General features: G+C 43.0%; 63 protein-coding genes, 2 tRNA genes and 4 pseudogenes (1 of these 69 cut by a window edge). 31 read left to right on the top strand and 38 right to left on the bottom strand.

Annotated features, from left to right (window positions below; all coding sequences use genetic code 11):
- The 5 genes from O9290_RS01390 to rpmG all read right to left on the bottom strand — a co-directional run.
- Positions 1–176 carry the 5' portion of a HEAT repeat domain-containing protein gene (locus O9290_RS01390; protein ID WP_002759344.1) on the bottom strand. It extends 568 nt beyond the left edge of the window, so the window shows 176 of its 744 coding nt (coding positions 1–176); its start codon is at positions 174–176; its stop codon lies beyond the left edge, outside the window.
- Between the two features lie 262 nt (positions 177–438).
- Positions 439–511, bottom strand: a tRNA-Phe gene (locus O9290_RS01385).
- A gap of 77 nt (positions 512–588) precedes the next feature.
- Positions 589–2,817, bottom strand: coding sequence for a sensor histidine kinase (locus O9290_RS01380; RefSeq protein ID WP_002759341.1), 2,229 nt, complete (start codon positions 2,815–2,817; stop codon positions 589–591).
- A 396-nt stretch (positions 2,818–3,213) separates the two neighbouring features.
- Entirely contained in the window at positions 3,214–3,429 is a 216-nt protein-coding gene (rpsR, locus tag O9290_RS01375; RefSeq protein ID WP_002732313.1) for a 30S ribosomal protein S18, read from the bottom strand.
- Positions 3,430–3,469: 40 nt separating this feature from the next.
- A complete protein-coding gene (gene rpmG / locus O9290_RS01370; RefSeq protein WP_002734724.1) occupies positions 3,470–3,664 on the bottom strand; it encodes a 50S ribosomal protein L33 in 195 nt (64 codons plus the stop codon).
- Positions 3,665–3,841: 177 nt separating this feature from the next.
- On the opposite strand from rpmG, the gene O9290_RS01365 reads away from it, so the two are divergent.
- Both O9290_RS01365 and O9290_RS01360 read left to right on the top strand, forming a co-directional pair.
- Positions 3,842–5,254 carry a slr1306 family protein gene (locus tag O9290_RS01365; RefSeq protein ID WP_288056935.1) on the top strand — a complete coding sequence of 471 codons (1,413 nt, stop codon included), beginning with the start codon at positions 3,842–3,844 and terminating at the stop codon, positions 5,252–5,254.
- Between the two features lie 47 nt (positions 5,255–5,301).
- Positions 5,302–5,451, top strand: coding sequence for a hypothetical protein (locus tag O9290_RS01360; protein WP_192845972.1), 150 nt, complete (start codon positions 5,302–5,304; stop codon positions 5,449–5,451).
- Here the strand turns inward: O9290_RS01360 and O9290_RS01355 are convergent.
- Both O9290_RS01355 and miaB read right to left on the bottom strand, forming a co-directional pair.
- Positions 5,448–5,834 carry a C6orf136 family protein gene (locus tag O9290_RS01355; RefSeq protein WP_079209815.1) on the bottom strand — a complete coding sequence of 129 codons (387 nt, stop codon included), beginning with the start codon at positions 5,832–5,834 and terminating at the stop codon, positions 5,448–5,450. The genes O9290_RS01360 and O9290_RS01355 overlap by 4 nt on opposite strands.
- A 166-nt stretch (positions 5,835–6,000) precedes the next feature.
- A complete protein-coding gene (gene miaB, locus O9290_RS01350) occupies positions 6,001–7,341 on the bottom strand; it encodes a tRNA (N6-isopentenyl adenosine(37)-C2)-methylthiotransferase MiaB (RefSeq protein ID WP_288056942.1) in 1,341 nt (446 codons plus the stop codon).
- A gap of 326 nt (positions 7,342–7,667) precedes the next feature.
- Between miaB and O9290_RS01345 the strand changes: the two genes are divergently transcribed.
- From O9290_RS01345 to O9290_RS01300, 10 genes are all read left to right on the top strand, one after another.
- Entirely contained in the window at positions 7,668–7,952 is a 285-nt protein-coding gene (locus O9290_RS01345; protein WP_002759324.1) for a Nif11-like leader peptide family natural product precursor, read from the top strand.
- A 619-nt stretch (positions 7,953–8,571) separates the two neighbouring features.
- Positions 8,572–8,883, top strand: coding sequence for a carbon dioxide-concentrating mechanism protein CcmK (locus O9290_RS01340; protein ID WP_002734613.1), 312 nt, complete (start codon positions 8,572–8,574; stop codon positions 8,881–8,883).
- A gap of 66 nt (positions 8,884–8,949) precedes the next feature.
- Positions 8,950–9,291, top strand: a complete 342-nt coding sequence (locus O9290_RS01335) for a carbon dioxide-concentrating mechanism protein CcmK (RefSeq protein ID WP_002733426.1) — start codon at positions 8,950–8,952, stop codon at positions 9,289–9,291.
- Between the two features lie 32 nt (positions 9,292–9,323).
- Complete coding sequence (ccmL, locus tag O9290_RS01330; RefSeq protein WP_002759323.1) at positions 9,324–9,635, top strand: beta-carboxysome shell vertex protein CcmL; 312 nt, start codon at positions 9,324–9,326, stop codon at positions 9,633–9,635.
- 70 nt (positions 9,636–9,705) lie between these two features.
- Entirely contained in the window at positions 9,706–11,664 is a 1,959-nt protein-coding gene (locus O9290_RS01325; RefSeq protein WP_288056945.1) for a RuBisCO small subunit-like domain-containing protein, read from the top strand.
- Positions 11,665–11,795: 131 nt separating this feature from the next.
- A complete protein-coding gene (gene ccmN / locus O9290_RS01320; protein WP_288056948.1) occupies positions 11,796–12,458 on the top strand; it encodes a beta-carboxysome scaffolding protein CcmN in 663 nt (220 codons plus the stop codon).
- A gap of 551 nt (positions 12,459–13,009) precedes the next feature.
- Positions 13,010–14,425: a form I ribulose bisphosphate carboxylase large subunit gene (locus tag O9290_RS01315; RefSeq protein WP_002753365.1), complete on the top strand. Its 1,416-nt coding sequence runs from the start codon at positions 13,010–13,012 to the stop codon at positions 14,423–14,425.
- 130 nt (positions 14,426–14,555) lie between these two features.
- Positions 14,556–14,954 (top strand): RuBisCO chaperone RbcX, encoded by a 399-nt coding sequence (rcbX, locus tag O9290_RS01310; protein ID WP_288056951.1) that lies wholly within the window; start codon positions 14,556–14,558, stop codon positions 14,952–14,954.
- Between the two features lie 15 nt (positions 14,955–14,969).
- On the top strand, positions 14,970–15,305 hold the full coding sequence (locus tag O9290_RS01305) for a ribulose bisphosphate carboxylase small subunit (protein WP_002741682.1): 336 nt from the start codon (positions 14,970–14,972) through the stop codon (positions 15,303–15,305).
- A gap of 416 nt (positions 15,306–15,721) precedes the next feature.
- On the top strand, positions 15,722–15,904 hold the full coding sequence (locus O9290_RS01300) for an AAA family ATPase (protein ID WP_012267295.1): 183 nt from the start codon (positions 15,722–15,724) through the stop codon (positions 15,902–15,904).
- Here O9290_RS01300 and O9290_RS01295 read toward each other — a convergent pair.
- From O9290_RS01295 to O9290_RS01285, 3 genes and pseudogenes are all read right to left on the bottom strand, one after another.
- A pseudogene (locus O9290_RS01295) lies at positions 15,890–16,165 on the bottom strand (transposase family protein); the annotation flags it as partial. The gene O9290_RS01300 and the pseudogene O9290_RS01295 sit on opposite strands and share 15 nt — an antisense overlap.
- A 167-nt stretch (positions 16,166–16,332) precedes the next feature.
- Positions 16,333–16,641, bottom strand: a complete 309-nt coding sequence (locus O9290_RS01290; RefSeq protein ID WP_002732232.1) for a DUF4926 domain-containing protein — start codon at positions 16,639–16,641, stop codon at positions 16,333–16,335.
- Positions 16,638–16,988, bottom strand: coding sequence for a DUF6883 domain-containing protein (locus O9290_RS01285; protein WP_159247607.1), 351 nt, complete (start codon positions 16,986–16,988; stop codon positions 16,638–16,640). Before O9290_RS01285 ends, O9290_RS01290 begins: the two co-directional genes overlap by 4 nt.
- 729 nt (positions 16,989–17,717) lie before the next feature.
- Here O9290_RS01285 and O9290_RS01280 point away from each other — a divergent pair.
- Together O9290_RS01280 and O9290_RS01275 are read left to right on the top strand one after the other, a co-directional pair.
- A complete protein-coding gene (locus O9290_RS01280; RefSeq protein ID WP_002733337.1) occupies positions 17,718–19,034 on the top strand; it encodes an AAA family ATPase in 1,317 nt (438 codons plus the stop codon).
- Complete coding sequence (locus tag O9290_RS01275) at positions 19,034–19,501, top strand: hypothetical protein (RefSeq protein WP_287731241.1); 468 nt, start codon at positions 19,034–19,036, stop codon at positions 19,499–19,501. Before O9290_RS01280 ends, O9290_RS01275 begins: the two co-directional genes overlap by 1 nt.
- A gap of 363 nt (positions 19,502–19,864) precedes the next feature.
- Here O9290_RS01275 and O9290_RS01270 read toward each other — a convergent pair whose 3' ends face one another.
- The 6 genes from O9290_RS01270 to psaA all read right to left on the bottom strand — a co-directional run bounded on the left by O9290_RS01270 (position 19,865) and on the right by psaA (position 30,343).
- Complete coding sequence (locus O9290_RS01270; RefSeq protein ID WP_288058226.1) at positions 19,865–22,171, bottom strand: dynamin family protein; 2,307 nt, start codon at positions 22,169–22,171, stop codon at positions 19,865–19,867.
- A 12-nt stretch (positions 22,172–22,183) separates the two neighbouring features.
- Entirely contained in the window at positions 22,184–22,636 is a 453-nt protein-coding gene (locus O9290_RS01265; RefSeq protein ID WP_239697991.1) for a hypothetical protein, read from the bottom strand.
- Positions 22,636–25,065 (bottom strand): dynamin family protein, encoded by a 2,430-nt coding sequence (locus O9290_RS01260; protein WP_288058224.1) that lies wholly within the window; start codon positions 25,063–25,065, stop codon positions 22,636–22,638. The genes O9290_RS01265 and O9290_RS01260 overlap by 1 nt, the downstream gene beginning before the upstream one ends.
- Before the next feature lie 93 nt (positions 25,066–25,158).
- Positions 25,159–25,650, bottom strand: a complete 492-nt coding sequence (locus O9290_RS01255) for a DUF29 domain-containing protein (protein ID WP_288058222.1) — start codon at positions 25,648–25,650, stop codon at positions 25,159–25,161.
- Positions 25,651–25,704: 54 nt separating this feature from the next.
- Positions 25,705–27,918 (bottom strand): photosystem I core protein PsaB, encoded by a 2,214-nt coding sequence (psaB, locus tag O9290_RS01250; protein WP_002770787.1) that lies wholly within the window; start codon positions 27,916–27,918, stop codon positions 25,705–25,707.
- A 178-nt stretch (positions 27,919–28,096) separates the two neighbouring features.
- Complete coding sequence (gene psaA, locus O9290_RS01245; protein WP_002757220.1) at positions 28,097–30,343, bottom strand: photosystem I core protein PsaA; 2,247 nt, start codon at positions 30,341–30,343, stop codon at positions 28,097–28,099.
- Positions 30,344–30,810: 467 nt separating this feature from the next.
- On the opposite strand from psaA, the pseudogene O9290_RS01240 reads away from it, so the two are divergent.
- Together O9290_RS01240 and O9290_RS01235 are read left to right on the top strand one after the other, a co-directional pair.
- A pseudogene (locus O9290_RS01240) lies at positions 30,811–32,328 on the top strand (hypothetical protein).
- Positions 32,329–32,635: 307 nt separating this feature from the next.
- Entirely contained in the window at positions 32,636–33,202 is a 567-nt protein-coding gene (locus tag O9290_RS01235; RefSeq protein WP_002757226.1) for a hypothetical protein, read from the top strand.
- A 78-nt stretch (positions 33,203–33,280) separates the two neighbouring features.
- On the opposite strand, the gene O9290_RS01230 is transcribed toward O9290_RS01235, so the two are convergent.
- Both O9290_RS01230 and O9290_RS01225 read right to left on the bottom strand, forming a co-directional pair.
- Positions 33,281–33,406 carry a hypothetical protein gene (locus O9290_RS01230; protein WP_288025117.1) on the bottom strand — a complete coding sequence of 42 codons (126 nt, stop codon included), beginning with the start codon at positions 33,404–33,406 and terminating at the stop codon, positions 33,281–33,283.
- 134 nt (positions 33,407–33,540) lie between these two features.
- Entirely contained in the window at positions 33,541–34,188 is a 648-nt protein-coding gene (locus tag O9290_RS01225; protein WP_288058220.1) for a YqiA/YcfP family alpha/beta fold hydrolase, read from the bottom strand.
- A 48-nt stretch (positions 34,189–34,236) separates the two neighbouring features.
- Here O9290_RS01225 and O9290_RS28395 point away from each other — a divergent pair.
- Positions 34,237–34,479 (top strand): annotated as a pseudogene (locus O9290_RS28395) (hypothetical protein).
- On the opposite strand, the gene O9290_RS01215 reads toward O9290_RS28395, so the two are convergent.
- From O9290_RS01215 to O9290_RS01205, 3 genes are all read right to left on the bottom strand, one after another.
- A complete protein-coding gene (locus O9290_RS01215; RefSeq protein ID WP_002732775.1) occupies positions 34,420–34,725 on the bottom strand; it encodes a DUF2973 domain-containing protein in 306 nt (101 codons plus the stop codon). The pseudogene O9290_RS28395 and the gene O9290_RS01215 sit on opposite strands and share 60 nt — an antisense overlap.
- A gap of 99 nt (positions 34,726–34,824) precedes the next feature.
- Positions 34,825–35,232 (bottom strand): DUF2605 domain-containing protein, encoded by a 408-nt coding sequence (locus O9290_RS01210; protein ID WP_288058218.1) that lies wholly within the window; start codon positions 35,230–35,232, stop codon positions 34,825–34,827.
- Between the two features lie 15 nt (positions 35,233–35,247).
- On the bottom strand, positions 35,248–35,874 hold the full coding sequence (locus tag O9290_RS01205) for a TenA family protein (protein ID WP_072927676.1): 627 nt from the start codon (positions 35,872–35,874) through the stop codon (positions 35,248–35,250).
- A gap of 235 nt (positions 35,875–36,109) precedes the next feature.
- Here O9290_RS01205 and O9290_RS01200 point away from each other — a divergent pair, with 235 nt between their 5' ends.
- Positions 36,110–36,316, top strand: a complete 207-nt coding sequence (locus O9290_RS01200; RefSeq protein WP_002799562.1) for a hypothetical protein — start codon at positions 36,110–36,112, stop codon at positions 36,314–36,316.
- A gap of 41 nt (positions 36,317–36,357) precedes the next feature.
- Positions 36,358–37,257 carry an amino acid ABC transporter substrate-binding protein gene (locus O9290_RS01195; protein WP_002757237.1) on the top strand — a complete coding sequence of 300 codons (900 nt, stop codon included), beginning with the start codon at positions 36,358–36,360 and terminating at the stop codon, positions 37,255–37,257.
- Between the two features lie 111 nt (positions 37,258–37,368).
- Here the strand turns inward: O9290_RS01195 and O9290_RS01190 are convergent, their stop codons facing one another.
- From O9290_RS01190 to O9290_RS01180, 3 genes are all read right to left on the bottom strand, one after another.
- Positions 37,369–37,713: a HepT-like ribonuclease domain-containing protein gene (locus O9290_RS01190; protein ID WP_002757239.1), complete on the bottom strand. Its 345-nt coding sequence runs from the start codon at positions 37,711–37,713 to the stop codon at positions 37,369–37,371.
- The gene (locus tag O9290_RS01185) at positions 37,710–38,003 is read right to left on the bottom strand and encodes a nucleotidyltransferase family protein (RefSeq protein ID WP_002757241.1); all 294 of its coding nucleotides are present in this window, start codon (positions 38,001–38,003) and stop codon (positions 37,710–37,712) included. The genes O9290_RS01190 and O9290_RS01185 overlap by 4 nt, the downstream gene beginning before the upstream one ends.
- A gap of 198 nt (positions 38,004–38,201) precedes the next feature.
- Positions 38,202–38,924 (bottom strand): PEP-CTERM sorting domain-containing protein, encoded by a 723-nt coding sequence (locus O9290_RS01180; RefSeq protein WP_149985574.1) that lies wholly within the window; start codon positions 38,922–38,924, stop codon positions 38,202–38,204.
- Positions 38,925–39,265: 341 nt separating this feature from the next.
- Between O9290_RS01180 and O9290_RS01175 the strand changes: the two genes are divergently transcribed.
- Together O9290_RS01175 and O9290_RS01170 are read left to right on the top strand one after the other, a co-directional pair.
- Positions 39,266–39,511: a hypothetical protein gene (locus tag O9290_RS01175; protein WP_002734321.1), complete on the top strand. Its 246-nt coding sequence runs from the start codon at positions 39,266–39,268 to the stop codon at positions 39,509–39,511.
- Positions 39,504–39,755 carry a type II toxin-antitoxin system RelE family toxin gene (locus tag O9290_RS01170; protein ID WP_041804140.1) on the top strand — a complete coding sequence of 84 codons (252 nt, stop codon included), beginning with the start codon at positions 39,504–39,506 and terminating at the stop codon, positions 39,753–39,755. Before O9290_RS01175 ends, O9290_RS01170 begins: the two co-directional genes overlap by 8 nt.
- A gap of 160 nt (positions 39,756–39,915) precedes the next feature.
- On the opposite strand, the gene O9290_RS01165 is transcribed toward O9290_RS01170, so the two are convergent.
- Entirely contained in the window at positions 39,916–40,368 is a 453-nt protein-coding gene (locus tag O9290_RS01165) for a type II toxin-antitoxin system VapC family toxin (RefSeq protein ID WP_002750618.1), read from the bottom strand.
- A complete protein-coding gene (locus O9290_RS01160; protein WP_008202209.1) occupies positions 40,368–40,604 on the bottom strand; it encodes a hypothetical protein in 237 nt (78 codons plus the stop codon). Before O9290_RS01160 ends, O9290_RS01165 begins: the two co-directional genes overlap by 1 nt.
- A gap of 289 nt (positions 40,605–40,893) precedes the next feature.
- Here O9290_RS01160 and sipA point away from each other — a divergent pair, with 289 nt between their 5' ends.
- Positions 40,894–41,106: a regulatory protein SipA gene (sipA, locus tag O9290_RS01155; RefSeq protein WP_043998849.1), complete on the top strand. Its 213-nt coding sequence runs from the start codon at positions 40,894–40,896 to the stop codon at positions 41,104–41,106.
- A gap of 66 nt (positions 41,107–41,172) precedes the next feature.
- Entirely contained in the window at positions 41,173–42,123 is a 951-nt protein-coding gene (locus O9290_RS01150) for a glycosyltransferase family protein (protein WP_002757257.1), read from the top strand.
- Here O9290_RS01150 and O9290_RS01145 read toward each other — a convergent pair.
- The 7 genes from O9290_RS01145 to O9290_RS01115 form a co-directional block, all read right to left on the bottom strand.
- Complete coding sequence (locus tag O9290_RS01145; protein ID WP_288058228.1) at positions 42,110–43,711, bottom strand: peptide ligase PGM1-related protein; 1,602 nt, start codon at positions 43,709–43,711, stop codon at positions 42,110–42,112. The two genes, O9290_RS01150 and O9290_RS01145, sit on opposite strands and share 14 nt — an antisense overlap.
- Before the next feature lie 166 nt (positions 43,712–43,877).
- Positions 43,878–44,006: a photosystem I reaction center subunit IX gene (gene psaJ / locus O9290_RS01140; RefSeq protein WP_002738148.1), complete on the bottom strand. Its 129-nt coding sequence runs from the start codon at positions 44,004–44,006 to the stop codon at positions 43,878–43,880.
- A 45-nt stretch (positions 44,007–44,051) separates the two neighbouring features.
- Positions 44,052–44,546 (bottom strand): photosystem I reaction center subunit III, encoded by a 495-nt coding sequence (locus O9290_RS01135; protein ID WP_002748906.1) that lies wholly within the window; start codon positions 44,544–44,546, stop codon positions 44,052–44,054.
- 132 nt (positions 44,547–44,678) lie between these two features.
- Positions 44,679–45,098, bottom strand: coding sequence for a secondary thiamine-phosphate synthase enzyme YjbQ (locus O9290_RS01130; protein WP_288024951.1), 420 nt, complete (start codon positions 45,096–45,098; stop codon positions 44,679–44,681).
- A gap of 10 nt (positions 45,099–45,108) precedes the next feature.
- Entirely contained in the window at positions 45,109–45,909 is an 801-nt protein-coding gene (gene cobA / locus O9290_RS01125) for a uroporphyrinogen-III C-methyltransferase (protein ID WP_288024947.1), read from the bottom strand.
- A gap of 289 nt (positions 45,910–46,198) precedes the next feature.
- On the bottom strand, positions 46,199–46,489 hold the full coding sequence (locus O9290_RS01120) for an addiction module antidote protein (protein ID WP_002757266.1): 291 nt from the start codon (positions 46,487–46,489) through the stop codon (positions 46,199–46,201).
- 9 nt (positions 46,490–46,498) lie between these two features.
- Positions 46,499–46,789 carry a type II toxin-antitoxin system RelE/ParE family toxin gene (locus O9290_RS01115; RefSeq protein ID WP_002757268.1) on the bottom strand — a complete coding sequence of 97 codons (291 nt, stop codon included), beginning with the start codon at positions 46,787–46,789 and terminating at the stop codon, positions 46,499–46,501.
- Between the two features lie 63 nt (positions 46,790–46,852).
- Here O9290_RS01115 and O9290_RS01110 point away from each other — a divergent pair, with 63 nt between their 5' ends.
- Complete coding sequence (locus O9290_RS01110) at positions 46,853–47,008, top strand: hypothetical protein (protein ID WP_002757270.1); 156 nt, start codon at positions 46,853–46,855, stop codon at positions 47,006–47,008.
- A gap of 9 nt (positions 47,009–47,017) precedes the next feature.
- Here the strand turns inward: O9290_RS01110 and O9290_RS01105 are convergent, their stop codons facing one another.
- Complete coding sequence (locus O9290_RS01105; RefSeq protein WP_002757272.1) at positions 47,018–47,281, bottom strand: DUF2442 domain-containing protein; 264 nt, start codon at positions 47,279–47,281, stop codon at positions 47,018–47,020.
- Positions 47,282–47,449: 168 nt separating this feature from the next.
- Positions 47,450–48,325 carry a hypothetical protein gene (locus O9290_RS01100; protein ID WP_002757274.1) on the bottom strand — a complete coding sequence of 292 codons (876 nt, stop codon included), beginning with the start codon at positions 48,323–48,325 and terminating at the stop codon, positions 47,450–47,452.
- A 128-nt stretch (positions 48,326–48,453) separates the two neighbouring features.
- On the opposite strand from O9290_RS01100, the gene O9290_RS01095 reads away from it, so the two are divergent.
- The 4 genes and pseudogenes from O9290_RS01095 to speB (O9290_RS01080) form a co-directional block, all read left to right on the top strand.
- A complete protein-coding gene (locus O9290_RS01095; protein ID WP_043998850.1) occupies positions 48,454–48,951 on the top strand; it encodes a helix-turn-helix domain-containing protein in 498 nt (165 codons plus the stop codon).
- Between the two features lie 136 nt (positions 48,952–49,087).
- Positions 49,088–49,378, top strand: coding sequence for a nucleotidyltransferase family protein (locus O9290_RS01090; protein ID WP_002757283.1), 291 nt, complete (start codon positions 49,088–49,090; stop codon positions 49,376–49,378).
- Positions 49,368–49,718: a HepT-like ribonuclease domain-containing protein gene (locus O9290_RS01085; RefSeq protein WP_002757284.1), complete on the top strand. Its 351-nt coding sequence runs from the start codon at positions 49,368–49,370 to the stop codon at positions 49,716–49,718. The genes O9290_RS01090 and O9290_RS01085 overlap by 11 nt, the downstream gene beginning before the upstream one ends.
- 380 nt (positions 49,719–50,098) lie before the next feature.
- Positions 50,099–50,713 (top strand): annotated as a pseudogene (gene speB, locus O9290_RS01080) (agmatinase); the annotation flags it as partial.
- Positions 50,714–50,745: 32 nt separating this feature from the next.
- Here speB (O9290_RS01080) and O9290_RS01075 read toward each other — a convergent pair.
- The 3 genes from O9290_RS01075 to O9290_RS01065 all read right to left on the bottom strand — a co-directional run bounded on the left by O9290_RS01075 (position 50,746) and on the right by O9290_RS01065 (position 51,969).
- Positions 50,746–51,072 (bottom strand): DUF5615 family PIN-like protein, encoded by a 327-nt coding sequence (locus tag O9290_RS01075; RefSeq protein ID WP_002757286.1) that lies wholly within the window; start codon positions 51,070–51,072, stop codon positions 50,746–50,748.
- The gene (locus O9290_RS01070) at positions 51,056–51,319 is read right to left on the bottom strand and encodes a DUF433 domain-containing protein (protein ID WP_002757287.1); all 264 of its coding nucleotides are present in this window, start codon (positions 51,317–51,319) and stop codon (positions 51,056–51,058) included. The genes O9290_RS01075 and O9290_RS01070 overlap by 17 nt, the downstream gene beginning before the upstream one ends.
- A gap of 251 nt (positions 51,320–51,570) precedes the next feature.
- The gene (locus tag O9290_RS01065) at positions 51,571–51,969 is read right to left on the bottom strand and encodes a hypothetical protein (RefSeq protein WP_079209842.1); all 399 of its coding nucleotides are present in this window, start codon (positions 51,967–51,969) and stop codon (positions 51,571–51,573) included.
- A 507-nt stretch (positions 51,970–52,476) separates the two neighbouring features.
- Between O9290_RS01065 and speB (O9290_RS01060) the strand changes: the two genes are divergently transcribed.
- The 3 genes from speB (O9290_RS01060) to O9290_RS01050 all read left to right on the top strand — a co-directional run bounded on the left by speB (O9290_RS01060) (position 52,477) and on the right by O9290_RS01050 (position 54,626).
- Positions 52,477–53,376 carry an agmatinase gene (gene speB, locus O9290_RS01060; RefSeq protein WP_288026122.1) on the top strand — a complete coding sequence of 300 codons (900 nt, stop codon included), beginning with the start codon at positions 52,477–52,479 and terminating at the stop codon, positions 53,374–53,376.
- 46 nt (positions 53,377–53,422) lie between these two features.
- Positions 53,423–53,496: transfer RNA gene (locus O9290_RS01055), tRNA-Val, on the top strand.
- An 80-nt stretch (positions 53,497–53,576) separates the two neighbouring features.
- Positions 53,577–54,626, top strand: coding sequence for a Rieske 2Fe-2S domain-containing protein (locus tag O9290_RS01050; RefSeq protein WP_052276830.1), 1,050 nt, complete (start codon positions 53,577–53,579; stop codon positions 54,624–54,626).
- Positions 54,627–55,033 lie beyond the last annotated feature (407 nt).

The raw sequence follows: 55,033 nt of genomic DNA, 5'->3' as shown, positions 1-55,033 counted from the left end.
TCACGCAATTCACAAAAGGCGCGGGCCGCGATCATTCTCTCGCTCAGATGATCAGAAGTAAGCAATGAGAGCATTTCCTCTGGATCGGGGGGGATTTCCGCTGCTTGATCTGGATCGCTCCCATCGAGAGGATTATTTAAGGAGTTGCTAGGGTCTAGGATTTCATTGTCGTACATACTTGTTAGATTATCTTAATCCGTGACCGCTTACGTCAAGCCCAAAATCAAAAAGTAGTTGCTGGTTGGGGAGACTTATCAGTTATCAGTTATCAGTTATCAGTTATCAGTTATCAGTGAACTGAAGATCCAAATCCGAGCGAAGATAGGCAGCCCGTATCATCACTGATAAGCTAAGACGCATTCTCACCGCCTATTCTTGCATTTACAAAACCTAGCAGACTAGAAAGTAAATACAGGGCAAATTCTATTGTTTTTGCGATGCCAAGACGCGGATTTGAACCGCGGACACGAGGATTTTCAGTCCTCTGCTCTACCAACTGAGCTATCTCGGCGTTTTTTTTGTCCTTTCTCAACATAGCACGCCCTCGAAATAATTGCAAGGTTTTTTTCTAAAAAGTTTTCCGCTCGACTAGATTGGCAGGGTGAGGGTAAAGGTGGTGACAGCGTTGGCACTGGTGACATCGATGGTAGCATTCAGGGGTTTAATCAGTTTGCCGACCAAAGCTAAACCTAAACCAGTACCACTGTAGCGCCAGGGATCGTGGTTAGGAATGCGATAAAAAGGGGCGAATATTTTTGATAATTCCTCTGGGACGATTTCTACCCCTGAATTGCTCACACTAATTAATATTTGCTCGTCCGCACGCCAGACATTTACCCGAATTATTCCTTGTTCTGGGGTATATTTAGAAGCATTGGTCAGTAATTCCGCTATGATGCGCTCGATATGACACAGACTGGTGTTAATCTCCGGTATATCCCCATCTATATCTACAATTAACTGCTGTTGTCGCTCGCGGGTGAGAGTGCGAAAAGGTTCCACTAATAAGGGTAGCCAAGAAAGTAAGTCGATTGTTTCGATCGCCGGGGGTTCGCTTTCCGCATCCAGATAGGTTAAAGTCAACAGATCATTAACTAACTTACTCTGACGTTGAGATTCAATGTTAAGAATTTGCAACAGTTGACCGATCGAATTCTCTGGATCGATCTCGATCCCTTGATCTTCTAGGAGACTTTCTAGGGTTTCCACCGCTAGACGAATGCTGGTAATCGGGGTTCGCAGTTCATGGGAAAGGGTTTTCAGGAATTCGCTTTTTAATCTTTCCAGTTTTTCTAATTCCCTCACTTGTGCTTGGGAAGATTCGTAAAGTCGCGCTTGTCGAATAGCGATCGCACATTCGGTGGCAATATGTTGAATCAAATTAGTTTCTAAAGAGTTAAAAATATGATTAGCTGGTCGAATTAGCCAAAGATTGCCCAAAAAACCCTGATCGTCAAAGATAGCACAAGCGCAACGGTTAACACGACCAATTTGCGGATTACCAAGGGGAAGACGATCAACAAATTGTAAAATTTGTTTGTGCAGCAGCGGTTGATAGATTTCGGGAAAATCGCTAATTTGACGGGTAATTCCCTGACAGATAAGCTTTTGAGTGGTATATTCGTGGACAATGGTGGCTTTGCTGCGACTGGGATCATAAAGCTCAATTTGGGCCCGTTCTACGGGTAAAACCTGGACTAATTCCCTAGTGGTGGTTTGCAGAATATGATTTTCATCGAGACTATCACGAATTTTTTCGGTAATCCGTCCGATTAATGCTTCATACTTCAAAGTCATCTGCAATTCGGCGGTTCTTTGCTGAACCTCCGATTCTAGGGCAGTATTCAAGCATTTTACCCGTTGGTGTAGTTCTGCTTGTTGAATGGCAATTCCCACTTGAATGGCTAATTGTTTGAGCAGATCGATTTCTTGGGATTGCCAAGAGCGAGTTTTTTGGCAATTTTGGGCAATTAGTAACCCCCAGAGTTGGTTATCGCAGAGAATTGGCACCACTAAGTTAGCCTGTACTTGCAAAGAAGTAAGTAAGTTGCGATAACAGGGATCAAGTCCCGAATTATGGACATTTTCAATAACCTGAATTCTCCCGCGACGATAATTTTCCAGACGTTCTGGGGATAAATTAAAACAGGGATCCTGGATCCTGTTTCCTAAGACAGAATTAATCCTCGCAGTATGGGATTCCACCACAATCATGCCACTATGATCGGGAAATAAACGATAAATTAACACTCGATCGCAGTTGAGAAATTGTCGCACTTCTTTAACGGTTCTTTGCAAAATGCGATCGAGATCCAACGATTGCCGGATTCTTTCCTGCATTACCCCCAGTAGTTGTTCCCGTTCTGCTTGTAATCTTAAAGCTTCTTCGGCCTGTTTGCGTTCGGTGATATTGGTACTGGTTCCCACTAAACGATAGATGCGCGCATTGTTATCCCGTAGGGGTGTTAAAGTTGTTAGCCACCAGTAGGGTATATTTTGAAAAGGTAAATACTGTTCGTAGGAAATAGTCGTTCCGTAACGTACACAATCACTATAGTGTTGCCGCACACTACGCGCATCATCGGGGGGAAGGATTTGTTCGGGAGTTTTGCCTTTAATCTCTGATGAACGCAATCCTGTCCAGCGTTCATGAACGGGGTTTGACCCCACATAGCGAAAATCTCTATTTTCCAGCACGTCCACCACAAAAATCGACGCTTGCACGGAATTAAATATACTACGCAGAAACTGCTCGGAATCCTCCTCTTTTAGCTGTGCATCCAACTCGGTATCGATTTCTGACGGCTGCTTTTCCATAAGAGCCTCCTATTGTGCTAATTGGTGGATTTGGATCGATAATCACAAAATCGTTGGCTACTCCTAGAGCGATTTAATTATTTTTTAAGATTCTCGCACGAATTTTCCTATCCGCTGCCGATTTCGATATATTTCTTTGCAAAAACGAGAAAGCAACCCCAATATACTGAGATCGCTTATCAGTTATCAGTTATCAGTTATCAGTGACCAGTTATCAGTGATCAGGTTTAAGTTTTAAGTTAAGTAGCTAGACACAATTAATTAAGTATATCTAACTACTTCTTCCATGAGTGCATGAGTGCCTATCCTCACCAAGAAGTTAATTTTGTCCTATTACTTATATGTGTTATTTTCAGTGATCACTGCTCACTGATTACTGATTACTGATCACTGAATTTAGGCTTCTTGGTTGACAAAAGGCAATAAAGCCATTAAACGGGCCCGTTTCACCGCTTCAGTTAAATCTCGCTGTTGTTTAGAAGTTAAACCGGTGATGCGTCTAGGTAGAAGTTTGCCGCGTTCGGTGATGAATTTGCGGAGGAGTTCGGTGTCTTTGTAGTCAATCGGTTGACTGGGGGAGATGGGGGAGAGACGTTTACGATAGTAGCTCATAGATTTGTAAAGATTGCTTGACTTTTTAACTAAAGTATGATTACTTAATTTCCTTGTGGACGGTGTGCTTATTGCAGTGGGGACAGTATTTTTTGATTTCCAGTCTGCCGGTGGTATTGCGCCGGTTTTTGCTGGTGGTGTAGCGAGAAACGCCGGGGGTACGCTTATCGGGATTACTGCGGCATTCCGTGCATTCTACAGTGATGATCAGGCGAACGCCTTTTTTACTAGCCATAACAACAGGGGATCGGGTAAATTTACACGCAATCGATCATTATGACATATCTGGGGCTTTTTAGGCAAGAGCGGCCGGGGCGAACGCAGGGAATTGTCGGCTAAAAAGTTCAGTTTGGGATGAAATCCAGCACAAAAAAGCTAGAATAATCACAGCAGTTGGCGAGGATGAGGAAAAATGACGGTAAGATTGGGTAAACCGGTTTTAGTGACGGGGATAGGCATTACCATCGCTTTCACCCTGGGGGAAACTCTCAATAGTACAGTGAGCGAAATCGGTTCCTGGGGTGTTCTAGGTGCGATTGCTCTTGGTGCTGGTATCTGGTTTTGGCAAAAACCCAACTCGAAAATCGATTTTTCCCATCCCACTCCCCTGACTCTAGAAAAGGTTAAACAAGCGATTAGCAAGGCCGAGAAGATAATGAATTATCTGGCCAAAGAAGACCCCAATCAAGACTTAACCCCACTGAAAACCACTTTAACCCAATTAAACCAAGAATTTAGTCGCCAAGACCTGAAAATTGCCATTACCGGCGCTAGAAAAACCGGTAAAACTGCCTTAAAAAAACTACTAGAAAGCGGCAACTTTGCAGAATCTATCGCTTTTCTGGAAACGGAACCGCTTCTGACTCTCGACTGCACCGCTAACCAGAAAAAGTCCCTGGCAGCCGACTTAGTTTTGTATCTGATCAATGGGGATTTAACCGATTCCGAATGGCAAATCCTCCAGCAATTCGATCGAATGCACCAGCGTGTTATCCTGTTACTCAATAAACAGGATCGTTTACCCGCCGAAACCAGAGAAGAAATTCTCCTTTCCCTAAAACAAAGACTGAAAGAAACTATTCCTGCTCATCATATTTTAGCCATAGCCGCTGCCCCTGAACCCCTAAAAGTTCGTCAACATCAAAGCAATGGGGAAATCAAGGAATGGACGGAACCCCAAACGGTAGTTATCGCTCCTTTAGATAATCATCTCCGAAAAATTATCGAACAAGAAAAGTCCGAATTAGTTCTGGGAACTATCTGGAGACAAGCGCTAGAATTAGCAAAGGAAACCAAACAATTACTCAATCAATCCCGACGCAAAAAGGCTTTACCTGTTATCGAACAATACCAATGGATAGCCGCTACTGCCACTTTTGCTAATCCTCTCGCGGCCCTAGATTTAGTTTTAGCGGCAGCTACTAACGCTCAAATGTTAGTGGATTTAGGGGCAATTTATCAACAAAAAATGTCCCTTGAACAAGCAAAAACAGCCATGGCCACCCTAGGGAAGATGATGGTACAATTAGGCATGGTAGAAGTGACAACCCAGGCATTAGGAACGATTCTCAAGGGAAATGCGATTACTTATATCGCTGGTGGTACAGTGCAGGGAATTGGGGCAGCCTATCTAACTCGTTTAGCTGGTTTAACTTTAATTGAATATTTCCAAGAACAGGAAATTAACGAGCAGCTGAATAATGATTGGAATTGGACGAGTTTGCAGAATAAAGTTAAACAGGTCTGGGAACAAAATCAGCGCCTAGCATTTTTACAGGATTTTGTCAAGCAAACGAGCGCTCGTTGGTCGGCATTTTCCAGTTAAAAAATCTATAGCAATTTCCATAGTTGTGAGGTACAGAGTCTTAGGTTTTGAGGAGTCAGTATTCAGGAGTCAGTATTCAGGAGTCAGGAGATAGGAGATTATTTTATTTATTCTCCCCACACCCCACACCCTACACCCCACACCCCACACCCCACACCCTGTCCCCACGAAAAACTTTTTCAGCAGACCCTAGTTAAGAACCGGGAAAAGGTAAATGCTGACGCAGCACATCCCAGCGCGAACAATCCCAATAATCGATATGAGAAATAATCAGATTATTGTCATCGAGAGTTAATTCACTGCCTCCAGAAATAGCGATGCGGGGCCGCCAAGGTAAAGGAGTTGTCCAGTGCAATGTCCAACGGGTATTAATAATATTTCCCTGCTGTTCAATTGCGTGGACATCCATCTTGATAGCTTGGAACCATTGACTCATAAAACCAATCATTTCCCGATAGCGTTTAATCCCCCGAAATTGATTGAGAGGGTCTTGAAAATAAACGTTATCAGCATAAATATCATAGGTTTGATCGAGGGGAAATCTTTGATAATCTTGCTGCAAAATAGCGATAATATCCATAAAATAAGTAATTAGTTATAATTAAATTGAAGATAGATTTTGCCTTTGATCCCCCCTGCCCCCCTTGATAAGGGGGGTATCTGACAATTTTTAACAGCTACCTACTTGGCAAATTATTCCCGATAGCTATTGCCTTTTTTCACTGCTGAGGGGTCACTGTTAACTATTAAAAGATCACTCCCGTCAAACTAAAGGGACGGACTTCGGTAATTTTAACCTTAACAAATTTGCCTCGCAATTCCTCAATATCTCCCGTAAAGAAAGTTAAGCGATTGCCTCTAGTTCTTCCCATAACTTGACCAGCATCTTTAGGGTTAACGTCTTCCACTAAAATTTCCTCAATTCTGCCTAAATATCTTTGGGAACGTTCAGCGGCTTTTGTGGCCACTAAATGATTTAATCTTTGTAAGCGATCGCTTTTTACCTGCTCACTTAATTGATCATCCCAAATAGCGGCAGGAGTCCCGGGACGGGGAGAATAGGCAGCGGTATTTAATTGATCAAAACCAATCTCATCGACTAATTTTAAAGTATTCTCGAACTGTGCCTCTGTTTCTCCGGGGAATCCGACAATCGCATCGGCACTAATGGCAGCATCCGGCATTAAATCGCGAATATTAGCAATAATTTGTCGGTATTTTTCCTGAGTATAGCCCCGTTTCATGGCCTTGAGGATATCATTATCCCCCGATTGAAAAGGGATATGAAAATGTTCACAAACTTTAGGTAATTCCTGACAAGCTTTAATCAAACGTTCGGTAAAATAGCGGGGGTGACTGGTGGCAAAACGGAGACGTTCAATGCCGGCCACATCGTGAACGTAGTAGAGTAAATCGGTGAAATTGTGCAGATGTCGGCCGCTTGCCGTCACTCCGGGTAAATCCCGTCCGTAGGCATCGATATTTTGACCTAAAAGGGTGATTTCTTGATAACCCTGTTGTCCTAATTGTGCCATTTCTGCTCGAATTGCCGCAGGAGTGCGAGATTGTTCCACCCCGCGCACCCCCGGAACCACACAATAGGTACAGCGTTCATTGCAACCATAGATGACGTTCACCCAAGCGGTAATATTACTATCCCGGCGCGGTTTGGTGATATCTTCCATGATGTGGATGGGTTCGGTGGCCACCACCTGGGAACCGTCAAAAACTTGTTGTAATAAGTCTCCCAAGCGGTTTGCGTGTTGGGGACCGATAATTAAATCCACTTCGGGAACCCGTCTTAATAATTGTTCCCCTTCCTGTTGAGCCACGCAGCCAGCGACAATTAAAGTAAGGTCGGGTTGAGTTTGTTTGCGTTTAGCCTGTCTACCGAGATAGGAATACACCTTCTGTTCGGCATTATCGCGAATTGTACAGGTATTGTAGAGGATTAAATCGGCTTCGTTGGCATCCTCAGACCATTGAAACCCCAAATCTTCTAAAATACCCGCCATGCGTTCGGAGTCAGCTTTATTCATCTGACAACCAAAGGTGGTGATATGGTAACGACGTGGGGACTTATTCATGATGCTGGCTACAGAAACAATAGTGCAGGTTTCTATTTTAGGCTATTTATCCTCTGACTATGGCCTGCCCCGATGGCCAAAAACCGCCATCCTTTCACTGATTACTGATTACTGAAAAAACTCCCCACTTCCCCACTTCCCCACTTCCCCACACCCCACACCCCAGAATTAGCCTTAAAGCATACTCAGCTATACAAGCAAATAAAAACGAAACTTTTGCTTTGAGGATATCTCCTGACTGGTAGGATAAAAATGAACCATACTAGGCAGTTTAACCTCCACGCCGCCGAGGCCACACCTTTAATCATCAAAGGAAAAGTATTTATATGTCTAAAAATCAAGTGTTCGACTTTTTCGCCTTAGCCGCTAAAAACGAAGAATTGGGTCAAAAAATGCGCTCAACCCAAGATCCTCAGCAATTACTAGAGATAGCTCGCTCGCAAGGCTTCGATTTCTCCCTTCCTGAATTAGAAGCGGCACTCAAATCCTTGCACGAGAGTCCCGACTTTTTCCAAAAGTTAGCTCATGCAGTGTTAGAAGTTTTCAGTCCTAACCACGATAATTATCCCTCGATCGGTGTCCAACCCTACGAAGGTGAGATCGATCGCTAGAATCAGTGATCAGTGATCAGATGTGAGTTTTCAGTTCACTGATTACTGTTCACTGTTTACTGATCACTGAAAAAGGCTCCCCTTCTCCCCACTCCCCCACCCCAGCCGTATATAGTATAAAAAAATTATAAAAAAGCCGAAATCAGGGAAAATAGGCTTTTATCTGCCAATAAATCCAGCAGAGACAAGCAAGCCGCCAAGAGAAAACTTAAAGCGGAAATCGGCTCATAGCAAAGGTTTTAGCGGTAAATCTCCTGAGAATTGCTGAGGCTGATGGGCGAAGTCAAGGAATGATTAACTTTCGTTAACCTGAAGATGAGAAATAATCATAATGTTTTATATTGTCAAAGGTGTCATAGTTTCCTATGCTTTTTTTAGGTTGATAATTTTGCCTGACTCGTCAAATTTTTACCAACCGGCCCTAGAAAATAAAATTAGTGGATGAAAACGGTCACGATCGAGATAAAATTCAGGATGGTCTTACCCACCTTGCCACGATCCCGACTGCCACCAGAGCTAGAGCAGGAAAAGTAACAAGGAAAGAATTTGACTGAAACAAAATTGATAACGCTAACAAAATTAATAGTTTAGTTTGGCTTGACAAGCGAGGAACAAAAAAATGCCAATTGCAGTAGGAATGATTGAAACCCTAGGATTTCCCGCCGTTGTGGAAGCGGCCGATGCCATGGTCAAAGCCGCCAGGGTGACTCTAGTGGGTTACGAAAAGATCGGTAGTGGTCGCGTCACTGTCATCGTCCGGGGAGACGTTTCAGAAGTGCAAGCTTCTGTGGCTGCCGGAGTGGAAAACGCCAACCGGGTTAACGGAGGACAAGTGCTATCTACCCATATCATCGCTCGTCCCCACGAAAACCTCGAATACGTGCTGCCCATTCGCTACACCGAAGAAGTAGAGCAATTCCGCAGCTATTAAACACCGTTGATCGGGGTCAGCATCTATAGAGTCGAAGAAAGCCAACCATTAGGAGACAAAAATATTATGTCAATTGCAGTGGGCATGGTGGAAACCTTGGGTTTCCCGGCCGTCGTCGAGGCGGCTGATGCCATGGTGAAAGCCGCCCGCGTAACCCTAGTAGGTTACGAAAAAATTGGTAGTGGTCGCGTCACCGTCATCGTCCGGGGGGACGTTTCGGAAGTACAGGCCTCCGTATCGGCGGGGACAGAAGCGGCATCTAATCGTGTTAAGGGTGGTCAAGTCCTCTCGACCCACATCATCGCCCGTCCCCACGAAAACCTCGAATACGTTCTTCCCATCCGTTATACAGAAGCCGTGGAACAGTTTCGTGAAAGTGTTAACCCGCAACCTTTAAGACGAATCTAGAGCGCAACTAACTTTTAGTGTAAACAAATTCCATGCAAATTGCCAAAGTTTGCGGCACCGTCGTTAGCTCCCTGAAACCGCGCAGTATGACGGGAGTGAAACTTCTGCTTTTGCAATTCATCGACGCACAGGGGCAACTTTTGCCTAAATACGAAGTAGCGGGTGATATTGTCGGAGCGGGGATTAATGAATGGGTGCTAGTGTCCCGGGGAGGAGCCGCCCGTATCGAAGACGGACAGAACAATCGCCCCCTTGACGCGATGGTGGTGGGGATTATTGACACTATAACCGTAGAAAATCGCACCCTCTACAGCAAGAGGGACGAATTTCGTCAATCCGGTTAAACATCGATAGAACCCAAACACAGTTAAGTAACAACCAGCCAGCCAAATTCAGTATGGAGGAAGACTAACTATGGTCGTCCGCACAACGGCGGCTAGTCCGAAAAAGCGGACCAAATCCCCAGAGGAAACGCACATAGACGAGAGTGCCAAAGTCCACACCTTCTCTAACCTCAGTGGCGCTATCGAGATCGGGGCGCGAGTGGTGATTGCTCCGGGGACTTCCATCCGCGCCGATGAAGGAACCCCCTTTCACATTGGCGACGACAGCAAAATTCAGGACGGAGCAATCATCCACGGTTTAGAAAAAAGCCGTGTGGTGGGAGATGACGGCCGAGAATATTCGGTGTGGATCGGCCGGGGCAGCTGTATCACCCACATGGCACTCATTCACGGGCCTGCCTATGTGGGCGATCGCTGTTTTATCGGTTTTCGCTCCACCGTCTTTAATGCCCGCATTGGTGCCGATTGCATCGTCATGATGCACGCCCTCGTTCAAGACGTGGAAATCCCCGCCGGTAAATTCGTGCCATCCGGTTCCGTGATCACCAGCCAACAGCAGGCTGATCGCTTACCCGATGTCACAGAAATCGATCGAGCCTTCACCCGTCACATTGTCGATATCGACCTCGCCCCCAGCGTCCCGGTCAAAGCCCACAGCCCAGCGACTCCTCCACCGGCAGCCGCTATAAACATCGCTAATGAGACGCTATATAGAAATTCGGTGACACCTATGAGTTTAAATACAAACATTCGAGCGCAGGTTCGCTCCCTCCTCTCCCAAGGCTACAAGATCGGCATCGAATACGCTGACAAACGCCGCTTTAAAACCAGTTCTTGGTTAAGTGCCGGCTTTATCGACGGCGGCCGCGAAGAACAGGTATCCCAATCCCTAGAAGCCTCCCTGAGAGACCTGCAAGGCGAATACGTCCGCCTGATCGGAGTAGATCCCGCCGCTAAACGGCGCATACTGGAAATGATTATCCAACGCCCCGAAGACACCCCGGGAGAACCGGCCCGCACCACCACCGCCGTCCACGGCGGTCATGGCAACGGTAACGGCCATTCCGACCTGTCCGTACAAGTGCGTTCCCTGCTGGCCCAAGGACTGAAAATCGCCACCGAACACGCGGATAAACGCCGGTTTAAAACCAGTTCTTGGTTAACCGGACCGGCGATCGAAACCAAGAGCGAAGCGGGCATCATTCGCGATATTGAAGCGATCGTGACTGAAAATAGCGATGAGTACGTCCGTCTGATCGGGATCGACCCGCAAGCGAAAAAACGCGTCGTCGAAATGATTATTCACCGCCCCGGCAGCACCCCCGCTAGTAACGGCAGCGGCAAAGCCAGCAGCTACAGCGCCCCCGCTAGTAACGGAGCCAGTTATAGCAGTAGTGGTAGCTTAAGTGGGGAAACGATCGCTCAAATTCGTTCCCTGCTCGCCCAAGGCTACAAAATCGGCACCGAACACGCGGATAAACGCCGGTTTAAAACCAGTTCTTGGCAGAGTTGCGCCCCGATCGAAAGCAATCGCGAATCTGATGTAATTACTGCTTTGGAAGATTGTTTACGGGAACATAGCGGCGAATACGTCCGCTTACTCGGTATCGATGCTAAAGCCAAAAAACGGGTTTTAGAAACGGTGATCCAGCGTCCCGATGGTTCGGTGAGTAGTAATGGCAGCAGTAAAACCGCCACCGTTGCTGAACCGAGTTTCAAAAGCTATGCTTCTGGTTCTTCTGGCGGCGGTACTGCCACTTTAACCAGTACCTTAACCGCAGAAACGATCACTCAAATTCGCTCTTTATTGAACCAAGGTCACAAAATCGGGGCCGAACACGCGGATAAACGTCGTTTTAAAACCAGTTCTTGGCAAAGCTGCACCCCGATCGAGAGCAGTCGCGAATCCGATGTGGTGGCCGCTTTAGAAACCTGTCTGCGCGACCATCAAGGGGAATACGTTCGTCTGATCGGGATTGACTCCCAAGCGAAACGCCGTGTTCTCGAATCGATTATTCAACGCCCTTAATTTCAGGACTCGGCGATCGGTGAAGGGAGATAGGTGTTAGGTGTTGGCGGACTGGGAAAAATACCCGAAACTCTAACCCCTACCCCCTAACCCCCGATCACTGATCACTGATCACTGAATAACTGTCAATTATGTCCTTACCCCCCGTTCAACCTATTAGCCGCTCGGAATTCTATGTCAATGGTGATGTAACCATTGATGAGAGTGCGATCGTGGCTCCGGGGGTGATTCTCCGAGCAGCCCCCAATAGCCAAATAATTATCGGTGCGGGTGCTTGCCTGGGTATGGGAACAATTTTAACCGCCTATCAGGGTGTTATTGCTATCGGTGCGGGAGCAATTTTAGGTACAGGTGTTCTCGTCGTCGGTCGGGGTGAAATCGGTGAAAATGCCTGTATTGGGTCAACCACAACGATTTTTAATGCTTCTGTGGCAGCGATGTCGATCGTGCCGTCTGGTTCCCTGATCGGAGATACTTCCCGTCAAATTACCATCGAGGTGTCAGCGACCCCATCGGAACCGGAAAGACCCCCTTTACCGGAACCGCAACCCGTAGTCAGTCAAGTGTCCCCAGTGCCGTCAGTGGAGGAAGTGATATCCGAAACCGTGGCCAGTCCTTGGGATGGCGAGGAAATGGTCGCCGAGGCCAGTCCCGCGGAAACCAGAGAACAAGCATCTACTACTAACCGACCGAATCAAGCATCGGTGGTCGGAAAGGTCTATATCAATCAGTTATTGGTCACGCTATTTCCAGAACGTCATCGTTTTAATGGCAACAATAACCATAATTCTTGAAGGGGAAAATAATCGTTCACAAGCCAAAAATCTCAACAATAATTACTAAGTAATTAGACCTAATTTATCTAGAGTTCACTGCTGTCTAACTGTGCTCTAGGTACTGGGTATAATTGCTTAGAAATCCAGTTAATATTTAGCGATTGCCGACAATTTTTTGAGGTTGTAATTATTGATAATCTTCCTCAATTAAAGAGTAGTTTTAATCGCTCAAAGCCTGATGAGCAGAAGTTTCTGCGTGTCAATCAGGTAAATTTTTGTTGATTTTTTTGTGTTTTTGTAGAGATTGTTAAAGTTAGATGACGACAGATTAAAGAAACTAATCCCCCCGAGAAAAAAAAACAATCAAAATTTTAGGGATAGAGAAAAAAAATGATCAGAATAGGATAAAGTTCGTGTTAAGATGATCAGTTGAAAAAAACATTAGTGAAAATTGCTCCCTAACTTCGCTCCTGGCAGCAGGGGAAAGGAGCTTAAGAAAAATCTATGTCGGTTGACGGCGAGATTTTACAGGTGCGACTAATCATGCAGTTTATGGAGGAATAATCCCAATGGTGCAAGCCAAATCCAAAGGTTTCCAGGCCGGCGTAAAAGACTACCGACTGACCTACTACACCCCCGACTACACCCCCAAAGATACCGATCTACTAGCTTGCTTCCGGGTGACACCCCAACCCGGAGTTCCTCCGGAAGAAGCAGGTGCGGCAGTAGCGGCGGAATCTTCCACAGGTACCTGGACCACCGTTTGGACCGATAACTTAACCGACCTCGATCGCTATAAAGGTCGTTGTTATGATATCGAACCCGTACCCAACGAAGATAACCAATTCTTCTGTTTCGTTGCCTATCCTTTAGATCTATTTGAAGAAGGTTCCGTCACCAACATCCTCACCTCGATCGTTGGTAACGTTTTCGGTTTCAAAGCTCTACGCGGTCTCCGTTTAGAAGATATCCGTTTCCCCGTCGCTTTAATCAAAACCTTCCAAGGTCCTCCCCACGGTATCACCGTTGAACGGGACAAATTAAACAAATACGGTCGCCCCCTACTCGGTTGCACCATCAAACCCAAACTCGGCCTTTCCGCTAAAAACTATGGTCGTGCCGTTTATGAATGTCTCCGCGGTGGTTTAGACTTCACCAAAGACGACGAAAATATTAACTCTCAACCCTTCATGCGTTGGCGCGATCGTTTCCTTTTCGTCCAAGAGGCGATCGTTAAATCCCAAGCAGAAACCAACGAAGTTAAAGGACATTACCTCAACGTAACTGCTCCTACCTGCGAGCAGATGATGCAACGGGCTGAATTCGCTGCCGAAATCAAAACCCCCATCATCATGCACGACTACCTCACCGGTGGTTTCACCGCTAACACCACCCTAGCGAAATTCTGCCGCGACAAAGGGTTACTGCTCCACATTCACCGGGCAATGCACGCGGTTATCGACCGTCAGAAAAATCATGGTATCCACTTCCGCGTTTTGGCTAAGTGCTTACGTCTCTCTGGTGGTGATCACCTGCACTCGGGAACCGTTGTCGGTAAACTCGAAGGTGAACGCGGCATCACGATGGGTTTTGTTGACCTAATGCGTGAAGACTATGTAGAAGAAGATCGCGCTCGTGGTATTTTCTTCACCCAAGACTACGCTTCCTTACCCGGGGTAATGCCGGTTGCTTCTGGTGGTATCCACGTTTGGCATATGCCCGCGTTGGTGGAAATCTTCGGTGACGATTCCTGCTTACAGTTCGGTGGTGGAACCCTCGGCCACCCCTGGGGTAACGCACCTGGTGCCACCGCTAACCGTGTGGCTCTGGAAGCTTGTATCCAAGCTCGTAACGAAGGACGCTCCTTGGCCCGCGAAGGTAACGACGTTATCCGGGAAGCTTGCCGTTGGAGTCCTGAACTGGCTGCCGCTTGCGAACTCTGGAAAGAAATCAAATTCGAGTTCGAGGCTATGGATACCCTCTAATACAGCCCTTCAGAAGGTTGTTAGCAGTTATCGGTGCAAAATAATGCCGGGGACTTGCCCAAAATCGGGAAGCAGTCGCTAGAATTTCAACACTGATAACTGTCTAGCCAATAACTGAAAACTGTATAAAATGTATCCGAAAAAAGTTGCTCAAGATACCGCGAAAGTCTTACAAAGTTACCTAACTTACCAAGCGGTTCGCACGATTATCGATCAATTGTCAGAAACTAATCCCACTTTAGCTATTTGGCTGAGTCACTATACTTCTAGCCATTCCATTCAGGATGGCGAGGCCTATATTGCGGGGTTAATGGCTGAGAATAAAGAGTTAGTTTTGCGGATCATGACGGTAAGAGAACATCTAGCCGAACAGGTTTTAGAGTTCTTGCCAGAGATGGTAAAAACGGGAATTATTAATGACAATACCGAACATCGTCGGCAACTTTTGGAACGTCTCACCCGTACTGCTATAAGTCAACCAGAGACATCGGAATTAAATCTCGATGTTGATGATCTACCCAACCCATAAGGAATCAAGAAACCCATGAAAACTTTACCTAAAGAGAAGCGTTACGAAACTCTTTCCTACTTGCCCCCCCTCACCGATCAACAAATTGCTAAACAAATTCAATACATGATCGATCAGGGTTATATTCCTGCTGTGGAATTTGAAAAAGATCCCAAACCCGCGGATTATCATTGGACGATGTGGAAACTGCCTTTATTCTCTGTTTCTGGTCCCCAAGAAGTTCTTAATGAAGTTCGCGAGTGCCGCACTGAATATTCTGATTGCTACATCCGCGTTATCGCTTTTGACAACATCAAACAATGTCAAACCATGAGCTTTATTGTTCATAAACCCAATGCTGGCCGCTACTAATTTGGCTGTCATCTAATTATTAACTGTTGAGGGGGGTTCTTAAACCTCCCTTTTTTTTGATAGAAAACGGGTTTCTTGAAGAAACCCGTTTTCTGCGCGTAAAGATCGCTTAAATCTTGGCCCGATTCTACCACCGCTGCCAAAACGTAAGCTAAACGGCGCTTAACCTGCATGATCCAACAGCTATAACCCTTTTGGAGTCTATATCGGTGATCCGAAGTAAAAGCCGTTTAGCTTATAAAGCTGATAAGGAGGTGCAAAATCAGTTCATAAGATTTTTCGTACAACCCACGCTTTATCTTGGAGGTGCTACACTGGGTCTAGCTGGGCTAGGTTGTGCCGTAGCTGGAATAAAGAATCTGATAAAACCTTAATCCCCTTACTTTAGATGTTTTTAAATACCTTAATTTAAAAGTATGTTAACATCCCTGACTCTTCGGAATTTCAAAAGCTATCAGGAGGCAACCTTGTCTCTAGCAGCCATCACCTTTTTAATCGGTGCTAATGCGTCAGGGAAAAGTAATGCACTAGAAGCAATTCGCTTACTTTCGTGGTTAGCAAAAGGCAGCAGGTTAGATGACATTGGCGACAAAATCTAACTCTTTGCTAAAGGGTTTCTGACAATTAACGTACTTAAATTGACGACGATTAACTTGTAGGTACACTGGTTAGCCTGAGAGCGGTAAATCTTTGACTAAATGTCGATGATTTTGGTGGAGTTTATCGCTCTCTAACCCACAACGAGGACAGGTTGCTTTTTTATTTTTTGATTCAATTCGTCAAAATATACCGATATTTTCTAGGTGTCGATAGCCTTGAATAGAGGTTCCTTTTAGGTTCAAAAATTTATCAACTATCATAGGTAAAATACTCTCGTTTTTGGCGATTATATCAAATCTTAACTCTATTGTCTATCTTTGTGGCCTTAACTTGTTTGTGCCTTAAGTCCTTCCCTATATGAATTTTAGCTTTTTATTTTAAGTTAATTATTTGCATAACAATTCTGGAATAGCCTATTTTTCCGATTTTATTGATACAAAGAGCGGGTGAAATCTAAAACTTTTTGTTGCTTTTCTTTGGGTAATTTATCGATTAAAGCTGTTAGCTTTTCTGTTAAAGATAACCAAGTTTTGTTCTGAGCTTTCCAGATGACAATAAATTGCTGCATTGGGAGAGAACAAAGGGCTATAGTTTCCCCTAGATCATTACTAAATTCAATTTCGTAACAACCATCATTGTAGTCTTCAACAATTGTCCCTTGTTCTCCCATTATTAAGTTATGTTCAGGCAAGTCAACTAATAATTCCACGAGGTCAAATAATTCTGGTTTAATCATGGTCTTTTTCTCACATATAAAGTTACTAATTTAGCTGTATCACTATCAGGCTCAACAATCCATCCAGTCCTCACTATTTCTTGTTGCCCTGGTTCAATTCCTGTAATTTCTAGGTCAACTTGATAGCGTTTGTCATGTCGATCTGTACTTTGATAAACAGCTTTTGCTTCAAGGGATTTGTTAGCGATTTGTTGTAGAAGTGGCTCATAATTATCTTGAGTATATCCTAAGTGGCGTTGAAACATGATGGCTTTATTTAATCCTTTTGGATTGTCTAAATTGAGAGCATATTGGGTTAATTTTCTAGAATCTATTTTGACTTTGTTGACAATATCTTTTAATTTCATTGGAATTAAGACGATTATTAATTTTGACTTTGCCTCTAGTTTCATATTTCATAAGGGAGCATCTCACCCTTGCAATAAGTAGAAATGCTTAATGAGATCAATAAAAAAGTTAAAAAAGGCAACCATTTAGCTCTGGACTTTACCCGTACAAAAATACTAGCTATGGCTAAAAGTCTTACAGAGCCTGAGTTAAAGCAATATAATACTAACGGACTACTGAACACAAAATCCTGAAGTCTTTACGCAGATAGGGTTTGAGGCAAAAATATTCCAATTTGACCTTTCGACCATTATAGCTTGTTTCGGGGCAGAAAACCAGCAAAAACATGGCTACAGAGGGAATTGCTTACTCTAGAGATTAATGACATCATCTGTGATCATAAGGTTAGCGATCACTATACAGCCAACTCCACAGAATCGCTCTACTCTAGATACAGTCAACGGTACAGCCATTTTCAAGGGAAAATGTACTCAGTAACGACTTGTCAATTTTTTCTGAGAAGCCCCATGCAGTAAGGGTAAGGGTTCCGCCCTAATGCCAATAAACAGCGACCTTATCTCCCCAAGCCTAGATTATACTGTTCGGATATGCCCTGCCCTACAGTTTGAGTTTTCAAGGTTATGGGTGCTAGTTTTCGGTACTTGTTAGAGTCTATAAGCTGCGCTGGTATTGGAACTTTTAGTACAAATGCTCAAACTGCACCAGTCAAGATTTAATGGGTGAAAAGTATGTTAACATCGCTGACTCTTCGGAATTTCAAAAGCTATCAGGAGGCAACCTTGTCTCTAGCACCCATTACCTTTTTAATCGGTGCTAATGCGTCAGGGAAAAGTAATGCACTAGAAGCAATTCGCTTACTTTCGTGGTTAGCGAAAGGCAGCAGGTTAGATGACATTGAACGCAATATTCAAAGCGGTAATGCAATTGCCCGTGGACAAGCGATCGATCTTTTCGGTGCAGAAAAACAGTATTTTACCTTGGGAACACACATTGATAACGCTCCTGACGGTTGGACTGATTTCGAGATTGAAATTGGGCTATTATCAGACCAACTTATTATAATCGGAGAAAGTGTCAGTAAAGCTAGTAAAGATCAGGAATTAACACTTTACAAAATTGATGGCGATCCCAACTCACACACCGATGAAATTAGGGTGATGTATAACAATTTTAACAAAGGTAAAAATAAGCCCCACATACCTTGCTCTAACCGACAAGCCATTTTTTATCAATTGGAAACTCCCAGTCGGTTCCAGCAAAGTCATACTAAATCACAAAAAATTATTCCAGCAGTTACTAAAGTAATTCGAGAAACCTTGAGGAATATCGTCTTTCTTGATCCTCGTCCAGCAGTAATGCGGGATTATGCTTACGCTAAAGATGATGATATTAAAGAAGATGGCTCTAACCTTTCTAGTGTTCTTTACGCAGTTTGTCAGCAGGGAGAGACTCAAAAAAACAAGTTGCTTGACTTCATTCGTTCATTACCAGAACAGGATATTACCGATATTCGCTTTATCATTACAGACCGCAAGGATGTTATGGTGAAACTAATAGAGTCTTTTGGGAACAAAGAACATCAGATAGATGCTCCTTTGTTGTCTGATGGTACTCTGAGAGTTTTAGCGATTGCTGCAACTCTACTAAGTGTAAATCCTGGAACTTTCGTAATTATTGAAGAGATCGATAATGGTGTTCATCCCAGTCGTGCAGATAATTTAGTTAAGCAAATTCGGGAGATCGCCTTAGAAAGAAAACTGAGGGTACTGATCACCTCCCATAACCCAGCGTTACTAGATGCAGTACCCGATAGTGATATTGGAAATGTACTTTGTTGTTACCGAGATCCGCAAGCAGGAGATAGTCGTATTGTCCGATTAGCTGATTTAGAGCGTTTCCCCGAATTAATTGTGCAGGGAACTCTTGGTCAGTTGATGACTAAACAAGTATTAGATAAGTTCTTAAAGGATAAGTCCACAGCAGAACAACGTCAACAAAACGCGCTAAGTTGGTTAGAGCAATTAAAACAGGGAGAAGTAGCCTGATGGGAGCTATTTGTCTGATCGATACTTCGATCTTTTTAGAGATACTTAATGTACCCCACAAAGCGAGTCAATCTGAGTTAATATTTCAAGAGTTAAAAGAGAAAATTGAAGCTAGAGAATCTCTTTTTTTGCCAATGGCGACTATTCTGGAAACTGGCAATCATATTGCCAAGGCCAAAAAGGTAGATGGCAATCAGCGACGCACTTGTGCAGAAAAATTTGTCAATTGGGTAACACAAGCTCTTGAAGGAGAATCTCCCTTTACCCCCATTAGTTTTCTAAAGAAAGAAGACCTGCAAGGATGGTTAAAAGAGTTTCCTGATGAAGCGATGCAAGGTAGGGGACTGGGAGACCTTTCTATCATTCATGATTGGCAAAGAATTTGTGATCAAAATCTAGGCCGCCGCGTCTATATATGGTCTTTGGACAAACACCTTAAAGGTTACAATCGGCCACCGAAGTTATGAGTAATTGACTACGGATTTACTTTTAATAGTCGATTTGTAGTTTAAGAGGTGGAGATTTAATTAGGGTTGGCTGAATAAATCTAAAAATCTTGCTGGATAAGACTTTTAGACCTTTTTGGAAATCAAAAAGTACCGGACATGGGAGTGAGCGGGGGGAAAATTCAGGGACTTTTTCCCTGAAAATTAGGTAATTGACCACCTCAAAATCGGTAAAACCCCACACCCTACACCCCACACGCTGCCCCCAGGAAAAACTTTTTCAGCAAACCCTAATTAGGATTAGCGAAGCTTAATCCACATCCCCAAATCACCGTAATTCACCGCCATCGTCGCAATAATAGCGGTGCTTTGCTATAGCTAACGCTACTGAGAGGAACTATTTCTTTTCAAGGCAATTGCTAATTGTCTCAGTCGTTCACTAACTTCTAAATTAAATTCTTGAGATTGCAAATTAGCGGGTAATTCTGCTACAAGCTGAGGATTCTCTTTATACCATTCGTTTTGAGCGACACCTGCCCATGTTCCTTCTTTTTCTCGAAAAATATCCACTAATCCTCTTAATTCTTGAATACAGTAGGACTCAAATCCTGCCGCTTCAAAAATACCATTGCGTAGATATTCTTCAAAAGCGTTAATATCATTAGTTACTTCAAAGGTAACAACCTCTCTGGGTGGGGTTAATTGGTCGGCTAAATCGATAACTGTATCTACCGTCATTCCGATAACGTTTTTGGCAATTTCTGTTACACCTAACACCTGTTGACGAAGACTAGGGTTAAAGAGTAAATCAGAACCATATTTAACGTATTTTTTTAAGACCCTAAAAGCAGGTTCATCTCCTTGATAATAGTTATCAATCAGTTCCACATCAGCCCCTAAGGATTTGACAATTTGGCTGCGGGTATCACTGTTAACAGGTCCGCGAATTAATGCTTCAGCAACGGGACGAGCAAATCTTAAAAATAACACTGATAAACTATTTTCTAAGCGGGTTAAAAACTCCTGTTCTGAATAACCAATAAGTCGTTCTTTTACTTGAGAACTTCCCCATAATAAAGAGGACATATAATCGACTAATTTTAAGGCTTCATCTTTTAATTCTGCCGCTAATTGTCGAGCAAGGGCAGCCAAAAATGTTCTAACATCCCCATACAAGTCATCCCGCCAAGCATAATTAGCTCTTACTTTGTCGAAGTCTGGAAAAGAATTTGCGTCAAAAATAATTTCTTTTTTTCTTAAAGTTTCCTGTCTTAATTTTGCCATTTCACTGGCTAAAAGTTGACCATAGCGTTCTTTAAATTTTTCGATACTACTGGAAGATTCGTTATTAACTTTTTCTAAGGGTTTGTTAATGACAGATGTTTCATAAAAATTTTGTAAATCAGCTTTTATCTGTTCCCATTTTCTATGCCACCATTCTGAAAAATCAATTCTTCTTCTTTCTTCTTCAAAGCGTTGTGCTTCTTCAGGATTTTCGGGAAATCTTTGACTGACAAGATGATGAATATCCTCTGAGGTGCTGAGAATTTTATCAATGGAAGCTTCACAGCGTTTCTTGAGAATTGCCACTCGCTCAGTATTAATATAATTAAAGATTTTTTGTTTAATTTTAGGGATTCCTGTCGCTTGAGTTTTTAACATTTCATCATCTATAATTCCAGTTAAAGTTTTTAATTTATCTTGAATATTGCTGGCTTGTCCGATTTCTAATTGAGTATGTTCTTCCGCCAGATTATTTAAGATTAAATAAGCTCCTGCTGAACCAGAAACAATGCGATTAACCGGTAAATTAGCGCGTTTTAACCAATCCTGAGAGGCTTCTGTAATATGAGTTTTAAGGGCTTCTGGGCTACCAAGAGAGTCAATATGACTTAAAAAGACAAATAATTTATCAGCAATGGTGACATTCTTATCACCTTGTTCTGTAAATTTAATAATTTCTAATTCGGCTTCTCTAATACTGCGAAAACGCTGAATCACGATGACTGCATCACAGTCGGATAACATTTGTTGGGCTTCATCAACGTGCTTGGCTAACCCAGAATCTGAACCAGGGACATCATAAAAGACGATTCCTTCTGCTTGAGCGAGTTTATTAGTATAAAGTCGGGCTTCTAGGACTGCATGGGCGTATTTTTCATCGGCAACGTATTTTTTTAGTTGTTCTCGGATGTCTTCTAGTCGAGTAAAAGGAATAACTAAATTACCTTCCTTTCTGACTTGTTGTAGAGTGATTTCGTTTTCTCTAATGGTGTTTAAGTCTTCTTTTGCGCCAACGGTTTCTAATTCTTTGAGGAGATGAATAAATTGTTCTTCGCTGCGGGTTTGCACTTCTAATCTTTGTTCAGATTCGCTTTTAACGGAATAAATTTGAGTGGTGGTAAAGGTACATCTTCCTCCTTTGGCAGGAAGTAAATCACATTCTAACCATGCGTTAATAAAGGTACTTTTTCCAGCCTTTTCTAAGCCAACCACAGCAATACGAAATTCTCTTTTTCTCAGTCTTTCGAGTTGACGGTTAGCAGGTATTGCCTCTTGCAGGAGGATTTCTGTTAATTGAGAGGGAATTTCAGCTTGGGGGAGTTTGGCTAAGTCAACGGCAAAATGTTGGATATTTAAGACATCACTGAGACGGGTTTCATAGTAGGATGAGGCAGATTTCCAATCCATTAAATTAACTCCTTAAATACGGTTGAATTTTCTGAGAATAGAGACATTTTTGAGAAACCCTATCTGTATAACTTTTCCTGTTACATTAAGTGGCAGTTCTCGCTTCATTCCATACTGAGTTTCTTTACCAATGATATTACCTCCATTTTTGAGATTAATTCTAACGTAGAATTTTAATCGACTTTCCGAAGAGGGTTCTTCGTCGATAATCTCCACAGATATATTTTTAGACTCTGGCACACATAAAAATTCTGTGGCACAATCAATTAATCTTACAACATCATCTCTACTAAGAGGATCCCCTTTCCGCAACTTATAAACTTCTGATGCAGGAACGGCTAGACATAAAGAAGCTGTTGAATTACCTTGCTTTGTAGAACGAGTCTTGTCCTTGTCTATAGTATTAGATTTTATGGAAGATACAAATTCACGAAATTTTTTGCCAATATTCAAAACATCTTTCACTAATTCACATCCTCTTTTTCAAAATTTTCTAATTCAGCGAGGTTTTGTTCTAAAAATTTAGCTCTTTCTTGGATAGGTTTCCATATAATTTGTGTTTCCTCGTAGTTAGTGGTTATTTCCTGTTGAGCTTTTTCTAGGCTCGTTAAATAGCTATTAAAAATATCATTGGTTTTATGATCTACATTTTTTTTTAAATCATCAATCTGTTCTAATAGCCATTCAAACATTAAACATAACATTTCAGGTTCGCCCTGTTGCTGGAATTGATGAATCCAATTCTGTAAAAGAGTTTCAGGGCTGGGAATTTCTGCAATCATGCTTTCCTTTTTTTTCATCCATAGCCAGTGTTTAAAACTTCTGTAAGTACCAGAACTGATTTCAATATCAGACTCCAAATTAAAGTCAAATTCCAGTTTTCTAGTCAATGTATTAAGTTCAGATTGTGGAAATTTTATAACAAAATTTGGTGCTTTTTCTTCAGCACCCTTTTCTATATGTTTAATATGAAATCTAAACAATTCAGATACAGATTCCTCTATTCTGTTAATCTCCTGAGCAGACACTCTCTTTAATATTTGCGATAATATGATAGTTAGATTAATTGATAAATTATTTAACTCTTTCTTAATTATTTGAAGATTTAATTTCTCTTTATCCCTTTTTGCTGTGATTAATAAACCATTTCTTGCATCTGAACCTCTATAGCCCAATTGAATTAGGATATCCAAGTTGTTTTTTAGCATATTAACCTGATTAACATGGGCCTTTTTAAAGTTGATATTGTCCAAATCAACTCTGCCATTATCTAAAGATTTAACTACTGCTTCTAAGACGTTTCTAATAACAGTCTTTAGTGCCTCTCTCCACTCAACTAAGGGAACTAATTTCTCTTGAATTTGGTCATAAGGGGGAGTAAATTGAAGTTCATTGATAGCCTCTCTTAAACTAGCTACTAAATTATCGGCTGTTTTGGTATCAATATCTAATTTTTCAAAAACTGCTAGAGGCTGTCTTAATTTGGCATTACTAGCTTGGAGAAAAGAATCAAGATTTTCTTTTGTTTGTGATAACAATTCAGATTCTTGCTGATAATTTTCTTCTGAACTGTTAAGAATTGCCGTGGTCGTTTGTACTGCCCATTGTGCAATACTATTTCCTGCCGCTACATTAAATTTTTCTATAGCTTGGGGAATAACTAATTTAGGAAAATGTTCTGCTATGTGCTTGCTTAGTTTGTCTTCAAATTCTTCTGCATAGGATTGTTTGAATAACTCTTTAGCAATTAATTGTTGTTGAGAGACAGTCCATTTTTTAGGATCATTATCTAATTCTCCTTTTCTAATAGCATTCTTAATTAAGAATTGAAAGTGATCAATAGCTTGTTCATGGGGTCTTAATAGTTGATTAATTCTACTTTGATCGTGTTCTGACCATTTATCTTTTATAGTAGGTAACTCTTCTAAAATATCTTCAACTAATTCTTTATTTTCTTGGATTTGCAAAGCCAATAAAGCTGGCCATGTACTTAGTTTCAGAATTGTCAAATTTTCAATCTCTTCATTGTACTCTCTTAGTTGTTTTGTTAATTCTAATTTAATATTCTTGGTAGTCTTTTCAATAAAACGCTGTTCACTCCTCGGCCATCTTTGATCTTTTCTAAAAACATCAATTTTATTGAGAATAAATAGCATTCGTGCAGGAGAGCCTCCTAAATCTTTAACTTGATCAACAACTTCTGATAACAAATTATCAACTTTGTAAGGATCTGTTTCTTCACTATTATAAGTCACTAAACATAAAGCCTCACGACACTGTTTAATAATAGCTAGATTTCTCTCATCTCCGACATAAGATAATCCGGGTAAATCTAATAACTTAACTCTAACCCCTTTAGGCAATTCTAAGAGACTTTCATCTTTAACCAGTCTGAAAGGATAATAAATATTTGCTTGAGGACAAGCTAAATTAGGTTGTTCTTCTCTAGCATCAATATAACTACTCATTGCATCATATAAAAGGTCATAAATTTCCTCATCGCTAATATTTTTCCATTCACCACATTTCCACAAGGCTCCCGGTGTTTTTTCAATAATTAAACCTTTTTCTTGGTTATATTCAATCGTAACTGCTCCTGCACTCATTTCACTGACGGCGGTTGGCACAATATCAGCACCACAGAGGAAATTCACTAAGGTACTCTTACCACTGCTCGTCGTGCCAGTCGTCGCTAAAATCAGGGTAGGATGGCGCAATTCATTGATTAACACTTCTAAAGCTTTCTCTAGGTTACTAGAAAGTTCGTGGATTTCACCATGATAGGATTCAGGCAAATGCTGAATAATCTCCGTTTTGAAGTCACCCCAATAACCCGCTAGAAGGTTAGCTTTATTTTCCACTGCTTGGAAAACTTCGTAAGATTTTTGACCCATAATACTCTATCGCTGACAGAATAAGCTGATTCAAGAATAAGCCACAACTTCATTATAACGATAATTTTCTTTCTTGCCTTTAATTCTCGTGTTCTAAACTGGTAAAAAGTCAAAATCTATAATTTCCGCAAAGGTATAAGGACAAACTTGCGGAAACGTATCCAAAGATAAACCAGTTTTTTTGATCACCGATCGCTTGGCTTTATCATAAATTATATCTAGCCTAGAAGCCCCATAATTGTAGAGGGTTTTTGACTGGAATAAAATTTCTAGTTCTAGACGAAAATTATCGATTTTATCGGCCCATTCCCAGCCACAATTACCTTTTTCAGTCAGCCAATACTGATACATTAATAAATGTTTAACGGTTTGAATTAGATAGCTTTCCACTTTGTTTCTTTGTTCTCGCCCCAAATCTTCTATCTCCGTTAAAAGATGTTCCCAATCTAAATTTTTAATCTCCCCGCGTCGAATTTGTTCGGTGGTTCGCTCAATCCACAAAACAAAGTCCTGATCATAAAGTTGTTTTAATTCTTCCACCTGCATAGATTTTTGAGATTGAGCCGCGCTTTTATTATCGATCATAAACAAAACCCCCCACCAATGGGCGGGGGGTTTTTTAGTCACCTAATTCAAGGTTTAGCCGAACTTGCCGGCAGTGGAAGCGATCAAGAAGGCGGCGTAGGTGAAGATATAGCCAACGGTGAAGTGAGCTAAACCAACCAAACGAGCCTGAACGATCGAGAGAGCCACGGGTTTGTCTTTCCAACGAACGAGGTTCGCCAGAGGAGTACGTTCGTGGGCCCAAACGATAGTTTCGATCAACTCTTGCCAGTAACCACGCCAAGAGATCAGGAACATGAAACCGGTTGCCCAAACGAGGTGTCCAAAGAGGAACATCCAGGCCCAGACAGAAAGGTTATTAACACCGTAGGGGTTGTAACCGTTGATTAACTGAGCCGAGTTAGCCCAGAGGTAATCGCGGAACCAGCCCATCAGGTAGGTGGAGTTTTCGTTAAACTGAGCCACGTTACCCGACCAGACACCGAGGTGTTTCCAGTGCCAGTAGAAGGTTAACCAACCCAGGGTGTTCAACATCCAGAACATGGCTAAGTAGAAGGAATCCCAAGCAGAGATGTCGCAAGTACCGCCACGGCCGGGACCGTCGCAAGGGAAGGAATACCCGAAGTCTTTTTTATCGGGCATTAATTTGGAACCACGAGCGTCTAAAGCACCTTTAACCAGGATTAGAACGGTGGTGTGTAAACCAAGAGCGATCGCATGGTGAACGAGGAAGTCGCCAGGACCGATGGTTAAGAATAAGGAGTTAGTGCCGCTATTGATTGCGTCTAGCCAACCGGGTAACCAAACATCACCGTAGTTGGGATAGGCGGTGTAAGCGATACTATCGGGGTTAGACAACAGTACGTTCATGCCGTACAGGGTTTTACCCGAAGCTGCTTGCACGAATTGAGCGAACACAGGTTCGATCAGGATTTGTTTTTCGGGAGTACCGAAAGCGACGACCACATCGTTATGAACGTAGAGGCCGAGGGTGTGGAAACCTAAGAAAAGGGAAACCCAGCTTAGGTGAGAGATGATCGCTTCTTTATGCTCCAGCATCCGCGCCAGCACGTTATCTTTGTTCGCTTCGGGATCATAGTCACGCACGAAGAAGATAGCACCGTGGGCGAAAGCACCCACCGCTAGGAAACCAGCGATGTATTGGTGGTGGGTATAAAGAGCCGCTTGGGTAGTGTAGTCCTTAGCGATAAAGGCATAAGGGGGTAGCGCGTACATATGCTGCGCCACCAGAGAGGTGATCACGCCTAAAGAAGCGAGAGCCAAACCGAGTTGGAAGTGGAGAGAGTTGTTAACCGTGTCATAAAGATTTTTGTGACCGGCTCCTAACTTACCACTGGGGGGTCTGTGTGCATTAAGGATGTCCTTGATGCTGTGACCGATGCCCCAGTTGGTGCGGTACATATGACCAGCCACAATGAAGATCACAGCGATCGCCAAGTGGTGGTGAGCCATATCGGTTAACCAGAGGGACTCGGTTTGGGGATGGAAACCACCTAAGAAGGTGAGGATCGCAGTTCCCGCGCCTTGGGCAGTACCGAAAATGTGGTTAGCAGTATCGGGGTTTTCTGCATACACACCCCAGTCACCGGTGAAGAAGGGTAGTAAACCCGCCGGGTGGGGAGGAGTGGAGAGGAAGTTGTCCCAACCAACGTGCTGACCGCGGGATTCGGGGATAGCAACGTGAACGAGGTGTCCGGTCCAAGCCAGAGAGCTAACACCGAACAGAGCGGCGAGGTGGTGGTTCAGGCGAGATTCAGCGTTTTTGAACCAAGCGAGGCTAGGACGGAACTTAGGTTGTAAGTGTAACCAGCCAGCAAAGAGGAAAATCGCCGAGAGAATCAGCAGGAACACCGCACCTTGGTATAGGTCTTGGTTGGAGGTCATACCGATGGTGTAGAACCAGTGGTAAACCCCGGAATAGGCGATGTTAACCGGATTAGAAGCGCCAGCTTGGGTGAAGGCATCTACAGCGCCTTTACCGAACTGGGGATCCCAAATCGCATGGGCGATGGGACGGATGTTTAAGGGATCTTTGATCCACTGCTCGAAGTTACCTTGCCAAGCGACGTGGAATATAGTACCGGAAGTCCACAGGAAAATGATTGCAATGTGGCCGAAGTGCGACGCGAAAATCTTTTGGTAGAGATTCTCTTCCGTCATGCCATCATGACTTTCAAAATCGTGGGCTGTGGCGATCCCGTACCAAATCCGACGGGTAGTCGGATCTTGGGCTAGATCTTGGCTAAATTTAGGGAATTTAGTTGCCATAGCTGTTTAGGAAATTCTCCTCTCTAAATAACTGAGGCTCTTACACGAGTGCTGGTTATTTCCTTTTTTCAATTCACCCACTGTAATAGGAAACGCTTACAGAGGTATCGGTCAATCGACGCTGGTTCTGCCTAGTCTTGCCAATCCCCGGGGGACTGGCAAGCCCTTATAGGCAAGTTTAGCCAATCGAGAGACTTCTGGCCAAGAAGAATGCCCAAGTGGTGACAATACCGCCTAAGAGGTAGTGAGCCACACCAACGGCACGACCTTGAATGATGCTCAGGGCGCGAGGTTGGATAGCGGGGGCAACTCTTAACTTGTTGTGCGCCCAGACGATCGACTCGATTAATTCTTGCCAGTAGCCGCGACCACTGAACAGGAACATCAAGCTAAACGCGAAGACGAAGTGACCGGCTAGGAACATGATTCCGTAGGCAGACAGGGCAGAGCCATAGGAATTAATGACTTGCGCTGCTTGCGCCCAGAGGAAATCCCGTAACCAACCGTTGATGGTGATGGCACTTTGGGCGAAGTTACCGAGGGTAACGTGGGTGACAGTGCCATCGGGGGCGACGGTTCCCCAGACATCGGACTGCATTTTCCAGCTAAAGTGGAAGATTACGACCGAGATGGAGTTGTACATCCAGAACAGGCCGAGGAAAACGTGATCCCAACCGGAAACTTGGCAGGTACCGCCGCGACCGGGACCATCGCAGGGGAAACGGAAACCGAGATTCGCTTTATCGGGAATCAGACGGGAACCGCGAGCGTAGAGAACCCCTTTGAGGAGAATCAACACGGTGACATGGATGGTGAAGGCGTGGATGTGATGCACGAGGAAATCGGCAGTACCGAGAGTGATCGGCATCATGGCCACTTTGCCACCCACTGCTACTACGTCGCCACCGAAAGCATAACTAGCGGTAGTGAGAGCGTTAGGAGCGGTGTTGCCGGGGGCCAGGGTGTGGAGACTTTGTACCCATTGGGCAAAGATGGGTTGTAGTTGAATTCCCGTATCCGAGAACATATCTTGGGGACGACCAAAAGCCCGCATGGTGTCGTTGTGAATGTATAAACCGAAGCTATGGAAGCCAAGGAAAATACATACCCAGTTCAGGTGGGAGATAATTGCGTCGCGATGACGGATCATCCGATCGAGCAGGTTATCCACGTTTTTGGCCGGATCGTAGTCCCGTACCATGAAGATCGCTCCGTGCGCTCCCGCACCGACGATTAAGAAGCCACCGATCCAAGTGTGGTGAGTAAACAAGGATAGTTGGGTGGCGTAGTCAGTCGCCTGATAGGGATAGGGCGGCATGGCGTACATATGGTGGGCCACGATGATGGTTAGCGAACCTAAGAGAGCCAGGTTAATCGCTAACTGGGCGTGCCAAGAGGTGGTCAGGATTTCGTACAGTCCTTTGTGACCTTGACCGGTGAAGGGACCTTTGTGGTTTTCGAGGATTTCCTTCATGCTGTGACCGATACCCCAGTTGGTACGGTACATATGACCGGCAATGATGAATAATACAGCGATCGCCAAGTGATGGTGAGCGGTATCGGAAAGCCAGAGACCACCAGTCACGGGGTTCAAGCCACCTTTGAAGGTGAGGAAATCCGAGTAAGCACCCCAGTTAAGGGTAAAGAAGGGGGTCAAACCCTGGGCGAAACTGGGATATAAATCCGCCATCTTGCTCGGTTCGAGAATGAACTCGTGGGGCAAGGGGATGTCTTGGGGAGCGACTCCCGCATCGAGGAGTTTGTTCACCGGTAAAGAAACGTGAATCTGATGACCAGCCCAACCTAGGGAACCTAAGCCGAGTAAACCCGCCAAGTGGTGGTTCATCATCGATTCCACGTTTTGGAACCATTCCAGTTTCGGTGCGCTTTTGTGGTAATGGAACCAACCAGCAAACAGCATCAGGCCCGCCATCACTAAACCACCGATAGCGGTGCAGTATAGCTGATAGCTGTTGGTGAAACCAGAAGCTCGCCAGAGGTAGAACAGACCAGAGGTGATCTGAATCCCGTGGAAACCGCCGCCCACATCGCCGTTGAGGATGCCTTGACCGACGATCGGCCAGACCACTTGGGCGCTGGGTTTGATGGCGAGCGGGTTGGTTAACCAAGCTTCATAGTTAGAAAATTTCGCGCCGTGGAAGTACATTCCACTTAGCCAAACGAAGACAACGGCGAGATGTCCGAAGTGGGCGCTGAAGATTTTCCGAGAAATATCTTCTAGATCGCTGGTTTGACTATCAAAATCGTGGACGTTGGCGTGTAGGTTCCAAATCCAGGTAGTGGTTTTGGGTCCTTTGGCTAAAGTGCGATCAAAATGCCCCGGTTGACCCCACTTCTCAAAGGAAGTAGGTACTGGGTCTTTATCTACAATCACTTTAGCTACCGCTTTGGGGGGGAGTGCCATGAGGATTCTCCTCTCTCGACAATAGACTTAGCGTTTTATTTGAGGATAGATTTTTTAACCTAAAAAAGGCAAGTTGAAATCTGACCCACCTTTTGTTAATGTCGCTTGACTTTCCTCTTGGGTGAGATTCCAGTCGAAAGCATCAATAGTAGATGATAAGTCTTTGTTCTCTCCTCTGTTCGTTGTGCTTAACAATAATTAAAATTCTCTCAATCCTTGATAGGAGAGACATTTTCTGCTATGGACGGTCTTAGTCAGGGTCAGACCGGTAATTTTTCTTTACAAAAGTTTATTAATTGTCGCCCCAGAAGCCGATTTCACCTTTTTCTCCCTCACCAGACCATATAGAAAATTCAATAGATAGATTCTCAAAAAACAATCAAACAATTCTGTAAAATTGAGGCCATAACCTGATCTTCTCGCGCTTTTGCTGACACCAGAGCATTCAATGACTCTAGCAAAAATCAATGGTTTGTATAGATTTTGGCCTTGGCTCTAGGAGGAACGTGCTATCCCTACTACATAAATTAATCCCAGTCAAAACCCTTCGTATATGTCTTGTGATCGGTTTACTGACCATTCTGTTAACCGCCTGTGGCGATCGCCTGACGGCTACCAATCTCCCCACTTCCGAAACCCTTCATCTTCCCGTCGTCCAAGGCCGCATTTCTGAGGTTGCCCCCCCGGCCCTAATTCAGGAACTGCGACCCAGTTTAGATCGTTACGCTCCCCAAGTAACGATTCTCAGTCCTCTGGCCGAACAAGTTTTCGATGACCCTCAGGTGACAGTTAAACTACAAGTGTCAGATCTGCCAATTTTCCAAGACGATACCCTGAAATTAGGACCCCACTTGAGCCTAATTGTCGATAATGAACCAGCAGCGGCTATCTACGACCTCAAGCAACCGATTATCCTAGAAAATCTTGCCCCCGGTACTCACACCCTCCGCGTCTTGTCCATGCGGCCTTGGCAGGAAAGTTTTAAAAATGATGGGGCCTTCGCTGAAACAACCTTTCATATTCTGACAAAAACAGGCAAAAATGCCCCTGATAACAACTTACCCCTGTTAACCTACAGTAGTCCGCAAGGAATCTACGGCGCAGAACCGATCCTGCTCGATTTTTATCTGAGTAATGCTCCTCTACGTCTGCCCAATACTGCCAACGAGGATAATAGTCTTCAAAATTGGCGCATTCGTGTCACTGTCAACGGTGAAAGTTTTCTGCTTGATACTTGGGAACCGATCTATCTCAAGGGTTTTGCCAAGGGCAATAACTGGGTACAATTAGAATTCATCGATGGTAAGGGAAATAAAATCGAAAACGAGTTTAATACCAGCGTGCGCGTGATTAGCTTTGATCCCTCTTACCGAGACGGCCTTAGTCAATTAGTCCGCGGCGATTTATCCCCTACAATTGCCCGTAGCATTGTTGATCCCAACTATAAAACCATTCCCAGTCTACAGGAAAAAACTCCCGTTATTGAGCCAGAAAGCCCAATAGTGGAAGAAACCCCCGTTATTGAGCCAGAAACCCCTATAGTTCAGGAAATCCCTGTTATTGAGGAGGAAACTCCTGTTATTGAGCCAGAAACCCCTATAGTGGAAGAAACTCCTGTTATTGAGCCAGAAACCCCTATAGTGGAAGAAACTCCTGTTATTGAGCCAGAAACCCCAATAGTGGAAGAAAAACCAGTAGAGACAGAAACAATCGAAAAGGTAGAGGAAACCCCTGAAGCGATCGAATCTCCCTTAACCACCATACCGGAGACAAAGGAGATTAACGAACCGGCCTCTAGTATTTAGCCTCCGGTAGAAGTGGAACCTATTCCCGAACCCCAGAACAATAGCGAGCAAAAAATCACCATTTTCGATCGCATTCAACAAACCTTAAATCGTTTCCAGTTACCCTCTCCCCCAGCAGAAACAGATATCGAACTACCCATCCTCGATCCTGAATTATTCAGCAATATCGATCGATCTTAAAACCCAGCTTAATCGAGTTTTTAGGGGATAGGGTAATGAGGGTAATGGGGAAGTGGGGAGGTGGGAATTATGAATTATGAATTAGGAGGTGGGGGGGTAGGGGAATGGGGGAATTTCAACTAAAACCCTAACACCCTAACACCCTAACACCCCAACACCCTAACACCCTAAAAACCCAACCCCCAACCCTCAACACCTCGATCGAGAAATTATTAAACAAATATTTCGCAATATAGACAAAATTGGGAACTAAGTTATAATCTAGAACGTCTCTAGGTAATTTACTAACTTTTTGCTTGAGGTAATTGTGTTTAACAAAATTTCCCTTGTCGCTGGTTTTGCCGGTTTAGTTGCCCTAACTACCCTTGGCGCTGTACCCGCACAAGCAGGACCACAAAATAACGAAATCTTGATCAGTCAACTGCGCGGCCATAACACCTACAGAGGTGAGCCACAACTCAACCCCGGTGACTATATACTGGGTCGCGTCCGGGGAACCGTGGGTGGAATTCTGTCCATCCAATTGATCAGACCTGTGACAGTGGATGGCAAAGAAATTTTCAGTGGCGACTTTGCCGACGGAACCACCGCTCGTATTGTTGGGGATGCCATGGGTGGTGATGACGTGATTTTGCAAGTGGTAGATGGCAAATTAGTTTATGTGGGTAAAGCTCGTCCCTATTGGGTTTCCCGCTTGAAACTAAAATCGGAAATCTCCACCAGCGCTACTCGCTCGCAACTTTTAAGAGAAGTTAACCAAAAAGAACCCGCTTGGGGACTTCCCGCTTTACCGCCGGAAACCAGAACCTTTACTGAAGTTGCTCCTCAACCCGCTCCCGAGCCTAGTGTATCTCCTATCCGCGGACTTTGGTAGTGGGAAGACATCAGGAGAAAATCTCTTGTCTTTAGACTGAGAAGCTGAAAAATCTTCTCAAAGCCCAATACAAATGCACTAAACTTCCTCCTCTTTTTCCGATCGAAGGGGGGGTTTTTTATTTAGGGTTTGCTGAAAAAGTTTTTCGTGGGGGTAGGGTGTGGGGTGTAGGGTGTAGGGTTTTACCGATTTTGAGGGGGTCAATTACCTAATTTTCAGGGAAAAAGTCCAGGGATTTTACCCCCGATCACTCCAATGGTTGGCACTTTTTGAGGGAAAAAAAGTCTAAAAGCCTTATCCAACAAGGTTTTTAGATTTATTCAGCCAACCCTATTTAGTCAAAAATTGAGAAATAATTGTATTTCAGCCCAGATTCTCGTCAAAACATCGGTAAGGGCATGATCGCTATTTAATTCGATTAACTGTACCCAAGGACGAGAAAAAGCATAATAGCGACTATTTTCTGGGGGAATTACCCCATCGTTACTGCCATGAATAATCAGGGTGGGGAGCTGCCTGATTAACTTTTCTTGGGGATAATTAGCTAAATCCTCAATAAACTTGTAATAAATCGGCAGATAACGACGATAACCGTAGTGATAAACCGATAAACTCCCAGATTTTTGCCAATTGGCTAGGGTTTCTGCTCCCAATTGTCCTAACCAAATCGGCCCGAAATTAAAAGCGGGAGCTAATAAAACGAGCCTTTGCACCTGAAAATAAGTTTCTGCCAGCCAAGCTGCCGTTAAACCGCCAAAACTGGAACCAATCAGTGTAACAGGAAGCTGAGATTGTTCAATCAATTGGCCGATTTGGACAATCTGACGAGTGAGAGTTAAGCTAGAAAAGTCATCACCGTTAAGATCGGGAATTTCCATTGCTAAACCCCTCTTTTGCCAACAATGTCTCAAAAATTGCGCTTTTGTTGATTGGGGGCCAGAAGCAAAACCGTGTAGATAAATATATCTGTTTTCAAAGACCGCCATTCTAGAACCAATTAGGGTCTGCTGAAAAAGTTTGCTGGTGGGGGCAGGGTGTGGGGTGTGGGGTGTGGGGTGTAGGGTTTTACCGATTTTGAGGAGGTCAATTACCTAATTTTCGGGGAAAAAGCACCTGAATTTTCCCCCTGATCACTCTCTTGCCTAGCACTTTTGGATTTCAAAAAGGTCTCAAAGTCTTACCCAACAAGATTTTTAGATTTATTCAGCCAACCCCAATTAGATTTCTTCATCTTGCTCTTTGGTGGCACTGGGAGAAGAATTATAAATGGCATCTAACTGTTGACGAGCATCTTCGACAGTGAGAGAACGAATCACTAACAGAGGTTCATTAATCGGTTGTCCGGCCTCGTCCAAAAGTTCGGGATGGGAAGTCATGGGATAACCGTAGGGATTATAGGAATTAGCCGATTTAGCAGGACGTTTCTGGGAATCCATGCTGACAGTAATCAGACTCCGAATTAAATTATTAATGGTCAAAAAAGCGATAACTGTGAAGGCGAGGATATAGAGCAGATGTAACATTGGCCGAGTCTCCCATGAATTATGTGTGAATATTCCTAATTGCCAAAACTTTATGCTAAAAATTCGCTCAACTCTCTAGCTTACCAAAAAAGTTTCAGGTTAAGCGTCAGTTTGAGGAGATTGATGTTCTCCCCAACCCTGTAATCGACGACGACGACTGCTGACCCCCCAACACTCTGCCACCAGCTGATGCCAAGGCAACAACATCTTGGCCTCGATACCCACCTGACCACCTGTGGTTTTAAAGAGTAAATGAGCCGTGGCTACCTCCTGTTGGGCGTTTTTGACTCTTGCTAATAAATCGTTTTGTTCCTCGACGCTGAGAAAGGATAATCTCTCGGATTCGAGGAGAAGACGGGAACGGGAAAACCAATAGGTGAAATCCTCTAGTAGAGGTTCCAAGATAGTTTTCAGGAGTTCGTTTTCGGTGGGTTGCGAAGGAAACATTATTTTTATAATGACGATTTTGCTTACCTTAATCTTAGCGTCATTTATATTTCTTAACATTGTGACGGGAAAATTTTAAGATTTGCCCCGGCTGTAGGCGGCACTAAAGAAGTCCTGTTCACAACTAAGGGCATAACGATAGGATAAAGAGATATTTTCCGTCATCGGGGCGTATTTATCCGCCAATTCCTCTAACTGGCTTGCTAAAGCGGCGAATTCATCCCCACTATAACTATCAATCCAAGCTTGATAGGGATTCTCAGAAATCGGCTCTAAGGCTAATTGTTGACCCAGATAAGCATAAAGACGCATACAGGGACTCATCGCCACGGCAATCGCACCGATGTCACCCATCCAAGCGGTAGCGAGAAGAAAATCCCGATAGCGACGGGTGGCATTAGCGGGCTGAACCTTTCTCAGGTCAACTCCCCACTGTAAAGCATAATTTTCATGTAATCCTAATTCCTGTAATACCCCTGCCGCTAACCGATGAAAGCTAGTGAATCCCTGCCAATCGGGAGCTTTAGCGGCGGCGATACTGTAAGCACGGGCGAAAGATTCCAGAAAAAAAGCATCTTGACCGACATAGAAAGCGAAACAGTCCCGTTTAAGCTCTCCTGTGGCGATACCTCGCACAAAAGGGTGTTCTAGACAAGCTTGTACTAGATCTTGATGGCTGTGCCAAAGTTGCTGACTAAGCATAGGAAAATACTAATTAGGTGGACAAGGTTGGTTAAGTGGGTGGGTGGAATTAAATATAAGATGAATGTAGGTTGGGTTGAAGCATGAAACCCAACGCCCGCATGGGTTACTGAAAATGGGTAAAACCCCACACCCCACACCCCACACCCTACACCCCGTCAGTTCATTTCCTTAACCCAAACTGACGCTAACCCTGTTACAATACAGATAACTAACCAAATTTGAATTAAAAACTATGCGACTTAAGCGATGGGAGTCCCCCCGCCGTCAGGGACGTAACGACAAAGGCAAGGGCGGTTCAGCCCGACAGCGACAACTGAAAAAACAATTTAAAATGCTGTCGAAAAAACTGAAAGGGGGAGAGAGTAACATCTCTCCTCTTTTTTTGTCCCCAGCAATCGCCGCTGAAAAATCTTCCTCTGGGAAACTCTCCGTCTCCTGAAACAGTCCCAGACTTGAGCCACTTTCAGATTAGGAAAAAAAATGAAGCGTACACTTGCCGTCATGACGATGACAGTAGCTTTAACCCTCACCAGTAACCATTCTAGCCTTGCGGGAGCAATCTTCGATCGCATTCAAAAAACTGGGGTAATTACTGCCGGCGCTCGTAAAGATGCTATTCCCTTTGGTTTTGTCAACTCCCAGGGCAAGTGGGTGGGTTACAGCCTTGATATGTTAGAGTTAATTCGCAAAGAAACCGAACGGAAGTTAGGAAAACCAATTAAGTTAAAAATTGTTGAGATTACTCCCCAAAATCGTTTTGAAAAGTTGAAAACAGGGGTGATAGATATCGAATGTGGCTCCACTACTTTTACTTGGAAAAGAGAAAATGAAGTTGATTTTTCCGTTAGTTATTTTGCCAGTGGCACTCAATTGTTAACCCGCAAAGGTAGTAATCTTGATGACATCGGTAGCTTGGCAGGCAGACGCATTGGAGTAATTGCCAATACTACTAATGAAGCAGTAATTAAAACCCAACAACCCGCCGCTATTTTGGTCAAAGTTAAAAATCGTGGCGAGGGTTTACAAAAACTAGAAGCGGGAGAAATTGATGGTTTTGCCAGTGATGGCATTACCCTAGAAGGTTTAAGGAAAAACGCTAAAAATCCCAATAATTTAGCCATAGTTCCCTCCTATCCCTACGCCTACGAATCCTATGCCTGTACTTTACCTGAAAATGACTCTAAATGGCGCGATACGGTTAATTATACCCTATTAAAATTCATGGAAGGGATCGTTAGTGACCAACAACAAGCGGTGACAATTTATGAACGTTGGTTTGGTGAAGAGGGTGTTGTTCCCTATTCCAGAGAAACTATTAATGATTATTTTCAAGGCATTGTCAACACCTACGAATGGATTCCTTTAACTGTATTTCCCTAAAATCAAAACCTTTTTAGGGAAAGGTTCAAAAAGGCACTCTTGCAAGTGGGAATAATTATGAATGGGGAAGTGGGAAGTGGGGAGGTGGGTTTTTAAAGGAGGAAGGAAAATTTATTGTAATTTCTCAATGATACTGATAATGATTCTCTTTAGCTGGGGGAGATTGTTTTGAATCACTTTCCAGACGACTTTTTCATCAATTGCCCAATATTCATGAACTAATTTATCCCGCATACCTGCGATGTTTTTCCAAGGAATATTGGGATAATTAACTCTCACTTCATCAGGAATATTTTTGACTGCTTCCCCGATTATTTCAATTAATTTTACTGCCGAAAGAAAGATTTCTATCTTAGTTGAAAATTCGGCAAAGCTTAGATCCTGAGTCATCTTTTCTAGTTGAGAAATTGCCTCTAGAATGTCTTGCAAGAAATCTCTAAATTCCCGTTGTGTCATACATAAATAACCTCGGATAAAATTCTTTCTCTCCTTCTTCCTTTTAAGCCATTTTTACTGATAACATCCGCTTTTACCTTAAGTAAATCACTTAAATAATATTCCAGATCTACTAAATCTAGTAAACTAGGCGGTTCTGTATAATCTATCAGAATATTAACTTCACTATTTTCCTGCACTTCTCCTTTTACATAATCTCCAAAAATACCTAATTCACTGACATGATACTTTTCTTTTACTAAGGACTTAACTTGACCCAAAATCGCTTTAATTTCTTCTAAATTTTTCATGATGCTTACCTTCTAAGATAACGGAAAAGACTTCTACCCTACTGATCAAAATTTTATTTCCTGTATCTGTATTGTAGCAGATAGCGGATGAAAAAATAAACCATCCTCCTTGAAATCATGAGAATTGAGAGAGTTATGCAAAAAATACCCCCTCAACTGACCGAATGAAGAGGCATTTATGGTATTTTAGTGGGCAATTTAGCCTACTTTTGTGGTTTCTTTTTCGGTAGATTGGGATGATTTTAGTTTACGCTTCAGGGTTGAAGCTGCGCCGATAGTGCCGAGAGCGAGGAAGCCTAAAGTAGAAGTGGGTTCGGGAACTGGTTGGACACCCAAAAGTTCGCCATCAAAAGTAACTTCGCTGGCAAGGACCCACGCAGTGCGTCGATTTAGAGTAAGTTGTAGGGAACTACCACTAAAATTTAATCCTGAAAAAGTATAGGATGTTGGCGCTGCACTAGGCGGATCAGTAAGAGTTCCCGAATTGTAATTAGAGCTACCCATACTTAATAATATACTTTGCGGTACGGAAACACCACCATTACCATTTGAGTCATCCACATGGACAGTAACTGAGTTTAACTTTACTGTGCCAGCAAAGTTAAAAGTAATGACAGGATTCCGGTTTTCCCAACCAACATAAGGTCCTGTACCCTCTGCATTTTCTACAACATTCCAGTTTTGTGTAGGAATTATGCCATCAGTTAGATCTCCAACTCCTCCGCTGAGAGGAGCATAATCTAGCGACGTGTTTCCAGTGCCATTATATTTCTTGTCCCAGTATTTAAACAATCCTCCGCCTCCATTTTCCATATCATAACTGATAGGTGTAATTTGAAGAGCATTAGCAGTACCTATTGTTGCCAAACTGATAAGTACGGCTCCCCCAATAGAATTTTTGACAAGTTTAATGAATACCATGATAGATGCCTCAAGACATTGAAGTTGTTAGTGGGATTTAACTGTTTTTTGGCAAAGTTGGCAAAGAGTAAATTGATACGATCGCTTTTTTAGCAGCCAAGTTAACCAGCAGTTTTACCTAACCCTAAAGGGTCAGCAAAGACAACAATACACATTTCCCCCCCCCAAATTGTAGTAAAAGCTACAATTTAACAAATCTTTATATTCCTCTCTTAATCCCGATAAAGAAACCGCAGAACCAAGTCGGTTGTGAACAGCCCACCGCTTTTACCATTTTTGGTTAGTATCTGGATGTGGTATTATTTGAGGTGTGTTCGGATTATCTGATACGATCAAGGTCTATGACAACTTACTATGAAATCCTCAGCCAAATAGAGAATCTTCCCCTTACGGATAAGTTGCGACTTTTAGAGGATTTAAAAACTATCATCAAGCCGACCGTAGCGCCAAAAGATGACGATGAGATCATTCCAGCCGAAGAACTTGCTGAAAGCCAAGCAGCATGGCAAGATTATTTATCCGGTCGAGATACTGGAATCACTTCAACAGAATTAAAATACAAATTATTTGGAGATAAACTTGGCTGATTATATTCTACTTAGACAAGCAGAACGCTCCTTAGAAAGGATGCCTAAAAATGATCAAATTCGTCTTCTTGAAGCTTTGGATACTTTGATTTCGGATTCTACAAAATTAGATATTAAACCCCTTTACGGAAGAGATGAACTAAGATTGCGAGTAGGTAAGTATCGAGTGTTGTTTTTTGAAGATAGAGACAACAATCTATACGTCATTACAACTATTAAACCTCGCGGCGATGTCTATAAATAATACCAGAACTCTTTTCTAGACTGCTGTTTCTCCTTTCGCCATAAGACAGTGATTCACAGAGGAAGGAATTTCATGCGTTTTCCACTGTTTTACTCCTTCTCAGGCGACCTATTGCCTTCCGTGAGGGATTGTGGTGCGGTATGTCGGATTTGCTGCCTAATTATTGGGAATTAATGAAATCTTGAGGATGAACGATGGTAATATTGGGAATAGGGATAAAGTCATCAGGATTAAAGGTTAATAAATGGGTAATGTTAGAAGCTTTCATGACAGCAAGAAGCCTAATATCATGAGTGCGTTTTCCTTTAATGTTGTAGATGGTGACTAATTGAAACCAAAGGGGAAAAATATCCGGCGTTTCTGCAATTAATGTAAAGTTATCTAATAAATCATTGACATAATTTGTAGCTTGTGCTGGAGTCCAACCTAAACCATTAACATCAAGGGGTCGGGTTGCAACTACCCAAAATTCAATTAAAACTTGAGGAATAATAACACATTCATTAGCTGTTTCGACGATTTGAGTAATTACATTATTAGCAAGAGAATAAGTTGCTGAAGACGTATCAGCCGCCCGAAGCAAAATGTTAGTATCCAGTAAATATTGAGTCATTAGTCTTCATACATAGTGTCACGGTGTAAAGCTTCATCAGGTAAATTCGCACTTGTTTTAGGAAGTTTAGCGATTACTTTCTGCCATTTTTGAGCTTTTTCCTGGGGAGTGAGACTATAATCTGGGGAAGGGAGGGAAATTCTTGAGGTGAGAGATTCGGTGAAGGATAACACTTCTTGTTGTTTTTCTAAGGGAAGTTTTCTTAGGTTTTTAATGATAACTTGTTCAATGTTCATTTGACTTAGACTAATAGGCAACCATATCAATCATATCTCATGCCGCAATTTCTCTATATTTAATAAATCTTTACATTCCTCTCCCTAACTAGCGATTAAGATTTTGGGTCTTTTTGATTGTACCGATAGCGATCGCCCCCCTCGCCGCTAGGTTAGGCAACAGCCCAACCCAACGCCAAAGGCGGATGGCAACAGCTTACAGAATACCTATTCCCTAGGGAATCTATCTTGAGAATGATTTGAAATATGCTAACTTGGAAAATTATCACGATCGCATCTAGCCAGTACCATGAGTGAAATTAGCGTCGGGGGAAAAGTCCGTCTGATTGCCATTCCCCCTTACCTGAAAACCGCCGATCCCATGCCTATGTTACGGCCGCCAGAGCTGCTCGATATCGACGATATCGGCACGGTAATCGATCGCCGGCCGGGGGGTTATTGGGGTGTAAAATTCGCTCGAGGCTCATTTCTGCTCGATAGCAAATATTTAGAGGCCATTTAAACCAGTTAAGTGCATCGCAGTCAAGACAACTTTGATAAATCACAGGCAAATCTAAAGAGTTAATTTATGTCCAATACTTTTCTATCGATCGTTATCCCGATGCGCGAGGGATTTAGCGAACATTGGCTAGGAGAATTATTGAAAGTCAAGGGAGACATAGAATTTATTTTAGTTCATCCTCCTGGGGTCAAACCTTCCCCAGTCAATGATCCACGCATGAAACAGATTGTCTGTGCTTTACGAGGTGAAATTATTCAAAGAAGTACAGGATTTTTAAATGCCAGAGGTACTTATATTCTCACAATCAATTGCGATGAATATTTACACCCTGAGATCGTCACCTTAGTCAAAGACTATTTTGACCGCTTTCCCAATAGTTGGGTATTAAGATTAGCCAGATGTGGATTTCCCTACGGTGAACGAGAAAAATTGGAGAGTCCTTGGCCAACAATTCCCGATGTAAAAAGTTTAGCTATCTGTAGCAGGAGAGAGAATAATAGTAACTTGTTTAAAGAGAATAATTATTTATTAGAAGTACCGATCGCTCCTTTAGATAATCCTTTTAATCCTAGCGCCCTGATCGGGAAACGTCGAGATCACAAGGGTCCTCACATGGAAAACTTTGATAAAAAAGTTTGGAAAAACGAACTGGTACAACCGGCAGTTAAAGAGATTACTGCTTCCATGAGTGTCACTGGTCCGATTAAATATATTCCCTTTTGGTGTTTAGATAGATTACTGGGTTTGTATATTCAGGCCAAGTTTTTTGAGCAAGGTAAAACTATCGGTCATTGGCTGCCAGAAATAGCCGAACAACTGCGGATTGAAGATAATCCTCCTGAGTATAAAAGAACTAAACGTTTTTACTTTATTGCCGAGGTGATTCTCCTGAGAAATTTCCCTAAATACGGTTATCTTTGGAATTTAATTCTCGCTCAAGCGACGGAAGTACCCGGACGAGCTATCGATTCCCTAAAACGCAAATTCTTGCCAGAAAAACCTTCTATATCCAAGTGATCGGTAATCCAGAATAATAATAACCTAAATTTATGGAACTATGCTCTGTTTCCCAATCTAACACCTGTTCCACACGCTGATAAATTGCCGCAGCTTCCTCACTAGAATTGCCGATACAAGTTAACCCTAATTTACCAAATTCTGACAGCGCACCCATGAGATGAAAAACTGTTCCTGTTTTACTGCTACTATCAAAATGTAAGTGATGTTTAGCAATAATATCCATTAAATCATCGGGAAGTAAACCTTTGTATTGGGGTTTGTGGAGATTATCGGAGGCAATATAATACTTTTCTTGGTGAGGTTGACTGAAAAACAATCCGGTTTTTTGATCGTATTCACCATTAGTTAAAAGCTTCAAAGTCATGAAAGGATGGGTAGTTCCTCCTTTTCGCAGATTAATTTCGATCGCCTGTAAATCCCAGACTAAAGTTTCTGGATTTTTGACAGCGACGAAATCAACTCCATAGCGTTCAATTGCCCCCTTTGCTGCCAGAATTTCCCCTATTTTTAGACCTAATTCCTGTAATTGCAGGCGATAATTTTCATCGGCAGGAAAATGACAACCTAGATAAATTTGACCATCGGGACCGCCTAAAATTTGATCGTGAGTGGAAAGAATATTCACTTCTCCCGTGGGTGTAATATAACCTTGCACACTTGGCGATCGCTTTTCTTCTCCTTCAATAAAAGCTTCGACAATTGCCCCTAATTCAGCAATTCTGCCAGAAAAACTCTCCCAATTTTCATCCCTTGCTTGAAAACTCATCTTCTCTAATTGTTTGGACAAGAGATTCATTTTCTCGCTTAAATCTAGACTGTTACTATCAACAATTACCCCTAAAGGACGTAAATCTAAAACTGCATTTCCTTCTCCCGATAACCCCTCATTTAACTTCACTACCATGCGTTTTAGTTGCGGTTGACGGGACCACAAACTAGCGGCTTCGTATAACAAATCCTTAACCGTATTTACCTGTAAACTACCGTCAGGATGAGGAATATTGCCTTGACCAAAAATCTCGCGACTGCCACTTTTAGAACCCCAATACAATAAGTCTGGACTACAGGCAAATAAAGGAATATCTAATTGTAAAGACAATTCTCGCTCTAAATTAGTAGAATTAAAACAAACCATGTAGGCACGATCTCGACGCAACGCTTGCCGGATTCTTGCTACTAAGCGCGGTCTGTCCAGAATTTTTTGGGTTAAAGGTTGAAAAGAGTTATCGTGAGTTGTCAGTAATAACAGACGATTATTAGCATGGGAAAAAGGAATCCCAGGCAACAATTGCAGATAATAATCAATCACCATCCGCGCCAGTGGCTGCGCTGTTACATAGATTAAACGAGTTTTCGGGTGTCGCAACCGAATCAGAGAAAATAATAATCTTTCTTCGTAATGTAAAAAACCCGCTACTTTTTGACCGACTCTCTGATCGATACTAAAAGAAGGGACAACTAGGATATCATAATCCCATTCATCGGATTCGGGAACGTTTTCTCCCTGCCAAATCTCTTTTAATTTTTCTTGTAATTCTTGATACCGCAGACGCTTTCCTAGCATCAAATCTCTATCTAACAGCATGGTTTGTCCCACCTCTGTGGTTGCAGACACCTGTATCTTATCGATTTTTAGAGCCTGTCGTCTCCAGTGCCTTTCTTTTCTTAATATTCCCCCAGTCCCTCCGATCGTTGCCCTTAAAAAGGGATACAGTGGACTCTGTATCCCCTTTAATCACCTGAGATTGCCTTTAGCCTAGCGGGTGGAATAAGAGATCGGGATAAAAGCGATTAAATTCGATTAAAATCCCGGCGGTGAAAGTCAGCAGCGCCATAATTAACACGGGTGCGGACGAGAGAAATTTAGTAAGTCCTTCCATCTGAGTTCTCCTAGGGAATAAAAAGTCAAGGGTTTGACACAAAAATTAACGAGGGGAAACGGTAATTTCCGAATCCTTAACGGTTAATTTACCGGAAGTGGCCTCTTGTAAAGCCGCCAACGGCCAGAGAAAACCCGTTAACATTTTGCTCAAAGCGAGGGGAACATCGATGATGATTTCCTTCATTTCCGCATCTTTGCTGTCGCGCACGGCGATTAAATAGGCCCGACCAACCCAACCGATCCAACCGGTAATGTACAGGAATAGGATGCTAGGGATAAAGAAATCGCCCATGTGATCCCAACGACCATCCACAATTAGGTGCGGATAGCCTTCCGGTCCACAGAGAGCTTGGGAGTAGGTTTGAGCGCGTTTGGCTCCCGATTCGGGGTCAGGAGTGGTGTTGCGGAAACTCTTCGCTTTTTGTAGGAAAGCGGGATTTTCGCTACAAGGGGTCAGATTGGACAAGTCAGCCGACGCTGGAGCGGCAAAGGTGAACCAGAGAGATAGCACCAGGGCCAGAGCGAACAATTTTCGCATAAATTGTTTCCTTTTGTTACGAAATATGAAGTTCTTTGTTCAAAAAGCGAACAATTTGATCGTACACGGAAAAAATCTTACTCCGATGAGGGGTACGAGTAAAGTTTCTATTACAAAACTATACGCAACGCTTCAGACCCCGGTGATATGAACCACCACTTGCCTTTGGTGACGACTCTGACGATGTTCCCAGAGATAGATACCTTGCCAGATGCCTAAAACTAATTTACCTCTAGCGATCGGGATTTGTTCCGATGTCCGGGTTAGGACCGAGCGAATGTGAGCGGGCATATCGTCTGGCCCTTCGGTAGAGTGATAGTAGAGACTGCTATCTTCCGGGACTAACTTGGCGAAGAAATTGGCCAAATCGGTGAGAACATCGGGATCGGCATTTTCTTGGATCAGCAAAGAAGCGGAGGTGTGACAGACAAATATACTGCATAATCCCGTCGTTATGCCCGATTCAGCCACGATCACCTCTATGGGGGCAGTGAGACGATGGAAATTCTTGGGACTGGTGGCAATTGTCAGGGATTTTTGATATTGACGCATGGAAACCGAATCAGGGAGAAATGGGGGTGGGGGGGATTGTCCTCGATAGCAAAGGTTGTCCCGCTTGCAAGAGATCGTGAAGGTTCACCACTGCACCGATAACAGCGATCGCTGGGGCTTCAAAGCCGGTGGCTTCGATCTGGTCCATAATCGTGGTGAAAGTACCGATTAACTGCTGTTGTTGCGGTGTTGTTCCCCAGCGAATCAGGGCGATCGGTGTTTCTGGACTTCTGCCGGCCTTGGTTAACTCGCCGATAATATAGGGTAAATTATGCACACCCATATAAACAACAATTGTTTCCGCACCATGGGCGATCGCTGACCAGTTAACTTGAGGACGATATTTACCCGCCATCTCGTGGCCGGTGACGAAGGTAACGGAAGAACTATAATTGCGATGGGTGAGGGGAATACCGGCGTAGGCAGGCACGGCAATTCCTGAAGTGATCCCCGGCACGATCTCGACGCTAATTCCAGCCGCAATCAGATCGAGCATTTCTTCACCCCCGCGACCGAAAACAAAGGGATCACCCCCCTTGAGACGAACAACCACAGCATTAGTCTGGGCCTTCTCGATCAGTAAAGCGGTGATTTCCTCCTGTACTAGAGAATGACGACCGCGACGCTTACCCCCATGGATTTGTTCGGCCCTGGGGTTAATCATGGTCAGAATCGAGGGGCTGACTAGGGCATCATAGAGGACAACATCGGCATTTTCTAGGAGAACTTTCGCTTTTAAGGTCAACAAACCGGGATCTCCGGGACCTGCACCGACGAGATAGACCTTACCACAACTTTCTGATTGATTCATAGATACTGGGGAGAAAATTCCTGCTTCGATCGAATGCGCTTGATCCCTAATGTATTGTGACTGGGGCAAAATTTGGTATTTTTAGCTACAGTTACTCGGCGATCATGCGCTTTCTTCATGAAGAATTATGATCTTAACATTACTTAACCCTTAATCTAGCGATCGCTCTGATCCTAAATCCCGTTTAACAGGTATGGGGGAGTGGAAAGTGGGGAAAAGGGAGCGGGTTTTTAAAGTGGGATTGGGAGTTAATCATGCTATTAAAAACCGATTCAGTATAACGGTGAAGTTAGGCAATTGGTACGACTTGGAGGCGTAACCCAAGTGATTGTAAGACCTTAAGAACTGTGGCAAACTCTGGATTGCCTTCGATTGACAAAGCTTTATAGAGACTTTCACGCCCCAACCCTGTTTCACGGGCAATATGTGTCATCCCTTTAGATCGAGCAATATCACCTAATGCTGCTACCACTAAGCTTGGATCGCCATCTTCAAGAGCTGCTTCAAGATATGCAGCTATATCTTCTTTTGTTTCGAGATGTTCTGCCGCATCCCAAGGATAGGTTTGGATAGTAGCCATGAAAATCTCCTATAAGTCTTGTGCTAAATTTAATGCTGTTTTGATGTCCCGTTCTTGAGTTTGCTTATCTCCTCCTGCCAAGAGGATGATCAAGGTCTCGCCTCGCTGAATGAAATACACCCGATAGCCTGGGCCATAATCGATCCGCAGTTCCGATACACCTTTTCCTACTGGTTTAACATCGCCTGGATTGCCCATAGACAGGCGACGAACACGAATGTCTATAAGTGCTTTTGCTTGGCGATCCCGCAAATTGCTAAACCACTGAGAGTAGGTTTCGGTCTGGCGAATTTCAATCATGCCTTAAGTGTATCCTATGGGATACAGAAGGACAAGCAATAAAAATAAGGTGCGTTACATTTTATGAACGCACCCTACAAGATCAGCGATCGCAATAATCAATGTGCATGGTGCGTTCCCCAAAAATCGATCGCTGGAGCGGTAGAAGTTGCCTTAGGGAACGCACCCTACAAGATCAGCGTGCTGCTACGCAGTGCCTTCGGCATCGCACTTAATTAAGGATAAAAACTAGGCTTTAACTTTTAAAGGAAATCTCTCAGGATTTTTAATAATTTCTTTGCTTAAATCTACATCTAAATCTGGCCAATAAAAATGATTAGGAAAAGGCTCTTGTATATTTAAAATTTTTCTAATAGGGACATCTTGAAACCAGTAAAAATTTTGATAGGAAAGAAACATTTCTTCATTGTTTGCCAGAATCCATATTCCATGGGAAGAAATATGAGTTACTTCAGCTTGAGAAGTGTTTTGTCCAAGCATTTCTAAGTTCATTTTGTCGTTCCTCAATAATAGTTTCTATCGCTTGAAGATGATTGATGCTTACCCTTCGTTTATTATAGCAAATATTCAGTTAAAAATACAAGAAGGAGAAGCAAGAGCATAAAAATCCCCCTCAACTGGTCTAAAATTAAGGGGGAATGAGTTATATAAAAAAGCAATTTAACCGACGTTACTGGGTTCTTTTTCGGTTGAATGAGAGCGTTTTACTTTGCGTTTTAGGGTTGCACCTGCACCAAGTATTCCCAGGGAAAGAAGACTTAGGGTTGAGGTGGGTTCTAATGTTTTTGGAGGTGGACAGCTTAGTTTATTATTACCTGAACTTGTCTGTCCTTGTCCAGTAAGAGGGATAACTTGTTTTCCCGTAGGATCAGTTAAGTTAGCATCAACTCGTCCACTTCCTTCAGCTTTACTAGAGGTATCACACTTCGTTTCAGCTTTATTGTCATTTCCTATTTGTACATTTACATTGGTAACATTTGTGGTATTTATTTGAATATTATTGTATCTCCAACCTGATAATAATTGTCCTGATTCAAATACGCCACCTCCTGTTAGAGTTTCAGAAAAAATTGTTAAATCAAATTCTGAACCAGGAATAACATCATCTGGTACTGTACTTGTTATTGCTCCTGTTAAGCTGACAGTGATTCTTTGCGGTGGTGCACCTAGTAAATCTAATCCTGGTGCTGTTATCAAAAGACTCGCTTCATAGGCATGAGTCATATTATTAAAATCAAAAATAAAGTTTGAAGACTCTGAAGAATCTAGTGTAAAATTTACTAATCCTGTATTAATTGTTTGTCCATCAATTGTAATATCGAACGGCTCTATTATACCTTTAAATATTTCATAAGATCCAGAAATACCCCCACCTAGGCTGATAGCAAGAGCATTCATGGACAAAGAGGAACTCAAGAAACTAGATACAATAAATACAAACGGTTTAAGTCGCATTTTGTGACTTCCCACCTCCAATATAAAATACCACCGTATTCTAAATACGTTGAAATTTTCCTTCAAGGCTTTTAAAGTCATATAAAGTTATATAAAGCAGTATTAAGAAAAATAACTTAAATCTAAAAATAATATTAAATTGACCGTACACCTTATAATGTCATATAATGTCGGGTAAAAGCTTATTAATCTTGACTCTGTGTTTAAAAATGAACAATTTTGATATTCACTCTTTAATTACAACTGTTGATAATCTCATCTTTTCCTATACAGGAGAGAATTTAGATGATGTTCAGTCTGAAATCTTAGAAGGGGTGATTAATCACCAAAAATACACAGAAATCGCTAAAAATCATCATCGTTCCGAGAAATATGTCAAGGATGTAGCCGGTAAGCTATGGAAAACCTTATCGGAAATTTTAGGAGAAGAAGTTAATAAAGCTAATCTTAGGTCTAGTCTGCGAAGGTATTATTATAATGTCGCTAACAATAATGTCGTTAACGGTGTCCAAATTAATAAAGGTCATATCTGTAATCAACTACCAGAAAACCAATTACAAAAATTTGATCCAGAAGAAGAATATAAACTCGAAATCGCTACAGAATTGATGAAAGAAGGCTTAACCGTCGAACAAATTGCTAGAGTGTTAAAACTTCCCTTAGAATTAGTTAAAGAGCAACTTGAAAAACCTAAGCAAACTAATTAATGGTGGTATTTGGCACTGGCAGAGCATTTCTAAGTTCAATAATAATTTCTATTTTAATAAACTTCATCATGAGAGCCAATATCAACGAGACAACCATTAAGGTTACAATGAAGGAATCAGATTTCAGGAAATAGCCATGAAACGAGATGAAGTACTAACAATTCTCGCAAAACACCGAGAACAATTAGAAAAACTAGGGGTAAAATCTCTGTCTCTATTTGGTTCAGTAGCAAGGGATGAAGCACGTTTTGACAGTGATGTAGATTTATTGGTAGAATTTAGTAAAGCGGTAGGGTTATTTGAGTTTATCGAGGTACGACTTTACTTAGAAGATATATTAGGATGTTCTGTTGATTTAGGTACTCAAGATTCTTTAAAAGAACATTTACGACAACCTGTATTAAAGGATGTGATTAATGCCTTTTAGAGATTGGCAACTTCGTCTTCAAGATATTATTGAATCCATTGATGAAATCTTGGAATGGACGGCTAATATGACCTTTGAAGATTTTAGCTCAAATCGAGTGACTCTTAAAGCAGTTCTTTATAATTTAGGAATTATTGGTGAGGCATCTAGAAATATTCCTAGTGAGATACAATTGCGTTATTCTCAAATTCCTTGGCGTTTAATGGGAGATATGCGAAATGTCATTTTTCATGAATATTTTCGGGTAGAATTGGCAATTGCTTGGCGGACGATTGAAAATAATCTAACTCCATTGCGTTCACAATTACAGGAAATTTTAGAAAATGAAGCCGAAAATTAATCTATAAAATTCCCCCTCAACTTATTCAATTAAGGGGGAATGAGTTATATAAAAAAAGCAATTTAACTGACGTTCTTGACAAAAGGCCATAACCTGTGCCTTGGAAGGAATTAAGAGAATTTCTGATGCCCTCTTCCCTGGTAGAAATCAAGGAAACCCCCCATAAATCTAACTCGGTTTCAGCAAATATGCTCGCTCCCTGTCCATTGAGAAATATTACAATAAACACGGGTACACCAAGAAAAGTTAAGGGATGTATCTATTGATAGATAAGGGGTTTTGGCTATTGTAGTATATATGTCTGGGGTCAGTTGAGATAGACAAAAATAGTCAAAATATTTATAATAGAAGATTGGACTAAAATTTTCTGTGACTTGCCCATGTTATTGTCTTGCGCCACCGGTAGCGAACAGTTTTTAGGGAGTGAAGCGATCGCCACTTACGCCACAGCTAAGGCCGTGATCCTGCCGATTCCCTACGAGGCCACCACCACCTATCGCAAGGGTTGTGAAACTGGACCGGCGGCGGTGATTACCGCTTCCCAACAATTGGAAGCCTATGATGAGGAACTTAAGAGGGAAACCTGTTTAGAAGTGGGCATCTATACCCATGATGCGATCGCAGATACCCGTCAACAACCGCAATTGTCCGCCGAGGAGATGTTAGCCGTCACCACAGCTACAGTTTCTCGTTTAATTGCCGATGATAAGTTTGTCCTCGCCGTCGGGGGTGAACACGCTATCACTACGGGAGTAGTACAAGCTTACCGACAAGCTTTATCGGAACCTTTTACGGTGGTTCAAATTGATGCCCATGGCGATATGCGTTTTGAGTACGAAGGATCGCACCATAACCACGCCTGTGTGATGCGTCGGGTGTTAGAAATGGGTTTACCGACCTTACCCGTGGGAATTCGGGCTATTTGTCGAGAAGAAGCCGAATTAATCGCTAAACAGCAGATTCCCGTGATTTGGGATCGAGATATCGCCAGGGATGCGGAGTTATGCTGCTTTCGCCAACACAACTTTCAGGAGCCTCCAACTTCAATCACTTCTCCTGGAGAGACTTTATCTAATACGCTACAGGCATCTGGCATTAGGGGAAGTAAGTCAGAAAGTTTGTTGCTGGTTGCTACAAGAACAATAACTGCCACTCCAGTTTGCTGTAAATTTTGCTGATAACGCAAATTTTGATCTGTAGTGAGGAGAATCGTGAAACCCTCCTGACTCATCAGCCTCAGCAACTCACCGTTCTTTTTCCCTGACCATCCCATCTCAACAACTGTGCATACCTCGTAATCGGCAAGCTCACGCTTTAACGGGCGTGGGGCGCATTCATCAAGCAGGATTCGCATAGGCTGTCAACATTTCCTTTGCTAATTCAAGGGCTGAGATCGCCTGTTCTCGACTGACACTGGGAAAATGGTCTAGAAATACCTCTAATGAATCACCAGCCTCAAGATAATCAAGTAGGGTTCTCATCGGCACACGAGTTCCTACAAAAACAGGGGTTCCCCCTAGAATGTCGGGATCACTGTGAACAACACGGGATATTAATGCCATAACAAATATATCCAACTGGCTACTAGCTTTTATCGTCATTGTATCCTAAAGTCATTTGTCGGCTCTATACAAGGTGAGGCTCAGGCATGGGACACTTCACTTGACTACTCTGCCTACATCTTGCCGCTAGACCCAAACTAACTTTTGGATACGATGCACAGTTGGCATTCATACCTTGATTCAGCAACGCCTAGACTTACAGCTTTAATCAATGTGCATGGTGCGTTCCCCAAAAATCGATCGGTGGAGCGGTAGAAGTTGCATTAGGGAACGCACCCTACAGCTCAAACCTAATTCTTTACACTTGACCATATTACGAAAAGAACAATGATATCAACAAATATATGCAGAACCCAGGAAGGTAGCAATGTTGATGATGAATACGATAACTCCTTTTTGAGCAAAGCACTTTCAAATTCCGTTTTCTTCGCAAGTGCATTAAGTTCACTTTCTACTGCGATTACTCTCTTTGTTGCAGCACGTATTCCATAGAAATTTGCAATAAAAAACCCAATGCAAACAATTGTTGCTACTAGAGCTTGGCTATATGAAAGTGAAAAGTCTTTTTTGGAAGAAACCAGCCAACCAATAATTGCGACGACAGCAACTGTATAAAAATTCCAATGAGAACTTACTCGTGACTCCAGCTTATCAGCAACCTCAATGATATCCTTAATCTTTTGATCCATGTCTTAACTCTCTACGTCTCACAGTTAGATTTTCGGCTGTGCCTTCAGCAAGGGTTGAGCGGCATAACGTTCCCGCTCACCAGACGCAGATAACCTTTGCTACCTAGCCGATCGCCTTGCCGTTCCAGTGTATATTGTTAGCCAGATTAGCATCTTGCCAAAAACCTTGTTTAACTAAATTCCTGACAACTAGGCTCATTCTAGCGATGACTCCTATATCTGACCGCACCCCTTGACAAAAATTTATAATTATTCGACCTTTAGCGATCGCTATCGGGGGATAGTTGTTTTTTGTTACAGCAGTATGAAGCAGCCTAACTGATGGCTATATTTCCAGATTATCGCCCGCAGCAAACCAATCTTGAGCGAGAAATCGAGGGATGTATCTATTGATGGATAAGGGTTTTTTGCTATTACAGTAGATATGTTTGGGGTCAGTTGAGATAGACAAAAATAGTCAAAATATTTATAATAGAAGGTTGGACTAAAATTTTCTGTGACTTGCCCATGTTATTGTCTGGCGCCACCGGTAGCGAACAATTTTTAGGTAGTGAAGCGATCGCCACTTACGCCACAGCTAAGGCCGTGATCCTGCCGATTCCCTACGAGGCCACCACCACCTATCGCAAGGGTTGTGAAACTGGACCGGCGGCGGTGATTACTGCTTCCCAACAATTGGAAGCCTATGACGAGGAACTTAAGAGGGAAACCTGTTTAGAAGTGGGCATCTATACCCATGATGCGATCGCCGATACCCGTCAGCAACCGCAATTGTCCGCCGAGGAGATGTTAGCCGTCACCACAGCTACAGTTTCGCGTTTAATTGCCGATGATAAATTTGTCGTCGCCGTCGGGGGTGAACACGCTATCACTACGGGAGTAGTACAAGCTTATCGACAAGCTTTATCGGACCCTTTTACGGTGGTTCAAATTGATGCCCATGGCGATATGCGTTTTGAGTACGAAGGATCGCACCATAACCACGCCTGTGTGATGCGTCGGGTGTTAGAAATGGGTTTACCGACTTTACCCGTGGGAATTCGGGCTATTTGTCGAGAAGAAGCGGAATTAATCGCTAAACAGCAGATTCCCGTAATTTGGGATCGAGATATCGCCAGGGATCCGGATTGGATCGAAAAAGCGATCGCCAAAATTAGCACCGAGAAGGTATTTTTAACCATAGACGTGGATGGCATAGATCCGGCTTTAATTCCGGGGGTGGGAACACCTGAACCGGGGGGGTTAAGTTGGCATCAAACCCTAGGCTTTCTCCGTCGTCTTTTCCAAACTCATCAGGTGATTGGCTGTGATGTGATGGAATTGGCCCCGATTAGTGATTCGGTGGTCTCAGAATTTACCACTGCCAAGTTAATTTATAAGTTAATTGGCTATCAATTTATTGCCTAGGGGCTTGCCTAATTAGAAGCAATCGTGTTATAATAACAATTCGTGCGGACGTATAGCTCAGTTGGTTAGAGTACATCGTTGACATCGATGGGGTCACTGGTTCGAATCCAGTTACGTCCATAAATTATCTGCCCTAGTCTTGGTCATAACCTTCATTTCTGATGATAGGATGAACGATCGAAGCTCTCCAGACAAACCCTATGACTAGCTTACTGCGCGACTTTTGGTATGTGGCCACACCGGCAAATAAACTTAAACCCGGTCAGCTAATGGCCAAAAAAATGCTAGGTGAACCGATTGTTGTCGGTAGGAGAGAGGATGGAGAAGTGTTCGCATTGCGGGACATTTGCCCCCATCGTGGCATTCCGCTACACCATGGCTGGATTGAAGGGGATGGGGTGTACTGTTGCTATCATGGCTGGAAATTTAATACTAGCGATGGCGTTTGTTCTGAGATCCCCTCATTAACGGAACACGATCGCCTTGATATTAGCAGAATTTGCGTCACCAGTTATCCCTGTCGTGAAATACAAGGTCATATCTGGGTGTTTATTCCGGCAGACTCAAAAAGAGAAATTAATCAAGAAAATCTGCCTCCTGTGCCGACTATTGCCGATTTTGGCAAACTTACCCCCAAAATAGCCGAAACTATCACTTTTGACTGCAATATTGACCATGCAGTGGTGGGATTGATGGATCCGGCCCACGGTCCCTACGTTCATACTTCTTGGTGGTGGCGCAGCGGTCCACGCAAATTTCGGGTCAAAGAAAAACAATACGAACCTGTTCCCCTCGGTTTTCGTCTTGCTCCCTATGATATGCCCGTAAGTGCGAAACCCTATAAAATTTTGGGTAATAAAGTATCGATTGAAATTGTTTTTGAATTGCCCTCGGTGCGTACAGAAATACTACGAGGTGATCGGTATTTGGCCTGTGCTTTTACGGCAATTACTCCCATCGATGAAAATCACTGCGAAGTCCATCAAAGTTTATACTATACGATCCCTTGGTTGGCATTTTTAACCCCTCTTTTGCGTTATTTAACTCGACAATTCCTCAAACAGGATCGCGATGTGGTGATTAAACAACAGGAAGGACTTAGTTATCATCCAGCTTTGATGTTAATTGATGATGCCGATACCCAGGCCAAATGGTATTATCGCCTCAAGCAAGAATACGAAAAATCTCAAGCAGAAAAACGGGATTTTGTCAACCCCATTAAAGCACAAATTTTACGGTGGCGCAGTTAGAACTCGATGATTTTATGACTGGACTTCCCCTTTGACACAAGGTCATAACCTATGCTGTAGGAGGGATTAAGAGAATTTCTGATGCCCCGTTAGTGGGTACAAATCAGGGAAACCTTTCATAAATCTAAGGCTTTCTCTAAGTCTAATCATTGTCCTAAACTATGGCCACAAGTCTCGCCATTAAATCCTCTTGCTGTGGCTAATTTTGATAATAAGCTAAAACGCACTTAAACCACCTAAAATAGAAATAGTAATTTTAGAAAAATCGGTTCTTCGGTTTGTCTTATGCAATGGACGGGGTTATAAGGAATGAAACCTTTATAGAGACAGACATTGCCGCAATTTTTGTCAATTGTTTGCGATCTGGAGCGAACTAATCAATTAAATCTCTTGCCAGATAAGGATTG

The sequence above is a fragment of the Microcystis sp. LE19-41.2A genome, assembly GCF_027530405.1.
Taxonomy (GTDB): domain Bacteria; phylum Cyanobacteriota; class Cyanobacteriia; order Cyanobacteriales; family Microcystaceae; genus Microcystis; species Microcystis aeruginosa.
The sequence above is the reverse complement of the archived record's forward strand: the minus strand, read 5'-3'. Positions and strand labels throughout refer to the sequence as shown.

What these genes read in the sequence shown, in the direction of transcription:
- O9290_RS01115 (WP_002757268.1), bottom strand. Translation starts at nt 46,789, where the DNA reads ATGATTGAAATTCGCCAGACCGAAACCTACTCTCAGTGGTTTAGCAAT.
- O9290_RS01095 (WP_043998850.1), top strand. Translation starts at nt 48,454, where the DNA reads ATGAACAATTTTGATATTCACTCTTTAATTACAACTGTTGATAATCTC.
- rcbX (WP_288056951.1), top strand. Translation starts at nt 14,556, where the DNA reads ATGTATCCGAAAAAAGTTGCTCAAGATACCGCGAAAGTCTTACAAAGT.
- O9290_RS01260 (WP_288058224.1), bottom strand. Translation starts at nt 25,065, where the DNA reads ATGGGTCAAAAATCTTACGAAGTTTTCCAAGCAGTGGAAAATAAAGCT.
- ccmN (WP_288056948.1), top strand. Translation starts at nt 11,796, where the DNA reads ATGTCCTTACCCCCCGTTCAACCTATTAGCCGCTCGGAATTCTATGTC.
- O9290_RS01195 (WP_002757237.1), top strand. Translation starts at nt 36,358, where the DNA reads ATGAAGCGTACACTTGCCGTCATGACGATGACAGTAGCTTTAACCCTC.
- O9290_RS01210 (WP_288058218.1), bottom strand. Translation starts at nt 35,232, where the DNA reads ATGTTAAGAAATATAAATGACGCTAAGATTAAGGTAAGCAAAATCGTC.
- O9290_RS01365 (WP_288056935.1), top strand. Translation starts at nt 3,842, where the DNA reads ATGACGGTAAGATTGGGTAAACCGGTTTTAGTGACGGGGATAGGCATT.
- O9290_RS01085 (WP_002757284.1), top strand. Translation starts at nt 49,368, where the DNA reads ATGCCTTTTAGAGATTGGCAACTTCGTCTTCAAGATATTATTGAATCC.
- O9290_RS01180 (WP_149985574.1), bottom strand. Translation starts at nt 38,924, where the DNA reads ATGGTATTCATTAAACTTGTCAAAAATTCTATTGGGGGAGCCGTACTT.
- O9290_RS01300 (WP_012267295.1), top strand. Translation starts at nt 15,722, where the DNA reads ATGTTAACATCCCTGACTCTTCGGAATTTCAAAAGCTATCAGGAGGCA.
- cobA (WP_288024947.1), bottom strand. Translation starts at nt 45,909, where the DNA reads ATGAATCAATCAGAAAGTTGTGGTAAGGTCTATCTCGTCGGTGCAGGT.
- psaA (WP_002757220.1), bottom strand. Translation starts at nt 30,343, where the DNA reads ATGGCACTCCCCCCCAAAGCGGTAGCTAAAGTGATTGTAGATAAAGAC.
- O9290_RS01135 (WP_002748906.1), bottom strand. Translation starts at nt 44,546, where the DNA reads ATGCGAAAATTGTTCGCTCTGGCCCTGGTGCTATCTCTCTGGTTCACC.
- O9290_RS01335 (WP_002733426.1), top strand. Translation starts at nt 8,950, where the DNA reads ATGTCAATTGCAGTGGGCATGGTGGAAACCTTGGGTTTCCCGGCCGTC.
- O9290_RS01190 (WP_002757239.1), bottom strand. Translation starts at nt 37,713, where the DNA reads ATGACACAACGGGAATTTAGAGATTTCTTGCAAGACATTCTAGAGGCA.
- rpmG (WP_002734724.1), bottom strand. Translation starts at nt 3,664, where the DNA reads ATGGCTAGTAAAAAAGGCGTTCGCCTGATCATCACTGTAGAATGCACG.
- O9290_RS01305 (WP_002741682.1), top strand. Translation starts at nt 14,970, where the DNA reads ATGAAAACTTTACCTAAAGAGAAGCGTTACGAAACTCTTTCCTACTTG.
- O9290_RS01100 (WP_002757274.1), bottom strand. Translation starts at nt 48,325, where the DNA reads ATGACTTTAAAAGCCTTGAAGGAAAATTTCAACGTATTTAGAATACGG.
- O9290_RS01215 (WP_002732775.1), bottom strand. Translation starts at nt 34,725, where the DNA reads ATGTTACATCTGCTCTATATCCTCGCCTTCACAGTTATCGCTTTTTTG.
- O9290_RS01285 (WP_159247607.1), bottom strand. Translation starts at nt 16,988, where the DNA reads ATGAAATTAAAAGATATTGTCAACAAAGTCAAAATAGATTCTAGAAAA.
- O9290_RS01165 (WP_002750618.1), bottom strand. Translation starts at nt 40,368, where the DNA reads ATGACTCAATATTTACTGGATACTAACATTTTGCTTCGGGCGGCTGAT.
- O9290_RS01065 (WP_079209842.1), bottom strand. Translation starts at nt 51,969, where the DNA reads ATGGATCAAAAGATTAAGGATATCATTGAGGTTGCTGATAAGCTGGAG.
- O9290_RS01275 (WP_287731241.1), top strand. Translation starts at nt 19,034, where the DNA reads ATGGGAGCTATTTGTCTGATCGATACTTCGATCTTTTTAGAGATACTT.
- O9290_RS01255 (WP_288058222.1), bottom strand. Translation starts at nt 25,650, where the DNA reads ATGATCGATAATAAAAGCGCGGCTCAATCTCAAAAATCTATGCAGGTG.
- O9290_RS01070 (WP_002757287.1), bottom strand. Translation starts at nt 51,319, where the DNA reads ATGACGATAAAAGCTAGTAGCCAGTTGGATATATTTGTTATGGCATTA.
- O9290_RS01325 (WP_288056945.1), top strand. Translation starts at nt 9,706, where the DNA reads ATGGTCGTCCGCACAACGGCGGCTAGTCCGAAAAAGCGGACCAAATCC.
- O9290_RS01160 (WP_008202209.1), bottom strand. Translation starts at nt 40,604, where the DNA reads ATGAACATTGAACAAGTTATCATTAAAAACCTAAGAAAACTTCCCTTA.
- miaB (WP_288056942.1), bottom strand. Translation starts at nt 7,341, where the DNA reads ATGAATAAGTCCCCACGTCGTTACCATATCACCACCTTTGGTTGTCAG.
- O9290_RS01225 (WP_288058220.1), bottom strand. Translation starts at nt 34,188, where the DNA reads ATGGCGGTCTTTGAAAACAGATATATTTATCTACACGGTTTTGCTTCT.
- O9290_RS01200 (WP_002799562.1), top strand. Translation starts at nt 36,110, where the DNA reads ATGCGACTTAAGCGATGGGAGTCCCCCCGCCGTCAGGGACGTAACGAC.
- O9290_RS01110 (WP_002757270.1), top strand. Translation starts at nt 46,853, where the DNA reads ATGAACGCACCCTACAAGATCAGCGATCGCAATAATCAATGTGCATGG.
- O9290_RS01315 (WP_002753365.1), top strand. Translation starts at nt 13,010, where the DNA reads ATGGTGCAAGCCAAATCCAAAGGTTTCCAGGCCGGCGTAAAAGACTAC.
- O9290_RS01090 (WP_002757283.1), top strand. Translation starts at nt 49,088, where the DNA reads ATGAAACGAGATGAAGTACTAACAATTCTCGCAAAACACCGAGAACAA.
- rpsR (WP_002732313.1), bottom strand. Translation starts at nt 3,429, where the DNA reads ATGAGCTACTATCGTAAACGTCTCTCCCCCATCTCCCCCAGTCAACCG.
- psaB (WP_002770787.1), bottom strand. Translation starts at nt 27,918, where the DNA reads ATGGCAACTAAATTCCCTAAATTTAGCCAAGATCTAGCCCAAGATCCG.
- O9290_RS01130 (WP_288024951.1), bottom strand. Translation starts at nt 45,098, where the DNA reads ATGCGTCAATATCAAAAATCCCTGACAATTGCCACCAGTCCCAAGAAT.
- O9290_RS01290 (WP_002732232.1), bottom strand. Translation starts at nt 16,641, where the DNA reads ATGATTAAACCAGAATTATTTGACCTCGTGGAATTATTAGTTGACTTG.
- O9290_RS01075 (WP_002757286.1), bottom strand. Translation starts at nt 51,072, where the DNA reads ATGCGAATCCTGCTTGATGAATGCGCCCCACGCCCGTTAAAGCGTGAG.
- O9290_RS01340 (WP_002734613.1), top strand. Translation starts at nt 8,572, where the DNA reads ATGCCAATTGCAGTAGGAATGATTGAAACCCTAGGATTTCCCGCCGTT.
- O9290_RS01120 (WP_002757266.1), bottom strand. Translation starts at nt 46,489, where the DNA reads ATGGCTACTATCCAAACCTATCCTTGGGATGCGGCAGAACATCTCGAA.
- O9290_RS01105 (WP_002757272.1), bottom strand. Translation starts at nt 47,281, where the DNA reads ATGAACTTAGAAATGCTTGGACAAAACACTTCTCAAGCTGAAGTAACT.
- O9290_RS01345 (WP_002759324.1), top strand. Translation starts at nt 7,668, where the DNA reads ATGTCTAAAAATCAAGTGTTCGACTTTTTCGCCTTAGCCGCTAAAAAC.
- O9290_RS01380 (WP_002759341.1), bottom strand. Translation starts at nt 2,817, where the DNA reads ATGGAAAAGCAGCCGTCAGAAATCGATACCGAGTTGGATGCACAGCTA.
- O9290_RS01145 (WP_288058228.1), bottom strand. Translation starts at nt 43,711, where the DNA reads ATGCTGTTAGATAGAGATTTGATGCTAGGAAAGCGTCTGCGGTATCAA.
- O9290_RS01280 (WP_002733337.1), top strand. Translation starts at nt 17,718, where the DNA reads ATGTTAACATCGCTGACTCTTCGGAATTTCAAAAGCTATCAGGAGGCA.
- O9290_RS01150 (WP_002757257.1), top strand. Translation starts at nt 41,173, where the DNA reads ATGTCCAATACTTTTCTATCGATCGTTATCCCGATGCGCGAGGGATTT.
- speB (WP_288026122.1), top strand. Translation starts at nt 52,477, where the DNA reads ATGTTATTGTCTGGCGCCACCGGTAGCGAACAATTTTTAGGTAGTGAA.
- O9290_RS01355 (WP_079209815.1), bottom strand. Translation starts at nt 5,834, where the DNA reads ATGGATATTATCGCTATTTTGCAGCAAGATTATCAAAGATTTCCCCTC.
- O9290_RS01270 (WP_288058226.1), bottom strand. Translation starts at nt 22,171, where the DNA reads ATGGATTGGAAATCTGCCTCATCCTACTATGAAACCCGTCTCAGTGAT.
- sipA (WP_043998849.1), top strand. Translation starts at nt 40,894, where the DNA reads ATGAGTGAAATTAGCGTCGGGGGAAAAGTCCGTCTGATTGCCATTCCC.
- O9290_RS01175 (WP_002734321.1), top strand. Translation starts at nt 39,266, where the DNA reads ATGACAACTTACTATGAAATCCTCAGCCAAATAGAGAATCTTCCCCTT.
- O9290_RS01185 (WP_002757241.1), bottom strand. Translation starts at nt 38,003, where the DNA reads ATGAAAAATTTAGAAGAAATTAAAGCGATTTTGGGTCAAGTTAAGTCC.
- ccmL (WP_002759323.1), top strand. Translation starts at nt 9,324, where the DNA reads ATGCAAATTGCCAAAGTTTGCGGCACCGTCGTTAGCTCCCTGAAACCG.
- O9290_RS01050 (WP_052276830.1), top strand. Translation starts at nt 53,577, where the DNA reads ATGACTAGCTTACTGCGCGACTTTTGGTATGTGGCCACACCGGCAAAT.
- O9290_RS01205 (WP_072927676.1), bottom strand. Translation starts at nt 35,874, where the DNA reads ATGCTTAGTCAGCAACTTTGGCACAGCCATCAAGATCTAGTACAAGCT.
- psaJ (WP_002738148.1), bottom strand. Translation starts at nt 44,006, where the DNA reads ATGGAAGGACTTACTAAATTTCTCTCGTCCGCACCCGTGTTAATTATG.